Origin of the sequence: Limnothrix sp. FACHB-1083, assembly GCF_014696485.1 — a bacterium.
Lineage (GTDB): Bacteria > Cyanobacteriota > Cyanobacteriia > CACIAM-69d > CACIAM-69d > CACIAM-69d.
This window is the reverse complement of sequence record NZ_JACJQD010000008.1, coordinates 114,055-167,983: the sequence shown is the minus strand read 5'-3', so window position 1 is coordinate 167,983 and position 53,929 is coordinate 114,055. Positions and strand designations below refer to the sequence as shown.

Below are 53,929 nucleotides of genomic sequence, written 5' to 3'. Positions count from 1 at the left end.
CGCCCAAATCGCTCAATCGCCCAAAACCCTGATGCCACCGTGGCGATCTTGTGGACTACATGTTGGGGGTATTAAACACCCCATCCCAGTTTTTCTGAGAAAGACAGAACCGGGATGGGGTGTGGTTTTTGAGGATTGCGCTGAATCGTGATGCTCGAATGAGGCTCAAAGCTGTCACGGTTAACGGGATTGAGCTTGGCTTGACCGGCACAATACCAAATATGTCGCTCGATTCCGCTCTCGATCCCGCCATCGTTGATCAAGTTTATTGCCTGCTGGGACAGCTTAAGACCCGTGGGCAAATTGTTCGGCATTTGCAGACTTACCACGGGATTGACCGTGAGTTGGCGGGTGAGTATTGGCGGGCCGCCGTGGCTCAATGTCGAGAGGATTTTGAGGGGAGCCTTGAAGACGTGCGCTCATGGATTGCCAACGGACTGATCCAGGCGATCCAAGGCGCGACCGATTCGGAACGGTGGGAAGCGGTGTTTAAAGGCTACGACCTATTGGCGCGGGTGCAAGGCGTGACCTACTCGTACAGCGACATGATCAAAGAGCTGAGCAGCAACGGGTACAGCGTCACCCAATTAGAAATTCCAGGATTGCATGGCCAGCTATCAGCAGACCCTCACTCCCAAGGCTGAATTAATCCTCATCAAGAATGCCCAGAAGGCAGGGGCAATCACCGGACGGGACTGGACGGACTGTGACCCGGTGGTGTTCTTCCGTGAGGCACTTGGGGTTGAACTTACCCCAGACCAGCGGGATATTGTTGATCATGTCATTGCCCGTCCCGTTACCCTCGTACCGTCTTCCCACGGGCAAGGCAAGACCTGGATCGCGGCGATGCTGCTGCTGTGGGGCGTGTTCTGTTGGCGCGGGCTGGTAATTTCCACGGCCCCAACCGCGCGGCAAATGAAGGAACTTTTGTGGCGGTACGTGCGGAAAGCGTGGGATGAACATCGGTCTGTATTGGGTGGCGAGCGTGGCCAGACTTTTCTCAGATTGGATGAAACCGCCCAGGCTTATGGCTTCTCGTCCCGCGACACGAGCGATACGAATTTTCAGGGGATTCACGCCCCCCGGTTGCTCATCATCGCTGATGAAGCTTGTGGTATCAGCCCGGACGTGTGGACGGGTATGGTGTCATGCTTGACGGACTTGGACAATAACCGACTGCTGGCCATCGGCAACCCGACCCGCGCCCAAACGCCCTTTGCTCTCGCCTGTGGCAAAAACCCGCGTGATGTGATTCGGTTGGCGGCATGGCGACATCCGAACGTGGCTCCCTTCTACCAACTCGACTCAGATGGGGTGCATCGCCTCAAGCCGGGATTTCCCGTTGACCCCACGGAACTGGCCAAGTTACCAGCCGCCATACCCGGTGCGATCACCCCAGCATGGATCGAAGCGCGACGGGCTGAATGGGGTGAGTCGTCCCCCCGATGGCAGGCACGGATCGAGGCGACGTTCCCGACGGACGCGGCGCAATCGGTCATCCCGCGCCAATTGTTGGTAGCAGCACGGGCCCGATACGACGCGAACCCAGCGAAGTGGCGTAACCCAAGGGCGGTTAGCCGGTTTGGTCTGGACGTTGGGGATGGTGGTGACGATTCGGCCATGAGTGAATGGAGCGATTCGTTGCTGGTCAAGGTAGATTCGCTACCGGGCAAAGGGGATTGGGAAGACGTACCCAGAGCCGCCCAATGGCTAGCCCGTCAGATTCCGAAGGGCGCGGCCGTGGCCGTTGACCGATCGGGTGTTGGGGCGGGTGCGCTCGGAAACCTACGGCGGGATGGGATTGCGGCCTGTCCGTTCGATTGGGGCGGCGCGGCAACCGACCCGGTGCAATTCCTGAATGCCAAAGCCGAACAGTTCTGGCGATTGCGGATGGCATTTGAAAAGGGTGAGGCTGCCATCGCACCGTTGGGTGATGTTGAGGATCAGTTGTTCACAGAAATGAGCGCGATCTGGTGGGAATTGACCGCCGCCGACAAAATCCGAATCGAGGATAAGGGCAAGACCAGGGCGCGGTTGGGTCGATCACCGAACCTTGCGGATGCCGTTGTGGGCGGGCATTCCGCGCCGAAAGCGGTTGGTCGGATCGTGGCGGGTGTGCGGCCGTGGGGATTGGCTGGGTTTTGAAGTTAACCACCCCCATCCCGCCCCATCCGGCACGATGGAAGCATCCGAGACCTGTTGCCACCCATGCCCCAAGGATTAACCACGCCCAATCGAATTGCTGGATACGAGAACGATCCAAGATATTGGCTCCCGTCCGGCGAAATTCCAATTGAGGATTTGTTATTACGAAATATCCTCAGTTCGGATATTTCAAAATATGATGAAATCCTCAAAGACCCGAACGCTTTAGCGTGTCTTCAAAACCGAATCGGTGCAACACTATCGCGAGAAGTTCGGGTGGTTCCCGCGTCCGAAAAACGAGCGGATAAAAAAGCAGCCGACTTGGTTTCTGAGCAGCTTTTAGGTGTTCGTTGGGCGGGGGCGAAACGAGAATCGGGCGCACCTTCCAGCGTCAACTTCGATCAGTTTTGCTCATCTTTAATGATGGCAATTCTCAGAGGATTCCAGGCGGTAGAGGTCTCATGGCAGAAGGGGCGATCCGGTTGGCAGATTGCGGGGTTCACTCCCATTCCGTCACGCCGAATTAAGTTCGAGTTGGTGACAAAAGACACGCCACGAAATGCTGTCACCCACATGGGATATGCCGTTAAGATTCTGACGCGCGATAAGCCATTCCGAGGGGAGTTTATCACCACGCCCTATCGAATCCTGGTTTACACATTTGATATCGGCGGCGGCTCCAATCCTTACGGGTTAGGGTTAGGCTCTGTCCTTTGGTGGTATTACCAATTCAAAAAGGATTGCCTTAAGGATTGGCTAGTTGCGGTTAGTCGAGCCACGGCTTTGATTAGGGCAATGTTTCCCGCTGGCGTGGGTGAGGGGCATCCCGTGTATGAAGAGGTTAAATCATTTCTTGAGTATTTCGCCCCTGAACATCACCTGATAGCTCCCGATGGCGTGGTGATTGACTTCTTGGAATCAACACGAAATGATCGGGATATTCAGCACACGATGGTTGAATTTCTCGATAATCAGATCGCCCGCGTCATCGGTGGTCAGACCGCTTTAACCAATCAGCAATCAGGCGGTGGCTCCCGCGCTCGGGATGAAGTGGCCGAACGGGTGGCGATGAAGCTAGCCAAGTCCGATTCGGACGCTTTGAGCGGTGCGGCGTTGAATACCCTGGCTGAATGGATCACGCGACTGAATTTCCCATCCGCCCAAGCCCCAACCATCTGGCGTGACTTCGATGATGTCGAGAATCTGACGGAACGGGCGGATCGTGACCAGAAGTTGGCGGCGGCAACCGGCCGGAAGCTTGACCCGGATTACGTTACGGAAATTTACGGGACGGTATTTGCGGAACCTGAGCCGGTCGCTCCCATCCCGCCCGATCCGAATGCCGATCGGCTCAATCCCGAACCCCCTGCCTTCAGCTTGACCGGCAAGTTCGATTCGGTGTTTGACGCGGCCAATATCGAGCTTTTGCAGGCAGAGCAGAAACGGCGTGGTGAGGTCTGGAACTCGATTCAGGGTGCGCCGTATGTCCGGTATGTCCGGGTGCGAGAGGTGCAAAACCCGCGCGAAACCCACACGGCGATGGAGGGCAAAGTTTTCCCGAACGATGCCGCCTTCTGGTCAAAAGCTTGCCCGCCATCAGCCTTTTACTGCGGACACTCCCTAGAGCCGGTCGGGTCGGATTACGACGGGGAAATCACGCCCTTGCCCCAAGATGCTGAGACCCTCCGGCATTTGATCGAATGGGAAGGCTACGACGAAACGAATCGGAAATACTTCGAGTTGGGTGGTGATTGATGAATCCAATTCAGCCATCGATTGCTCAAGATGACCGGACGCAAGCGCTTTGGAAGTTGATCGCGGCATACGCCGATCTGCCTTACTCCAACGCCCTGGTGTACGACTTTGACCGGGTGACGGCCACGGCCATTCCAAGCCTGATCACCCAACTCAGCGCTTCCGAGTTCGTCGTTCCCGAGATGACGGAATCGGAATACCGGGAACTGCTGTGGCGGTCAATCGAGTTGCATCGCACCAAAGGAACCCCGTTTGCAGTGAAGCGGGCCCTTGGGGTCTTAGGGATTTCCAGCGTGGTGATTTCTGAGTGGTGGCAATCCATCCCACGCCGTCAAGTCCACACCTTCAGGGTCGCGATCGATGGCGAGGGATTGCCATCGGGTGATCCGCGATTTGATGTATCCGACCCAGCATTTTGGGCCAAGGCCTATCAGTTGATCGAAGCCGCCAAACCAGCCCGGTCGGGTTTTGAATTGGCCATTGCAACCCGTCCACAGTTGGGCCCGGCTCGGGTCGCGGCATCCAAAAGAGGGACGGTGATTGCCAGGGTTAACGCCGGGATTCCACGCCCAAAGGCAACAATCAGGGCAGCGGCCGGCAAACGACTAACCGCTAGGCTCACGGTCTCGACTCCTAAGATCCCAACCGTGGTCTCGACTCAATCGGGATTGCGGTTGGGTTTCCAGGGCGGCGGCCGGCTTGCTCTCGATTTGCCCGTGACGGGGGTTCCTTAATGCCAGACCAATTCGATATCACCGTCTCCGATCTTGAGACCCTACCCGGCGCTGACCTTCAAGATGGCGACCGGCTTTTGGTGTCGCGTCCGGGCGCGTTCGACAAGACCGTGACTTGGGGCGCGGTGAAGGAAGAGTTGGGGGTTGGGGTTGACCTGACTGCATTGCAGGCGCAAGTGGCGGGCAAGGCCAATGCGATCCACCAACACAGCCCCATCGACATCTTGCAGCGAGGGGAGCCAAACGGTTTCGCCACATTGGACGCGACGGGCAAGATTCCGATCCTTCAGATTCCCGATGGGATTGGGGGCGGATCCGTGGGTGGCATTGAAGATGTGCCGGGGCTGCAAACCGCATTGGACGGGAAAGCGCCGATCACCCACACTCAGGGAATTTCCACGATCACCGGACTCCAGACCGCATTGGATGGAAAAGCGCCGTCCGTCCACTCTCACGTCATTGCTGATGTGACCGGATTGCAGCCCGCCCTTGACGCTCGGGTATTGAGCAGTACGGTAGGGCAACCGTCCGGCGTGGCTTCTCTCGGTTCCGATGGCAAAATCCCGCCCGGTCAAATCCCGTCGCTGGCCATTGGCGAAACGTTCGTGGTGGCTTCCGAAGCGGCAATGCTGGCATTAACCGCCCAGCAGGGGGATGTTGCCCGCCGAACGGATACCGGGCAAACTTTTATCCTTCAGACGGAACCGGCTTCCACCCTTGCCAACTGGGTTCAAATTTCTGCTACCACGTCCGTCTCATCCGTTAATGGCGATATCGGTGATGTGATTCTTACGATCACCGATATTCCAGGCTTGCAGACCGCGCTCGACTCGAAAGCCGCAACCGCTCACGTCCATTCGGGTGCGGATATCACATCCGGGCTAGTCTCGGTCGCACGGCTTGGCGCGGGTACTCCATCGGCAGCGAACTATCTGAGAGGGGATGGCTCATGGGTGGCTCCGAACGTGGCCGCGATTACCGGACTCCAGACCGCGCTAGATGAAAAGCTCGCAACCGCATCCAACGCGGCCTCACAAGGTTTGGTCTTGACGGCAACGGGCGCAACCGCTTGGGAATGGAAACAGCCATCGGGCGGCGGTGGCACTCCAGTCGATGCGAACGGGCATCCCGTGATCGGGGGCGTGGCTCCGGTTGCCGCTGTCGATTGGCGCGGTGGGGTCTCAGAGGTCGTGTCTGGGTTCCCTGCCTTCTCAGGTACAACCAGCGCCTACCGGGCTAACTCACGTCGGCTGTACGTAACCGCCGCAACCGCTCGGCTCCATTACGCTCCCGACGCGGCCGGGCTGTTGGCAGAGGGGCAAATTCGGAATTATTGCGCCTATAACACTTCTGTTACGGGATGGACGGTGGTGAGCGCAACGGTGGCGGCCACATCGGGCGTGAACAATCCCGGTGGTACAGCCGGGGCGGTGCAAGTTGGCTCGACACTCTCAGGCGGATACACCCAACAAAGCGTGGTCTCGGTTCCCACCGAAGGGGCGGGCAACTACGCGGTCTCGGGATTTTTCCGGGCTGGCTCTGCCTCGGTCGTGACCCTGTGGCTGTCAGGCGACAACGGCACGACCTTCTCCCGTTGCGCCTTTGACCTGACCACCGGGATTGCCACGCCCGACAACAGCGCCATCGTGCCCAGCAACATCCGAGTCGAGCGCTACCCGAACGGTTGGTGGTATGTCGGATTTGTCGCAAACCTGGCATCGGTGGCAAATACCCGGATCCGAATTTATCCAGGCGGATTGGCGGGCGCGGTGGGCACGGTGGTGTTTTGGGGTACGCAGATCGCCCCGGCTGGATACGTGCCAAACCTTGGAACCTTGACTACGACGGCAGTTGCAACCAAGGTAATCGACACTCGCAGTTCGACACTTTCAACCCCGCTCACGCCTGCCGATTCAGCTTCAATCTACGCAGAGCTTTATCCCGGTGCGGCGGTTGATGGCTGTTTGTTTGCCTTGGGAGCCACCACAGGCTCAAAGCCCCGGATCGAAATTCGTCGTACCGCGTCCGGCGATGGCGGGCTGATTCGGGCGTTCAACACAGCAGGCGTTCAGGTTTACTCCCAATCGATCACGCTGGGCACGGGGTTGACTCGGATCGCCCTGTCGGCGGGTTCCGATTCGACTTTGATCGCCGTAAACGGTACGACCTTTGCGGTTGCCGCGTCGCTCGATTGGTTGGCGATGACTCGGGTTGCGGTGGGCACGGACATCGACCTACTGAACTCGCCAGCCGGGGCTTTGTTCTTGCGGCTCCTGCTTTACCCGTCTGTGTTTAGCATCGAGAACCTATCGGGTCTGTCGCTGGGCGGGTCTATCGGTGGTGGCTCCGGTGGCTCCGGTGGCGGTGGTAGCGTCACGCTTCCGATTGCCATCTCGGATGTGTCGGGTCTGACCGCTGTGTTGGATGGGAAGCTTGATGATTCGCAGTTAGCCCAACCGTCTGGGGTTGCGTCCCTCGATCCATCCGGGCTAGTGCCAGTGGCTCAACTGCCCATCGTCACCACTTCGATTGCAGGGGCCATGACCGCTGCTGACAAAGCCAAGCTTGACGGGGTGGCCGCAGGCGCGACCGCCAATGCAACGGACGCTCAACTCAGAGATCGCGCAACTCATACCGGAACCCAGGCAATCGCCACGATCACGGGACTCCAAGCCGCGTTGGACGCAAAAGCCGCGTCAGTCCACACCCACATTGCATCTGACATCACATCCGGCACGTTTACCACGGCACGGCTCGGGTCTGGCACGGCTAACGCCGGGGCATATCTCAGGGGGGATTCATCCTGGCAAGCTTTGAACGTTGCCGCTGTCTCAGGATTGCAAGCCGCTCTGGACGCAAAAGCCGCGCTAACCCATACCCACGTCATCTCAGATGTGACTGGGTTGCAGGCGGCTCTGGATGCAAGGGTGCTGACCTCATCCTTGGGTGTCTCGGGTGGCGTGGCGACTCTGGACGGGACGGGCAAAATCCCGAACGCTCAATTGCCCGCGCTGGCCATCACCGAAGTGTTCACGGTGGCATCGGAAGCCGCGATGCTGGCATTGGCCGCCCAGACTGGCGACTTAGCCCGCCGTACCGATGTGAGCCGTACCTTCATCCTCACGGCGGAACCGGCAACGACCCTATCGAACTGGGTTGAATGGCTGATCCCTCCCGATATCGTGACTTCGGTTGCGGGCAAGACCGGGGCGGTGACGCTGGCAATTGCCGACACCGTGGGGCTTCAGGCGGCATTGGATGGGAAATCGGCTCTATCTCACACCCACGCGGCCGCTGATGTCACGTCTGGCGTTTTCGCATCCGCACGGCTCGGAACCGGATCGCCATCGGCGGCGAACTATCTGAGAGGGGATGGGGCATGGGCGGCCATTGCCCAATCCGATGTCACGGGACTGGTGACCGCTCTCTCAGGCAAGCTCGACACGACCGCGCGGGGTGCTGCAAATGGCGTGGCCAGTCTGGACGCATCAACGCTAATCCCATCCGCCCAAATCCCGACCCTGGCCCTCTCGAAGCTTTCGACATCAGGCGCAACAACTGGGCAAGTTGTGACCTTTGATGGGTCGGCAATCGTCTGGAGTACGGCGGCCGGCGGTGGCAACCTGGCTTGGACAGTCCGAATCGCTAACGCCACACTCAGCGCCAATGAGAATTGCGTGGCTGATGGAAGCGTGACCGAACTAACCTTGCCAGCCAGTGCCTCTGGCTCTCACAACGTGATCAACGACACCACGGCGGCGATCACGATTGTGCGCGGTGGAACGGCAACGATATCGGGGATTGCTCGGTCAACAGGCGCGGCAATTGCAGCAACAGATCGGGTTCGGATTTTGCCGGGTCAGCGCGGAGTCTTTATCGCAAGTGGAGGTAACTGGATTGCTCAAGGGTGCGAGCCACCCTCCTTGGTTTTTGCCTACGGCGGAACACCGTTGGCCAATAACCCTCAAAATCCCAACAGCGCTCACGGTCTCTTCCATTGGCTTGGTGGCGGCTCTGGATCCTATGTCAACCCCGTCACTAATGGAGTTGTTATTGCTGCTACTAGCGGTGAGCTGGCGAACACGGTAGCAAACCTTACAGATCGTGTTGCAAGCGGACAAAACGTCCACACTTCCTCCCTTGCGAACTCTTGGCGCGGCTGGCAGTTTCAAAAACAGTTTCGCTGTACTGGTTTCTGGATCCAGCTTGGCGGGATTGGTGGGTCAGACCCTCGCTCTTTTGCCTTGCGAGTAAATACCGGCACTGGACTAAGTAGTGCCACAGAGGTTACCAACTGGACATTGGTACAAAGCTGGACAGGACAATCTCAATTGACGGGGGTAAATAATTATTTTTTCTTCCCCGTCACGACTCCAGTAAGTGGCAATCAATTGGCACTCATTCAAACGGCGGCAAATAGCAACGGCAGTCTTATTTTTGTCTTCCAAGAAATTGAGTTATTTGGGGAGTACGAGCCGTGATCCACAAATTCGCGCACAACGGCTTGACGTTTGAGATTGGGGTTCCTGACGGGATGACTCCATCGGAAGCTCAACACGCTCATCTAATTAATGTCGATTCTGCTTACAGATGGCTCTCATTTCGTCGCGCGTTGCTGTCAACAACCGAGTACCAAAATGCCGTAGCGATTGGGTTAACCTCACCCAATGTTACTCTCGCCATAACGTTATTGGCATCAGCAATTGATGCCTGCTGTTCTTATGGAGCGGAACCCGACGAAGTGATGGCGTTTCTGTCAGCAATTGACCTGCTGAAATTGCAGCTACCTTCACCCGATGGCGACCCAATTCGCTCTCGCCTCGACGCTTTGATTCTGGAGTTTCAGTTATGATCCCAGCCCTCATCACCAACGCAGGCATCACAGCCGCCACCGACGCTCGGATCGCGGGTCTGTCGGTACAGATCGTGGAAATCGCGATCGGTACAGGCACTTACGCCACACCACCCAACGGAACCGAGACCGCGCTCAAGAGCGAGATCGCCCGATTCCCGGTCTCGGACTGGACAGACTCAGGCCCGAATGAGGTGTCGATTGCGGGCTACCTCACAGACCCAGGATTGGAGACCCCGATCACCGAAGTGGGGTGCTTCCTCGATACGGGTGAGCTTTTCGCAATCGCAGCCCGATCAACCCCGCCGCTGCTCTACAAGTCCACTGCCGTCTCCGATCTACTGGTGGAAATCACCCTAGCCCTGTCGGGACTCCCCATCGAAGCGATCACGATCACCGATGACGGCAACGATTTGACCATGCTGTGCGACGTGCCCTGGTTGACCCAGAACACGCTCGATATGACCAAGATCACCATCCTCACGAACCAATCCCTCAAGCTCGCCACCCTTTAAGCCATGCCTAGCACTATCGCCCAACGTTTTGCCGAAAACACTGAAGCCCTCAACACCCTGACGCTCGCGGTGCAATCTGCCATCGCCACATCGTCATCTGTGGGTGGCCGTCCCGTTGATTTGACCGGGTTGGTTGATGGCGTTTTGCTCCAGTACCAAGCCGCTGGGAATAAGTGGGTTGTGATTACCCCGGATACCCTAAAACTGGCTCTCGACTTGCCCGCCAACTTTGCCGTGGACTTGACCGGCGTGGCTGATGGCTACACCTTGGCGTGGGATGCCGCCCAATCCCGTTTCGAGCCAATCCCGCCGTTGGGAAACACCGGGGGCGGTGCAGCCGTGGCCGCCAACATCGCTTCGATTCAGGTGGCAAGCGGCGTGACCAAGACCGTTTCGCTCGGGATTGTGGACACGACCTCGCAGGTTCAGGACGCGGGGGCCTCGACAGTACCCAAGCCGCTGATTCCAGTGCTAACCAGTGACATCTCAGCTAGCCCGATCTTGGTTGGGAGTCGGGACAGGGCGTACAACGTTATTAAACCCGACCGCATTCCTTACTCTGATCAATCAACTTGGCAGATTTTTGATCAAAGCATTGATACGGCGGTTGTGTTATCGCCCTTTTCCTCTACGCCAACATCCTATCCAACTTGGGTGATTGTGAGCTTCGGTAGCCCTACTCGGGTCACGTCTTATTCGGTACAGGTGGCAATCGGCACTTATCCCACTAACTGGACGCTGCAAGGTAAAGATGGGACACTCGCCAACTTTCAAGACGATTCGGGATGGACAACGGTTGACACTCAATCCATTGCAGTCTCAGGTGGAAACGCATGGAAATCTTACGAAACAAAGGTTTTCGCATTGTCAACCGCTCAAACCTATCGCCACTGGCGCTTTCGGATCACGGGCACTAGCGACACCTTGTACGTGCATCCTGTTATTGCTGGCTTCCAACTGTTTGGTGGTGCATCGGCCACCGGCAGCGTGACCGCATCGGTTGCAGCCGGGCCGCAACGGGCGGTCTACGAATCCCGTGTATTTGCCGTCGCTGCTGACGATGATCGGGTGATCGCCACAGTGGGCAGCGATGAAGGTTCGGATCGAATCTTCGCAATCGATTCGACATCGAAAGCAATTACCCAGGACTTTTCGCTGTCGGGCGGTTCGATCTACCAAGTTCAGTACAACCTGCTAGCACCCAACAATGCATTTCTCTACTCGACAGCTACCGAAGCTTCGGGACGGGTCGCGGTACAGGCATCCGAAAACCGCGCCTATGTAGCCGCTGGGTCTCAGATCCTTGAAGTCGCCATCGATGCCCAGACCACAACGGTGATTGACGTTGGCGGGACAAGCTTCATCGAAGGTCTAGCTGTTGTGGGTGGCAAGCTCTACGCGGTTGACCGCGCCAACAACCGAGTGGCGGTGATCGACCGGGCAACGCGCACTCAGACCACGACGGTCACGGTCGGCAGTAGTCCGATCGGCATCGATTTTGACTCAGTGCAGCAAACCCTGTTTGTGGCTAACTCAGGCAGCAACAACGTGACCCTGATTTCATCCGTCACCGATACCCCGATTACCACCGTGGCGGTCGGGTCGTTCCCGATTGGGGTTGGGGTTGATTCGGTCTTGGGTCGGGCTGTTGTAGCCAACCGGGGTTCAGGGAACGTGACGATCCTCAACACCATCTCAGGTGCGGCGGTCGGGTCGGTGGCCATCGGGACTACGGCGCGTCCGGTGTCAGTGGCGATTGACTCTGCCAATGGTCGGGCGTTTGTGGCCTGTGAGGGCTATCACCAATTGGTGGCGATCCGATTGAGTGACAACCAACGGGTGGCCCGCATCCCGGTTGCCCCCGAACCCATCTCAGCGACGTTCGTTGCGGCAACCTCTGAGGTTTACGTGGCCTCTCGGGATGGGGCAATTTCCGTGGTCAAATCGTTGGCAGGCTAACCATGTCTCTCTCATTCACGATTGACGGCCCGGCCCTAACCGACCTTCAGCGCATCCGATCCAAGCTGCATGACCTATCGGAGCTGGTCACCCAATTGGGTGAGATGCAACACCAGATGACGATGGAGGATTATTCGAGCCAAGTCAGTCCCGATGGAGCCGGATGGGTTGGCGGGCCCAACTACCACGGGTTGGTGGAATCGGGGGCGATGCAAGGCGGGATTACCCTATCGACAGGGGGCAACACCGCCACGATCACCGCGTCCGATTTCAAGTCGCCGTTCCACAATTTCGGAACATCTCGCGGCATCCCACCCCGCCCCTTCATCGGCATCGGGGCCCGGCATGAGGCAAAACTGAAAGAGACGGCAGAGCAGTGGCTTCAGTCGTTGCTCGGTTAGAACTCAGGGAACAGCTCACTCACCCCCATCCCGGCTACACGAGCTAAAGCCTGACGTTCCCAGTGGGTTGGCGCGTCCTGTTTTCGCAAGATTGAGACCAATCGTGCGTAATCCAGTCCAGACAAACTTGCAAGCGGGGCATAATCAATCCGCCCCAACTGCCGTAAGTCTTGATACCAGCGGATCAGGGTTTCGGCCACGGTGTGGTACTCAGGGAACGCCTCACCCAATGGCAGATTCAGCGCTGTCGAGACCGCCCTTTGCAACCGGAGTGAAGGATACTCACGCCCCTTGATCGCCGCATTTAGATGCTGCGGGGTCAGCTTGACCCCACAGGACACAAAAACCGTGTAACACAAATCAATCTGGGTCAAACCCCGTTCCTTGAGGATTGCCTGCAATCGCTCACAAGGGACGGGGTTTTTGGTGGATTGAGGCATGGGATCGACCAAATAAAGAAAACTCGACAGCCCCTATCTTACTGATTGCCTTTGTGACAAAAGCGCTTTAACCCCATCGCCCCAAGCCCTTGAGGTGATGGCTCTTGGGTGGTTTAACCCGCAATCTTTGGGGACTCTCCTAGGGTGGGATCAGTAGTTTTGATCGGGCCATGCAAGAGATCGAGGTTTTCGCGGTCGGCAATCACACCGATTCAGCGGGGCGAGCAAGAGAGTACGTCCCTGCCGAAGTCAGCGAGATTGCTGATCAGGACTTGGCAGCGGCTCCGGTTCCGTTGGTGGCGGGTCACCCTGCTACTGACGATCCGGCGTTGGGATGGGTGGAAGCAATCAAGTTGAAAGGCTCAAAACTGTTTGTGTCCTACGACCCAGACAAGCTAGCTCCCGGAATCCGTGAGTTTTTGTCGGCTCCATTCAAGCCGTTTCGCCGGGTCTCGGTTCGGCTCTGGCATCCCGATCACCCATCGAATCCCAGGCCGGGGAAATGGGGATTGGCCCATGTTGGGCTGTTGGGTGCAACCGCGCCCGCCATTCCCCTGACTCCAGCCTTTGAGTCTGAAGAAGACTCGCACCTTTACACCTATACCGCCATGCCTGAAACCCCTACCGTCCCGACTGAAGGCGCGGTGATCGAGCCGACTGAAACGCCGGTCGCACCCGAACCCAAAGCCCCTGACTTTTCCAGTTCTCCCGAGTTTGCCGCCATGCAGTCTCGCTTGACTGAATTGGAGCGGAAAAATCAGGCGCTGGCCCTGGAAAACGCAGCCACCCAACACCGACTGAAGCTCTCGGAACTCGAACGGCAATTTGACGCGGCCGCATCGACCCGTCCCGAATTGGTGGCTCACAAGGCAACTCAGCTAGAGTTCTTGGCGGCCCTGTCCAAAATTCAATCGCCTGAGTTTTCGGCAGGCGGCAAAGACTTGGCGGCATTCCACCTGGACTTTCTCGCATCGGCATTTTCTGAGCATGACCTAACCGCTCCGGTGGTTCCCGCTGAGGAGCCGGTGGCAATCGCCCCGGATTTCAATGCCCCGCCTGGGATGTCTGTTGACCCTGATGCTTACGCCTTGCACCAAAAAGTGCTGGCTTATGCGGCTGAAAACAATGTTGACTATGTGACCGCACTGGGCGCGGTAGGGGGCAAGTAATGGCTGGAATTTTCCCGGAACAGCATCCCGAAGATGTTTTGACTGTTGTGGCCACGGAGCCGATCAAGCAATTCACATTTGTGGACGTTCAGTCGGGTCGGGTAGGCACGTCCGCAACTCAGCAGTTAGGGATTGCCCAGCATGACGCGCTACCTAGTGAAGCGGTGACGGTGGCGACCGGTGGGCTTTGTGCCGTCCGGGTGCAATCGGGCTTCAACTTTGCCGACGCGGGCGCGGCGGTCGCACCCCGGTACAAATTCTCGGGCACGATGGCAGCGCAATTCGTCTCTCCTGGTACGTCCGGGCTGGCTGTAGCTGGTACAGCGGGCGCGTTCCGACTGTCTCAAAACGAGTGGGCAGCACCCCCATCCGCAACCAATCCTCAGCTCACCAACATCGTTATTTTCTAGGACGGGACTGCTATGCCAATGAACCTACGCGACCGCCGAATCGGGATTGACCCGGTTCTGACCACGATCACCCAAGGATTCAAAAACGCTTCCTTGGTTGGGACGGCAATTTGTCCCATCGTGGAATCGCCAACCCGCTCGGGCAAGGTGATCAAGTTTGGTAAGGAAGGCTTCGCAACCTACAACACGCTACGTTCCCCACGGGGTACGACTCGACGGATTGAGTGGGGGTATGAAGCCGACCCTTACGAAATTCCGCAACACAGCCTGGAGCACTTGGCCGATCTCACGGAAATCTCCGAAACCGAATCGCGAGTGGGACTCAACTATGAGCGCACGACGATGCTGTCGTTGATGGGCAGTCACGCCTTGGCACTGGAGAAGGAAATCGCAGAGACAGTGGCCGACCCTGCCAACTACGACTCGAACCACAAAACCGTTCTCACGGGCAACGACAAATGGTCGGTGGGTGAGGGTGCGAGCCGTTCCCGCCCGTTTCGGCAGGTCAAGGATTGGGCCCAAGAAATCCGCCGATCTATCGGGACAAAACCCAACACCCTGCTACTTGGCTCCGAAGTTTGGGACGCGCTGGACGATCACGAGGATATCCGTGATCGACTGAAGCACACCTCTTCCGAAACGCTGACCACCGAAATGCTGGCCCGGATGTGGGGGTTGAGTCAGGTCATCATCGCTGAGGCGGTGCATTTGGATGACGGCGCTGAAAATGCTGAATTGACCGATATGGCCTGGGCAAAATCGGCAATCCTGGCATACGTCAATCCCAACGCGATCACGCGCGGCACGGTCAGCTACACACCCTCTGTTGACGTGAGTCGGGCGGAACCCAGCGCGTTCTATACCTACGTTTTGCAAGGGATGCCGGCCGCCGAAACTCCTTACGAGGTTCGAGACCGAAAGTCTGTCGTCTACGGCGTGAACTACGACCGTCAGGTTGAAGTGACCGGGATGGGCGCGGCCTTCTTGGCTCAGGAGGTGATTTAAGTGCTGTACGAATTGCTCGTATCCGTGACGATTGACGGAAAACGGCGGCAACCGGGCGAAATTGTGACCTTGCCTCAAGGGGCTGTCGAAACCTTTATTAATCGGGGTTACGCCAAAGCCGTGCAACCAACCCCACCGCCCGACACCCGACCGGAACCACCCAAGCCGGAAACCCCTAAACCCCGTCGCAAGACCGAACCCGAACCGGACGAACCATGATCCGCCGCAGCCTTGTAGTCACTTTTGCCAGCGTCCGCTTAGAGTTGCCTGATCAGTGGCTTTGGAGTCTCAGGGTTTCCGCCCTGACTTCGCAGCTCACGGCCGGCCGTGACTACGAATACGACGCTGATGAGGGTGAGGTAAGGACGCTACCGCTTGGACGGGTCAAGCCGCTGTCGATTGTGCTGGCCACCTACTCACCCGCTACAGGGTTGCCAGTGGTACAGGCTCCAATCGCGATCAATCAAGACGGGGTGGGCTATCTCCCTCAAGGCTTGACCGATCTGATTCTTCAGGCGGCCAGCCCACCGGACTTTGATCGAGGCATCGATTACGAAGTCGATTTGCAGCATGGCCTGTTGACTTGGGTGGCGACGGGGCGGATCGATCCTACTGAGTCCGTCCGGGTTTCCTACCACGCTTTTGGTAAGGCGCACCTGGAAACAGATGCCCCCGATTACTCGGATTACTATGCCACGCCCGATGATTTTGTCCGTACCTACGGATACGAAGAGACGATCCGGCTCACCCAAAACGGCAACGGCGAAGGGCGGGATTTAAAGACCGAACCTGATTGGGGCAAGTTGGCGGCGCACCTTGAGCAGGCAACGGCCGTGATCAACTCAGCAGCCGGCCCCTATCTGGAGTGGAACGCGCTCACCACGTCCGAATACGACTCACGCAAATGGATCGCCCTTTCGTTCGCCCGCTACCATCTTGACCCTCATCAGGGAGAGGACGTTTGGAAGCAAGCGGATTTAGCCTTATCCCGATTGCGGCAAAAAGGTTCAGAGGGCGGTGGTGTGTTGCCCCCTGAAAGCGGTACGGGTCTTGACAGCCGGTACATTTCCTACGGTGTCGCGCCGCAAGCCTTTACTCAGGAGCGGTTGCGGCAATGGTGAGTTGGATCGCGCAACAACGGGCCGCCATCATCGAACGCTTGCGGGTTCCGTTCGAGCCTTACGGGGTTGAGCCCAAAGAGCCAAACCCGTTAGCAGAAGCGGACGTGGCTAAGGGGAGCTTCAGGGGTTACGCCTGGGTGGGGCTGGAACGGGTGACGTGGCAAGCATCCGAAGGTAGGCCAACCCCAACACAGCGAGGCGAGGCACTTTGGACAATCGCCATCGGACACACCACGCTCGAATCCTGTGAGTCCCTGGTGACGATCACCCAAGCACGATTGATTGGGCTGCAAATCCCAACGGCACGGGCCGCCATCGGGTTGGTGCGCTCGGAATACGAGGGAGTTGATCGGGCATCCCGCCGGATTTGGCAGTGGACGGTACAGGTGTCAGTCCCAATTCTGGCTGTTGCCGACAACACCCCGCTCGAACCCGAACCACTGGCCAAGGCGATCACCTTCACTCAGCTCCCAACCCCTCCGATTCAGTTGGATGCAGGCGGGCGGCCGATTGCCCCCGATCCGGCTCCCAGCGACCCGAACGACCCTCAATCGCCACCCCTCAATTCTCACACGCCCAACGCAAATCCCAGCCCACCTCAGCAGCTCATCATCCCGAACAAGACAGAGGACTAAGACATGGCGGCCATTGGCGAATATATTCGTGGCGTTCAATTCGTAGAAATCCCGACCGGCTTGGTTCCGGTGCAAATCACCCGCACCAGCACCATCGGGTTCATCGGCACGGCTCCGATCCACAAGCTGGCTGAAGCGGATCGGAAGATAAACGAGCCGGTGTTGATCGCCAACGACCGTGACGCGGCCCGGTATTTGGGCCCAGCAATCCCCGGTTACTCACTGCCCTACGACGCAAAGGCTCGGGATGACATGGGCGGTGGGCTGATCATCGCCATCAACGTGTTCGATCCCGCGATCCACCTGAACGTGGCCACCCAAACCACGGCATTCACAGGCGACGCGCTCACCTTGGTTGGCACGAAACCGGGTGAGGCAAACATCGACCTGATCAGCCTTGAAGGAACGGCCAACTACTCGGGTTCGTTCCGATTCAAGGGAGCCGACCGAGACACCGTGAGCCGGACGTTTGCCGGTACACCGGGAACGATCACAATCCCGACCGGGGCAACTCTGGTCTCGATCAAGTCGGGCAATACGGTTTACGAGTTGACCACGGATTACACGGTTGCGGACAACGTGATCACGCGCGTGGCCACGGGGGCGATTCCCGCCAATGCAACCGTATCTGTCACCTATGAGGAGGGCGTGGACTCGATCACCTTGCCCCGTCGCGTGACCAAAGTTTTGGCTCCGACCGCCAACACCTACGACACGGGTGAACCGACTGCCGATGTCCTGTCGGTTGAAGGGTTGAACGGCACGGTTTACACCCTGACTACCGATTACACCGTGGCCGCTGGTGTGGTCACCCGGGTGGGTGGCGGTGCAATTCCGTCCGGGGCCCGACTGCGGGTGACCTATACCAAAGTGGAAGTCCAGACTGTCACAAGCCTTGACGGGTTCACGACCTACGCGGAAACGGCTGATTTCACAGTAGAGTCCGGGGTGATTACGCGAGTTCCCACGGGCGGGATTCCCGTCAATGGGGCAATTCGGGTGGCGTACTCTGAGCAAAACGTGGTTTTTGAAGAGTCTCGCGACTACGAAATTAATCCGATTGCTGGCACAATCACGCGGGTTACGACCGGGTTGCAACAGCGGATTGCGTCCGGGGCAACCGTGACCGTCTCGTATGAATATCCGTCTGAGGTCACGTCAGCCGAAATTATTGGCGAAACTTTGGAAGACGGGAGCCGCACAGGCATCCAAGCTTGGCTGGGTTCAACGCAACGGCTTGGGTTCCAACCGATGTTGGTTGCCGCGCCGGGATGGTCAGACCGGATCGAGGTAGCGCAAGCACTTGAGACCTTTGCCGAACGGACGCGGGCGCTTGCGGCAATTGATGCACCCATGGGGCTAACCCCTCAAGAGGCCCTGGAATCACGGGGCGCGGCTGGCCCGGCTGAAAACTTTTTCACCAGTTCCAAGCGGGTTGTTCCCTGCTATCCCCACGTTGAAACCTTCGATGTGGCGACCAATGCCCCGCGCCTTGAACCCTACTCGCGTCGTTGGGTGGCGATGGCCAGCGCAACCGATCTGCGGTTCGGGTACTGGTACAGCCCATCGAACAAGGAACTGAACGGGGTTCAAGGGATGGAGCGGCTGTTGACCTCCATTCACAATGACCCCAACTCAGAGGTCAACCTGCTGACGGGCGCGGGCGTGGCCACGATTTACCGGGATTACGCGACCGGGTTCGTGTCTTGGGGCGCATATTCAGCAGGCTATCCAGCGTCGGCTGAAATCGACAATTTGATCTCAGTGCGGCGCACCCTTGACGTGATGCAGTTCGCACTGGAGCGGGCTTGTCTGATCTACATTGACCAGCCGATCAACACCGTGATCGTCAACGTGCCATCCACGGTGAACGCATTTCTGGATTCCCAGGTTGCCTTGGGCGCAATCGTCTGGGGTCGCTGTTCCTACGACCGGCGGAAAAACCCACCCACTGAGTTAGCCAAGGGGATTCTGCGATTTGATTACGAGGTGACCCCGATGCCGGGGGCCCAACGGATCATCTTTGAGCAGCGGGTTGATATCACGCGCTTGTCTACTTTGGGAGCGTAGTCATGAGGGGATTTGGTGGGGTCTGGCTTTGTGTGCTGCTATCCGCTTCCGGCGTGATCGACAACAATCCCCGAACGGTCGCAACCTACGCGATTTTGGCAGTGACGGGATGGGTGTTACTCCGGGCCCATCAAAAACTTCCAAATGGAATCGTGGTTTGGCAGCACTTTTTGACCGGGACGTTGACCGTGATCGCGCTCTACTCGCTGCTAACTTCTCAGGGGGTGCAATTTGCTGGCTTTAGCTGGATTGCTGGGTCAGTCCTCACACAAACCATTCACTACTATCACCGATGTCCACGCCCCCACCCCCACCGGATTTAGTCCAGACCATACGAGATTACGCTGCTGAAATTGCGGCGGTGTTTGGGGGGTTGGCCCTGATTGTCGGGAAAGCGGCTGAATGGCGTGAGCGCGACCGGGCGCAAAAGCGTGAGTTTTGGGATCTGCAAAGCGAGCGCCTAACGACCCGAGAGCAAAACCTGATCCAGCTTGTCCAAACACCCCTGAACGCCACGATTGATGAACTGCGAAAAGATTTGGATCGAGAGCAATCACGGGTGGCTCGTTTGCAGTCCCAAATCTCAAAGCTGACAGATTTGGCCCGCGTCAATTTCGAGCGAAAGGAGTTTTACAAACACCGCTACAAAGTGACGGGCGCTCAACTGCTGTCTTCTCTGAGACTTTTGGAACGGGCTAGACCCGGACATTTTGAGCGGCAAATTGCCCAGATCGAGTCCGAATTGCAAGGCGATGAAATCTCCCGTTTCAGCCCCCCGCGATTCGATCCAGACCGCCCAACTACTGAGGATCATGAGCGCCGTTAACCCGGACTCAATCAGCTAAACCGATACCCTATTTTTGGAGGTACACCCCATGTCTCGGATCGGCAAAATTGTACGCGCATCGGTGTGGATCGATGGTGAGCTGTTGGATGGGATCGTTGATGAACTGGAGTTGCCAACGCTCGAAACTGAGACCGAAGAGGATGCTTCGCTTGGGTTGATTGGCAAGCCGGAATATCGGCTGAAATTTGAACCTCTCGAATGCACGATCACTTGCACGTCCTACCATCCCGCTCTCGACAAGGCATCCCACGATCACATCGGAACACACGAAATCATCGCCCGCGCCAATGTTGAAATTTATGAAAACGGGGTTCTGGTAGACGAAAAGCCACAGATTGCGACTTTGCGCGGTCGGTTCAAGGAAACACCGGGCGGCGATTTGTCGGGCGGTGAATTGGCTGAATGGGAGTACGTGATGAGCGCGGGTTACTATCAGCGGGTCTACGACGGACAGGAAATTTTAGCGCTCGATATTGCTGCCAACATTTACCGTGTTGATGGGGTTGATTTGCTCGAACGGATGCGAGCCAACTTGGGAATTGGTGGCGGCAACGTATTGGGCAACGTGGCGTAATTTGGATTAACAGGAGTCGAGAGAGATGGCTAAGACGGACGCGACGGATCTGGCACTGGCTGAATTGGGTGTGGGAACTTCGGAACCGCCCAGTCCCGTGACAAAAGGTCATGTTGTTGACCAGATCGAAAAATGTCTTGACGCATTGGATGAGTTGGCAGATGCCGTAAATCCTGACGTTTTGGATAGCGGTGACCAAGTGGTGAAACTGCCATCGGGTCGGGTGGCCAAAATTCGAGAAGGCACGATGGCGGATTTGGAAAAGGCTCAACTTTTATCAGGTGGAAAGCAACAGAAACTCATCCCGTTTCTGATTGCTGAATTGGTGGAAATTGACGGCAAAAAGCTGACTTACGAACAATATCGAGCGCTGCCAATTCGAGAGGGTTCGGTGCTGATGACGGCTGTTGCGGCTCAGTTTCCCGAGGGGGAATCCTAACCCCGTTGCACGTTTTGGCGTTGCTCGAAGCGGGGTTTACCTACTCGGAAGTTCGACAGATGACCCACCGAATCGCCCGGTTTTGGTGGGGACATATTCAGCAACTTGATCAGCTAAAACACCGCGCTATCGAAAAGGCAAAAAACAAGGCGAGACCCAAGCGTGGCTAGCACTTCCCTCACGATCACGATTAATGCTGTCGATCAAGCTTCTGCCAAGATCGACAGCATTTTGTCTAGGTTGGAACGTGCCCAGCGACAGACTGCCAAGGCGACGGATTTGGCGGGCAACGCGGCAAACAATGCAGGCAAGGGGGCAACCCGATTGCAGCGCGGGATGGGGCGAGCCGCTGACGCAATGGCGGGGTTTGATGCCGCTGCAAACCTGATCGGCAGGCCGGTGATCGGGGCGATTGGTGGGAGCCTTCAGGCGTTCCAAGAATTTGAAGACGCGATGGCCGCCGTTCGGAAGACGACGGGATTGAGCAGCAAAGAGACGGCGGTGTTGGGTGACGAGATCAAGGCGATGTCGCGCACCATCCCAATCTCCCAAAAGGGGTTAGCCGACATCGCTGAATCAGCCGGGTCGCTGGGCATCGCTCGGGATGACATCGGTAAGTTCGTGGACACCACGGCCAAGATGTCAACCGCGTTCGACATCGCACCCAAGGAAACCGCCACTCGACTGGGCAAGCTCTCGAACACGTTCGGGTTCATGAACCAACAGACCGGGCGACTTGATTTTGCCCGCGTCCAAAAATTTGGCGACATGATCAACTATCTGGGCAACACGTCGGCCGCGACCGAGGTGGAAATCCTGAACGCAACACAGCGGTTTTCAGGTACGGCCAAGGCCATGCGGATCACCGAGAACGACGCGGCGGGCTTGACCACCACGATGATCAGCCTTGGGATGGCTCCTGAGTCGGCCGCCACTGGGCTTAACTCAATGTTTGCCAGCCTGAACGGATTGAACCGGGCAACACCACGACAGGCGGCGGCCTTGGCGGATTTGGGATTGACCACCCAAGACGTGGCTAAAGCGATGGAGGTTAGCCCGGTCAAGGCGTTCGAGTCGATCCTGAGCAAGGCGGGTGACGCGGGATTGAAAGGGCAAGCGGCATTGGTGGGATTGTTCGGGAAAAACCACGCGCCGAAAGCTGCCCAGCTTGCCCAGAACATGGACGTGTTGGCGGCCACGATGGCGCGAGCCAACGATGTGACAGCGCAACAGGGCGGGATGCAAAAAGAATTTGCAGACCGAATCGACACGATGAAGGCGCGCGTGCAACTGGCCCAAAACGCCATGAACGAATTGGCGATCAACGTGGGTGGTGCGCTGGCCCCAGCGGTCACGTCAGTGTTGGCTCCGATCACGGCAGTGATTCAGGCGATGGCCAGTTTCGCTTCTGCCAATCCTGGCATCACGGCGATGATCGCAACCTTTGCGGCCTTAAGCGCGGGGATCTTGGTTGTGGTAGCAGCGGTGGGAGCCATTGGAGCCGCACTGGCTGGCATCTCAGTTGGCCCTGTCTTGGCAGTGGCGGCTGCAATCACGGCAATCGGAGCGGCGGCGATGGCGCTGAGACCCCAACTATCAGCGCTGTTCACAGGGTTCGGGCAAGGCTTCATGGCAGCGTTCGGGCCGGCACTCGACAACCTCAAGTCCGCATTCTCCCGATTGGGTGAGGCGTTGGCTCCTGCGTTCAACACGATCAAGGCAGCAATCCAATCGGCATTTGGGCCCGGTGCGCTCTCAGGGATCCAAAACTTTGGGCAGATGATCGGAGCGGCATTAGGCGCGGCGGCTGGGTTTGTGGCCAACTTCGTTGCCAACATCGTGAACGCCATCGCAGCGGTCGTTGAGTTCGGGAACGCCATCGCGCAAGCATTCTCGGGGAACTTCGGTGGGCTGGCCAGTATCGGGTCGGGACTGATGAGTGCGATCACCGGAGCACTGGCAGGGTTGCCGGGGCTGGTGATGAGCATGATCTCACCCATCCCAGGGTTATTCATGTCCGTGTTCTCGGGACTGGGTGGAATGATCTCGGGAGCCTTGGCAGGGTTGCCGGGATTGGTGTCGAGCGCGTTCGCTGCCATCCCGTCCGTGATTGCCGGTGTGTTTGGCCCTATTCCGGGATTGCTCGCTGGATTGGTGGCATCGTTCGGGTCGGCATTCTCGGGGCTGGGCGGGATGATCACGGCCGGATTGCAGGGGGCGCTCTCGGGTATCGGCTCGTTTGTGCAGGGCATCCAATCGACGGTGATGAACGTCGTGAACGGCATCAAGTCAGCCTTTGCCAGCCTGTCGGGTGCGATGAATGTCGGTGGCGGCGGTGGCGGTGGGTTCCTAAGCGGGATGCTCTCGGGTGCTCAATCCATGATTCAGGGGCTAATTTCCAGTCTGTCGAGCATTGGCCCGATGCTGCAATCAGCCTTGACCGCTCCCCTAATGGCGATTGGCCCGGCGATCACGGGTATCGTGTCACAGGTGATGATGCTCGGGCCGCAACTGGCTGCATCATTCACGACGGCAATGGCGAGCATTACGACCGGGATGGCGAGCATCGCCACCAACATCGGCACAATTTTCAGCGGCATCGCCACTTCGATCACGCCTGCCATCGCCCAAATTGGCATGGCTTTGACGATGGCGTTCACAACTGCATTCGCACAGGTGGGGGCGCAAGTGGCGGCATTCACCGCGCAACTCGGGGCCGCATTCACAGGCATCACGGCACAAGTGGCCATGTTGGGTTCATCCCTGACGATGGCATTTAGCACCGCGTTCATGGGTGTTCAGATGCAAGTGATGATGCTGTCGGCCACCATGACGATGGCGTTCGCATCGATCACGGCGCAAGCGACCGCGTTCGGTGCGTCCTTGTCGGCTTCGCTCACGTCCTCAATGGCAGCGGCTCAAGCGGCCATGGCGGCGGCAATCACAGGAATCCAGGCGCAATTAGCCCAACTGCCGGCCATCGCGTCGGCAGCCGGTGCTCAGATCGCGGCGGCGTTTCAAGCCATGGCCGGTTCAATGCAGGCGGCCGGGATGGCGATGATGTCGAATCTAGCGGCGGGCATCACGGCGGGCATCGGTCAAGCGGTGGCGGCCGCATCAGCAGCAGCGGCGGCCGTCCGGGGTGCGTTCCCAGGCTCCTACGCAAAATATGGCCCGTTCTCCAAATCCCAGTTTGGGGGAGCCGGGCCGGGGCTGCTGGATGTGTTCACGACGGGACTGCAAAGGGCGGCGGTCGGATACCAGGGCACGATTGGCGGCGCACTCAATCCGATGGTGGGTGGGATGGGATTACAACCGGCTCCGATGCCGATCGGCCCAATGGCGACGGGAGCCACCCAACCGGCAACCTCGCCATCGGCATCCAGCGTGTTTAACTTCTCACCGACCATCAATGTCGGATCGGATGGGGCCGCGGCCGCCGTGGGTGGCGTGTTGGCCGCGGAACGGGAGAAGTTCTTCGCGATGATTCAGGAATACGAGGCACGAAAGCAGCGATTGAGTTATGGCTAATCAACTTTCAGGGCCAGCATTTTATTGTCCACTCGATAATCGCCAGAGCCAGGGGCTAGCTCATACCGCACGGCCAACACCGTGCCACCGCCAATCGGATAGGCCCGGTTCAAGACCTTGATCTCACCCGTTGGGCCCGGCTCGGTTGATCGTTGATCGCCACCGCCCTTCACTCCAATCCGAAACTCAGCATCATCCAAGCTGAGTCCGGGGGTGACGGACTGCCAAATCTGGATTTCAGGGGGCGGGCTGGCAACAGGAGCCGGATTGACCGGGCGGGAGCCGGATTGCCCGATTCCAGCCAATCCGGCTCCCGCAACAAAGGCAATGGTGCATCCGATCCAGGGGTTCATGGCAGTAGCTCCGAAGTGCGGTACTCAATCCTTCGCAACATCTCCCCCAAACCCGCAAGCTCATGAAAGATTCCGCATATTTGCTGATTGGCGATCTATCGTTCCCCGTCCGGTCGGGCATCTCAGGGATTCGGACGGCAGCGAAATGGACGTTCCCAACTCACGACCGGGTGGCTCGACAGCAGGCTATGCAGGCTTGCGGGTCTGAATTGGAGAGCCTTGACCTGACCATTGACCTCCACATTGACCAGGGGCAAATCGAACCCCGATTGACGGCGATCCGTGAAGCGGCCTCCCAACAGCAATCCCTTGACCTGGTGTACGGCCAAGGGATTTGGAACGGGAAATATGTGATCGAGTCGCTGAGTGTGGACGTGAAACAGACGATGGGCGATGGAACCCTTTGGGCGGTGTCGGTGGATTTATCCCTGAAGGGGTCAACCAATCCTGACCCGGCCCCATCAGCATCTCTCTCGGAAGCGTTCAACTTTTCCCCGTTCCAGCAGTCCGCAACCGGGGCGATTGCGGCGGCATTGGCCAAGGCGTTGGGCTAAAGCTCAATCGGATGGATCTTCTGGAGTGATATCTCCATCGATCCGAGAAAGTTTCGCGCAAAGCCCCGCAACCTCACGAATCTCTTGCTGTAAACGACTAATAGCATCAGGATTCGGCTTGGTCTAATTCTTGCCCACGAACGATGCGGTTGGCTCTGGCTCGTAAGTAGGGCGGCGCTCTTGCTTCTGACGGCGATTGGTGTCGGATTCGATGTCATCAGCCAGGGATTGTGCATCTCGAAACATTTGCGACACGGAAGCACTTTGATACTTCGGACTGGCGATCATCGCTTCCAAGAGTCGGGTCAGGATTTCGGCGCGTTGCGATTCGTTCATGACTCGCTTCGCTCCATTCCCATTTTGCAAGCGGCGACTAGGGCCAGCGCTTTGCAAAGCTCCCAACGCCATTCAATCGGCTGATGGTAGTCAACTGGACGGATTGAGCTGATTACTTCAACGGCCGACTCTCGGGAGCCGTTACATAAATCAATCAAGTCCGTCAGCTCTGGGATTTCGTCAATCCCGCGATCAACTTGGTCTACTAAATCTGCAATCAGGGCAGAGTGCTTGGCTTCAAGAGATTCCGCCAGCCCTTGATCGATCCACTGACGGATGAGTCCATTTCGCCGTTCCAGTCCGACTCGATTGGTCAGCGCGTCAATTTGCGCTCGGGTCTGTTCAGTTACTCGCAACTGGAACTGATGTTGATAAACACCACGGGGCGGGCGACTCCCTTGATTTTTGAGGCGGGCGATTTCTTCGGGACGGGGCCGCGATTTGCGACCCGGCTTAGATTCGGACATGGTTCGGTAGGTAGATAAACCGGCCCGTGGCGGGCCGGGATAGGGCTAGTAAAAACGATGGGGGATGTCCTTGAGTAGCTCCTTAATTTCGGAGTGCGTCAGCTCATAAGCGCAATGGACACTCGGGATGTCGGCCGGGTTTAGCGGGTCAAACAGCCAAGCGGTGTCGTCGCCAGGGCGATGGAACGATTCAGCAGACTCATCCCAAACACCGGTCACAACTGACCATTCGGTTTTTCCCTTGGCCGCAATTCGATAGCGCTCGCCATTTTCCAGTGTCTCGGGATTGAATGGCGCAAACGGAGCGGGTAGGGACTCGGGATTGGGTGAGGCTTCAGAGCTTCCACACCGCCCCGTGTTGGTGATCGAAACCGGAGCGATCACGGCTACGTTGCCAGCGTACCCACCGGCACGGGTAATTACGAGCGCTTCCCAAGGCTTGCGATTGGGACTCAGGATTCGCGCATCGGAGGGGGTGAGGCAGATCTCGACGGTTTGATCAACCTCGAACATTCTCGCGGCTTCAAACAGCAGCCCCGCGTTGACATAAATCGAATGGGTGGCGGGGCGACTGGCCAACAGCACGATATCGTTGACCAGTCCGGGGGAGAAGCCGTCACCCTCTCGGTAGACAGCGCCAATCTCTTGCCCAGAATCACCTTCAATCGAGCTAACCCGCGAAAGGCTATGCGCATCGTCGCTCGCATTCATCCCAACGATGGGGGTGATCAGCGCAAGGCTGGGTTCATCAGGGTCGATTGCGACGGCCACAGCAGCACCGCCATACAGGGACTCTGCCGAAAGGTGAACGGGCAAATCGTTATCGGCAGCAACAGTGTCAAACGATCCATCGACAAATCCATAGTCATCAAACATGGGTGGCTCTCACTCGATAGGGTTAGGGTCTGGGATGTCCCGGGTGCAACCCCCGCCAAGGGGTGTAGATAAAACCTAACTCGTAACCATCGGAATGTCAAGGCTAGGCTTCAGAATCGACTTCGGACTCACTGATTCTGATCGGGAAAATACAACGCGGCCTCCAAACTCGATACTCGCGATCCAAGACGGCATGGGTGATCGATGTGGGATCGGGCCCGGGAGCGACCTTTTGGAGTACAGCGGCAACGCGCTTAAACTCTTCGGTCGTTGACGGCAAAAAACGGTAGGGATAGGGCATAAAATGTGCAGCTCTCGCCAAGGGGTACAGGTAAAATCTAACTCGTAACCATCGGAATGTCAAGGTTAGGCAGCAATTAACTGACGGAAGGCGTGTAACTCAAAACCGGCACGGATCAAATGCTTGCAAATGGGTTGCATTGCCCCGCGCTCGGATTGAGTCACCCAATCAGCGCAATCACAGACCGCGCGACCGCGTTCGATTCGAGCGGCGTGGTGACGGTATTGATTGCCGTCGCGGGTTTCGAGGTAGGCCACGCCCTTGTGCAGCCGGGTGAGCCGGACGTTCCGGGCCCCAGATTCACGAACAGCGCGGAAATCACGGGCGAAATCCCGCTTGCTCACGAACCGACCGCCACGCCCCTTGACCACAACCAACACGACATTGGCCCATTCCTCAACTCGGATGACTTGAACGGCGTTGATTTGCAGAATGCGAGCGGCGGCGGCTTTGGTGAACATGGCGGGCTGTCTGAACTCGATGCATCTAATCTAGCTTGTAATCATCGGAATGTCAAGGGGGTGATTGAAATATTTTTGGGCATGAAAAAACCGACCGGGGGCGGTCGGTTTGGGAGCGGTCATCTCAGGGATTGACGCAACCGCTTCAGCATCTTCCGTTTCTGTTTGGCGCGGGCTGGATTGCCACGTCCTTTTCGGTTTCGCCCCCGGTTGCGGGGTGATTCGTGGGATTTGAGGTGCATGGGTGGGGGCGGGCCGTTGCCGGGCCGATGAGGTTAGCTGGCTTCGATGAAGTTAATAAAGCTGAGGCGGATTGCGGTGTCAGCGTTGGGTAGTTTGTGGGACATCAGTCATTCCTAGGAAATCAACACGGGCCTCATCAACATTTTTAAATGCGCTCATGGGCTGCCAATAGATCTCGATGTCACGTCCGCCAATAAACAACTCAGTGCCCATGACGTTTTCCCATCTACCCTCCGTCCAAGCAGCCAGCCAAGCGTTCTTGATGCAACCCCCAACACAATCCCACTCAATAACCCAGCAGAAGCAGTATTCACCGGGCTTGATGATCGAGAACGGCCGCCAGTCCATTTTGCTGGGAGCGGATTTTGCAGGCTTGGACTCACCCAGTTTCGCCAGCAGCATGTCAGTTAGTTCGATGGCGCGAGTGACGCACTCTTCGTTAGTCCAAAGCTTTCCGCCGTTTGCACACAAAACACCATCTTGGATCAGGACGGACGCGAGCAATTTAGTGGCGATGGCCATACGGTCGTTCATCTTGGGTGACTCCAAACTCGATAGGGGTGGACGGGATGGCCCGTTGCCGGGCCGATGGGGGCTAGCTCAAGGCAGTGCAGACGGTGTTGGGGCAAAGACGGTTGCCGATTTTTTTCAGTCCGTAGTGTTCGAGTCGGACGCTAGGGGGCAAGTGCTTCAAGTCGAGCGGGACATCCCACGCCTTTTCGAGAACGTCGGTCGCAAAGAACCACCCTTTCTCGGGAACGCCAGAGAACACATCAACCAAGGCGTTGTTGTGGACTGCCATCAACCGAATGCAGCTTGCAAGCCAATGGTTCCCGTCACAAAAATCCTCAACGACCTCAGCTTTGACAGCGAGGTATCGGGGCATCTTCTCGGAAGGGAACGCAGCCGACCGCCCATCAAACCCAAGCATTCGGCCATTCTCGAATCGCAGACCCAAGAATTGGAGAAGCAATCGCAGGACATGGTACTCATGACCCTTGGGCAGTGCCTCGCGACGGAAGATTTCATCCGAGTACGGAATAGGCAGGCTCAAATGGTGCGCGTCGATGATGTCGTTGAGGATGGCCTTGCCATAGCCGTAGTCAAAGCAGCCCGCCATGCCGACCCGCTTCACGACCCACTCAAAGCGCTTGATCATCTCCTCGGGGGTGTCGAGTTGTTCCCACGGGCTGTTGCGATTGGATAGGAAGTTCCTGGGAGCGGCGAACGTATTGCCGCTTTGGTACTGGCCAGTTTTGCGGATGGATGGCAGGACTTCGGAGAACACCCAATGCTGGAATGCTTTAGCTTCTGGCTTGCGACTGGTGAAGACCAGGGCGTACAGTCCGGGTTCGTTGACGATGTTGGTTTTCTGAGTGCGCCCGATGGGGTCGGTAATACCGAGGTCATCTTTCATCCAATCCTCAAGTCGAGCAATCGCGTCGTGCGGATTGGTGATGCCCAACACCGCACACACATCATTAGCCACGAACCATGGCTCATCAGGAGTGCCAACAACCCGAACCTCTTGACCCTCAAACGCTTTAGCCAGCAGAATATTGGACATGGTTTCAGCCCCTCCTATGGGCGATAACCGCGCCGCTTGGGAGTAGTCGCTCCTGAGCGGCTTTGTTCTTTCATGGTAACTGATTAGCGCTTAGGTGTCAACGGAACCTCGCGATAAATTTTCAACTCACCCGATGCTAGTGCCGTAAAAAACTTACCCCAAGCGGGCTTGCCGCCATAGACAAAACCCAGACCCATAACGATGCGGCCGGCTTGGGTGGCAGCATCTTGGCCGACTCGAAACGTAACATTGGTATGACCTAGGGCGGGGCGCGGCATAACTCGACTCACTCAGGATAAACACTATGCATTTACTCTATCACCCACCACGGCAGATGCCAACCACCCCATCGCCACGGCCGCCAGCCGTTGCATGAGGTGGTTACAGGCATCGAATCGCCCAAAGGTAGATGGGGCAATACTTTCGGGGATCGCCAAAATCCTGTTACATGCAACACGACGAAATTGGCTCCCATCTCGGAAATTTCCAAAATTTTAGGCAGGTGTCGCTGAAAGCATTGCCCTGTACACATTCCAGCCCCTACCCTTCCATGGGGGCGTGGGCAGGTCTAAAAATTTTAGGCAGATGGGTAGGCATAAACGAACACCCGAGTCAGTACCCGTATAAATACGGGTATGGGATTAGACCGGCCGACCTGCTCAAAATTTTGGCATCTGCCCACGACTTGCGAAAACCGTAGAGTCTGAAAGCCTCACCCAGCAAGGGATAGAGACTCCATCTGCCTAAAATTCCAAAAAAATCCCTTTATACACATTTCCCTGTTTTAGTGGTTACAGATATATATAGGGGCACTGAAAGGTATGTGGGGTAAGGGTTTCAGAGCGTATCCAATGGCTGTTAATGGGTGGCGATGGGTGGCTATGAGAGCCTAGAATCCTTACGGGATGGTGGATACACCCTTGTTTGCCCCTGAGAATTTGTCCTTGGGTGGCATGGTTGGGGGTGATGATGTCGGTAGTGCCGCATCACCCCACCCCATCCCCATGACCCGATACCGCACCTACCCCTATCGAGTGGGCTGGCCAAGGCTTGAGTAGAGCTGCTAGACCCACCCAATAGGGGTGTATCCACCATCCCGTAAGGATTCTAGGCTCTCATAGCCACCCATCGCCACCCATTAACAGCCATTGGATACGCTCTGAAACCCTTACCCCACATACCTTTCAGTGCCCTTATATATATCTGTAACCACTAAAAGAAGGAAATGTGTATAAAGGGATTTTTTTGGAATTTTAGGCAGGTGTCTCTGTATTCCTTATTGGGTGGGCATTTCAGTCCCTACCCTTTCTAAGAATCTGGAATAGGGCTTGAAATTTTAGGCAGATAAGCAAAACCTTTCAGGATTATCAGGTTGTCTTATCTGCCTAAAATTTTGGCATCTGCCTATGACCCCATGGAAGGGTAGGGGCTGAAACGTATACAGAGCAATGCTTTCAGCGACACCTGCCTAAAATTTTGGAAATTTCGCTGATGAGCAAAATCGCCCTTTAAGTGGTTACAGGGTTTTGAACAGAACTCAAAAGGCTTGTGGGGTAAGGATTCCAGGGCGTATCCAATGGTTGTTAGCGGGTGTCAGTGGGTGGTTGCCAATCCCTGAAACCCTTACGGGATGGTGGATACGCACCTGTTGAGGGGGTCTGGTGAACCCCGGTTAACCCACCTCATCCCGACCCAGTGGGCAAGATTGGGAGCATCCCCACCCATCCCGACCATGGCCCAACCCACCTTCGTCACCGTTGACCCATCCGCCACCGTTCAGGAGTTGATCGACCGCTTTCAATCCGAGACAGGGCGTACTCTGTTCCCCGGGCAATACGAGCGGCTGCTGATCAACCTGATTGGCTACCAAGCCCTGTTACTCAAGACCGCGATCCAGGACACAGGGGAGCAAAACCTTGTCGAGTTCGCGAGAGGGGTCAATCTGGAGAACCTAGGGCGGTTGTTGGGGGTTGAACGTCTACCGGCTCAATCGGCACGCACAACCCTGCTGTTGACCCTGGAATCGACCGCTCCCGTACCGGTCTCGATTCCCGCTGGTCTGAGGGTAGCGGCCACAGATGGGCCGGTCTTCATCACGACAGCGGCTAGGGTCATCCCCATGGGTGGCTCTACCGCCATCATCCCGTCCGTTGCTGTCGAGCCGGGCCCCGCTGCTAACGGGTACGCACCCGGCACGGTGATCGAGGTGATCGATCCGTTGCCATCGGGGTTGGGGTACTCGATCACCAATCAGACCGCCACGGACGGGGGCGCTGAGATTGAGGATGACGAAAACCTGAGAGAGCGGATCATCCTAGCCCCTGAGAGCTTCAGCAATGCCGGGTCGGTGGGGGCGTATGAATTTTGGGCGCGGTCGGCTTCGCAGGATGTGATCGACGCAGCCGTGCGGGGGGTGAGTCTGTCTGAGACACCCCTACCAGGGGAGCCAACCCCGGGTGAGGTCTGGATTTACCCCTTGAGCCGATCGGGACTCCCATCGGAAGAGGTCAAGGCACTGGTGGCCGCGTCGGTGTCTGCGGAACGGGTGAGGCCCTTGACCGATTGGGTGCAAATCAAAAATCCCGAACGGATACCGTTCGGGATTGAGGTGGCTATTGTGCTGGCGACCGGGGCGGATGCACCCACGGTGCAAGGCGGTGTCGAGTCGGCGCTGACGGCCTTGGCTGCTGAATGGCGGTCACGGTTGGGCCAGCGAGTGACGGCGAGTCAAATTATCTGTGCTGCTCAGGACGTGCCGGGTGTGGTCAGCGTCGGACTGGTTTCGCCTGAGTCTGACTTGGTGTTGGATCGGTGGGAATGGGCCGATTGCACGGGGGTGGTGGTGGGAGTGGGTTAGTCCGGGTTGAAGCGGTTGGCGCGTGATCGGTTGGGTTAGTGCAGGTACACCGCCCCGCCACCTGATGCCAGCTCGAACGCTTTTTGCCAGTCAGCGTAACGCTTTCGGAACCACAGATTGTCGTGGGTGTTGGCTTTGGCTTCAAAGTCAGCAAAGTCTTTGGCGAGCTTTTGACAGTAGCCCGTCCCGATCACGCCAGCGCTGGAAAAGTCAATCAACTCGGAAAATGGCCCATCTCCAGACTTGACCCATTCAGACGGACTACCCAACCCTTCAGCCCAGTCCTGTAGGCGACGGGCCATTTGTTGAGGGGTGGTCACCACCCGCCCATCACGAATTGCGGACAGCTCACCAATGAGTTGATCGAGGAATTCCTTGGGCGGGGCATACCCAGCAAGGCGGGCCAGTTCGTCTAACCAGTCGCCATAGCCATGCCCACTCCCGGCGCAAAAGCAATGGCAGTCTTCAAAGCGGTAGTAGCCGTCATTAATCCCTCCTGCCAGATCGGGCGGCCCGTCGCTGACAAAAAGCTGTGTTACGCCGTCCGGCAGTTCGTCGTTGTCGTTGTAGCCTTCAACTCGAACAATCCGGCTGTATGCGGTCACGTATAGTCCCATGGTTGCTGCTCCTGCTTGAGCGGGTCTCGATAGGTGTGGACAGAATCGGACGGGTCAAGCTCTCGCCATCACCCCTTGCAACCATTCCAGCCACTCAAGGGCGGATCGAATGTTGCGGAATTGGGGGCGGGGGCTTTCGAGTAGTTCGATGTCAACACGGTTGGCGTGGTAGCCAGCGCTTTCGTTCCAGTGCGTCACTTTCAGGATTTCGCTCTCCCCGTCTTCCAGCATTCCAACATACGTGGTTTCGTGTTGACTGGAATCCAAATCCCAACTTAGACGGGGGAACATCTCTTGCAATCGGGCAAAAACTTGATCGGGTGTCATGAGTGGTTCTCGGTCGGTAGGTTGGCAATCCCGTCTCGCAGCCAGTCGATTAATGGTTCAAAGGAGCCAAAGCATTTCGCGTCCTCGTAGCCATCCTTTGAGTACCAAGCAGACCAGTGATCGTCATCTAGTTTGCTGATGTAGATTTCATCGCTGCCAGCCGCCAAGGTGAATCCCTTAGAACCAGCCCCGACAATCTCCCAACCGGGAAAGTAGTCTTGGGCAACTAAGGCGGCCGCCTCCATCGCTGTTTTGTGTTTTGTGATCGTGATCGGGCGGCTGGGGTCATGCATGGGTGGGTCTCGACTTGGGTGGCTTAATCGGGGCCTTGCGGCCCCGGCGACGTTTACTCGAACTCTAGCTCACTCAGGCGAGCCTCAAGCTCCGGGGTTGGCTCCGGCTCTCGCCAGTCGTGCTCAGGTTCGGGCGTGACCCGTTCCCGTGCTTCAGTCCAGAGCTGTTCCCAGTTCGGTTCGGTATAGCCAAAATCCAGCGCTTGCAGGTCAGTCATCTTGGGTTTGAGCGGTGCGCTCTCTGAACTCGATGAATCTAATATATCCTGTATGCCTCGGAATGTCAACAGATAAAATGATTAAATCTGATTATATAAATCTGGAATTGATGAATCAAAATATTATCGATTGAGCCATTGACATTCCGATGTATGCGGGATATATTGAATATATCGAGTTCAGAGCGCACCGCTCAAAACAAATGACTGAATCACAAATCGAAGCAGCCAACGACACCCGCAACATTGCCAACCTCCGCGAAATCGCCCCAGTTGGCTCTCAGTGGAAGAACAGGGCGACGGGTGAGACAGTGACAGTAACGCGGGTGTATACGTGCTACGACAACCAGGAAATCCAGATCGAAGGTCGAAAGACCGGGTACGAACCCCGCACGTTCTTTAACGAACACCGCCGCGCATAATCCGATCGGGGCCGAAAGGCCCCAGTCCATCCAATCCTGTCCATGCCCCTTGTCCCGTCCAATCTGGGCGGGACTTGCTTTGTTCAACCCCTTGTCCCGCAAGCGTTTCAGCTAATTTCAAAAAATATCTGGTTGAAGGGGTTGACATTCCGATGCATACAGGATATATTAGATTCATCGAGTTCGAGAGACACCCATGAACGACCGCCAAACCGCGATTTCTGCTCACCTGCGTTCTGCCATCGAAAGCAGCGCCGCGCCCAAACTGGCAGATGACGAAATTTCCACGCTTCAGGAGTTTCTGCATAAGCTCGAAGCCGCTGGCGACATTCAAGGGCTGACCCAGATCATCATGCAAGCGACGGGAGCGATTCAGCGGATCAACAGCCGCTAAGGTTCACGCGGGGCGGGCGATCCGCCCCCTTTCCAGATTTTTCGCCCCGGCTGTAGCCGGTTAAATCCAACCATGACCGCACAATTTTGGAATCCGTTTGACCCCAATGACCCGGACACTTGGCCCGCTGACGAGCAGGAAGTGCTGTGCCTTGAGGACGGCGAGATTAGCGCTTCCACCGTCTGGGCTGCCTTTTGGCAGGACGGAGATTTCTACAGCTACGACGGCGGTGAGCTGGCCTCGCTGCTCGAAGATTTGGATTTAGAAGTCACCCATTGGGCGGCAATCCCGCCCCTGCTCTAACTCACCCGTCCGGGCCGCCCCGGACTCACCCATCCCGGCCGCGGCCGGTTGAATCTATGACCCGTCCGACCATCGACCGAACGACCAAGACCGCCCCGTTGAACGCACTGAGAAAACAGATTCCGCCCGGATCTGTCTGGGCGCACCCAGATGGTGACAGCTTGCTTAAAGTGAAATCTGTGACGCGACTAGGCGTAGAGGTTGAAGGGCTTGCCCGCCCGGTTCCCACGGATTTCTTTTTGTCAAACTTTAAGCCGAGGCAAGACCCAGAAGAGATGCTGCCCGGAGAGTTGGCGCTTTCCTGCTGTGCCTTTAATCCTCGGCAGAAGGAAAGCGTTGATCTCTGTCGAAAATCCTGGCAGTTGTGCCAATCCGCCCATGGATAAGACTGCCCTGACTGACGCGACCGGCTGGTGCTGGGAATCAATCAATGGCTTTTGGGTGGCTCACATCGGCTCCATCCCCATCGCCACGGTCATGGCCACCGACACTCATGCCGGTGGCATCATCCGCGCCAAGGGCATCGAAACCAAGTCCGGCACGATCACCGACGTACTCGATTGGCTCGAACGCCGATCACCCGATGCCACTCGGATGATGTCGCGATAGTCCCAACCCCACCCTCCCAACCGCTCTAAACAGGGCGGTTTTATTTTGCCCGAAAACCCGTGAAACCCTTAAGCGCCAAGGGGTACAGCCCACCCACGCCCAGTCATTCCACCTGTGTAGTCCCGATCAAAAACCGATCAAGTTTTGACTATTTTCCCCTTGACAGTTTGACTATGGGTGTGTTTATACTCTAAATAAGAAAGCGCCCCGATCCGTACCCGAAAGAATCGAATGGGGCGATTGAGTACCAATCTATCGAGTTAGGACACTATAATGCCCGCAAAATCCACCGCCCCCAATCGCACCGCGACCGCCCCGAGTGGTTCCGTGTTGTCCCAAGACTGGCAAAATCTGACCACTCCCCTCGCTGTCGCCGTTGACATCGGCAATTCCAGCACCATCGGAGCCGCTAACGGCACTCACCTGCTGATTCCGAGTGCGTTGGTTGGGGCCAACTCCCGCACGGCTATCCCGACCGATCAAGGTTCTGCCCTGCTGCATTACGAAGCTGGCGACTCCGTTGAATCCGTCGGTTGCCACTGGCTAGTCGGCAATGTGGCCGTCGCCACCGCTCCTACGTCCCACGCCAAAGTGGTAGACCGCCCAGACGGAAAGCTGACCTACGCGCTGCCTTTGGTTCTTGCCCAACTGGGTTTGCTGTTCCCTGACGCATCCGAAATCAGCCCCGCCGTCTTGGTCGTGGCCTTGCCCGATGCGAAAGTGCTAGCGCCCCGGATGCAATCGGTCTTGACCGGCACTCACTTGGTTCGAGTCAATGGCCGTCGGGTCACGATCACCCTGAATCGGGTTGATGTCATCGAAGAAGGTCGCGGCGCGTTGCTTCATGCCGTAAACGCTGGAGCGATTGACGCGGCCACCGTGCGCGGCGCAACCGTGACGGTTTTGGACTTGGGTGGCGGAACCACTCTGGGCAATGCCGTGGTGCGCGGCCAATTCGTTGCCGAATCCCGAATCGTGATCAATCAAGGGGTCTATGCCCTGTGGGGGGCTATCGCTGCCGATGAAGCGCCTGGAATGATGCGAGACCGGCTAATGAACTTTGGAGACCCGACCGCCGTAGCCCGTTCGTTCGAGCGCGGGATGGTTGGCGGCGGGATTCAGTACCTCTCGACCGGGATTGACCTCATGGCTTCGTACCATCGCCACCTTGGACAGTGGGCTAACAACACGATCACCCCGACCCTGAACGCCCTGAAGCAATGGCGTGATGAATCTGATGTGATTTTGGTGACCGGTGGTGGCGCAATGCTGCCGGGGTTGATTGAGTTGCTGCAATCCCAACCCATATTGGGGGGCAAGATTCGGCTCTGTCCTCAGCCTCGGATCGCCAATGCCTTGGGCATGGCCGCGTTCGGTCAATCCCAGATCGGAGGTTAGGCCATGTACCCCGATGTTGCAGGCACTGCCTACCTGGAAACGGCCCGCCATCGGGCCGAAATCCCCAAAAACCTTGTGCCGGTTCTGGCTGCAATCGCGGTCTACCACCGAATCGATCCAACGGAGAAGGGATGGGAGACGCGGACTGTGGAAGTATTGCTACAAGCTCTTTACTACCAAGGCATTACCCCTGCTCAACTGGCCGGGCTGGTCAAGGGGCAGAGCCTGCCGTCCCAACCTCGCCAACCCGCGTCTGCTCCCGTCTTGTCTTTGATGTGATCGTCATGAACCTCAAGCAACTTCTCGAATCTGCTGAAATTCCTCACGTTTTCGATGGCAATGTAGCCGTCTGCGGTAAAGCCAAAATTGTCGGAGTCGGTTGCGTCAAGGCATCTAGCCTCAAATGGTGTCGCGAAATCTTGGTCAAGGCTGTTGACAATGAGAATCCTGAAAGAGTCGTGGTGTCTGTCGATGGCGGAGTGGATTACCCGAAGGGTGAAGGATTCACCATTAGTCCTGCCTTGACCCGCCCAGATGACATCAGCTTTGTTGAAAAACTTTGCCTTGCGGTTGGTCGCGTTTCACAGATTGCCGATTGGCCCGTGATCGACCCGCTGCCCTCCTTTGCCGAGTTGATGGAGCGGCTTGGGTACGAGATCCGGTACGGTAGCGCCCATGTCTCAAGCTCTATCAGCATCTTGGGTGACGAGCGCCCTCGATACGTCGTCGTTTCCCTGTCCATTCCTAAAGGGACAGTTGAGCGCACTATCTCGACTCGCGACCCAGACTTTACCAACGTCGTCAAGTCCCAAGTTAAATTCTTGAAATCCATTGAAGCCAGGGTGAAAGCCTCATGCTCCGATCCCTCCTAAACCGGGGCCGCCCTTTCGATCCCGGTCGCGACTCCGAATCAGTCCTGACGGTTGACGTTGCGGCCGTCACCGTCACCCCCCAACCGTCCCGACTGACTCGGATCGTCCGCAGAGCATGGGAAGTGTTGATCGACACCCTGGACTGCATTGCCCGCTATCCCTATCCCCCTATCGAGATTTGAGCCATGTACACCCAAGACCGAACCGCCCCTGTTCTGCCTGACATCCAACGCCCGACCCATGCTCCGATCACCGTGACGGTTGAAGTTCCGAACCAATCGCCCGCGCCCCGTCCCGTTCATGCCCCGGTATCCAATTGGCAACGGGCCATGATCATGGTGGCAATCGTTTCCACGGTTGGGATGATCGCCGTTCCCGTAGGGGTCACGATTGGGCGAAATATGGCCAGCGCTGAAATTAATCAAGCCAATGGGGCTAAGGTTGCGGCCGAAAAAGCGCTTGATGCCAACCGCGCTCAGATCGAAAATTTTTGCAAGAGCGTGAAGTAGTTCCGATCCACCCGTTCATCCCCTATCGAGTTCAGACCATGTACACCCAACACCCCACGCCTCAAAACGTCACCTACAAAACGGTGATGGCCCCAAGCACCGAAGCGTTGCCCCGTCGCCTGACGATCCAAGACGCGCCTAGCTTGCTCGATTCCCTTCTGCCAAAATCCAAGACTGACCTCGCCAGTCGCGTCTTGATCACCTTGGCATCAGGCCATATCTCAGGCTTGCTGCTACGACTCTTGCCCGTCAGTCCTGTGGCTATTGCCTTGACCCTGACGGTGATCGTTGTTGCCACCTTGTCCCTGTGGTGCGTGGCCAAGTACGCCCCGCAATCAAACGCGGTCGTTGCGGCAATCGTGGCCATCTACGGAGTCGGGTTTGTCCTGACTTGGGTGGCTTAGATGAGCCTCACTCCCCACGGACGCATCCCGGCCCTGGCCTCCCTCGCGGTCGGGTCGGCCCTTCTCGCCTCTGGCGTGGCCGCGTCCCATCCCGCCATTCGTTTGTCTTGCGCGGCCGGCTCCCTTGGGGCTGGTCTCGCTGCCCATGTTTCAGACCGCAAGCGCCGTGAATGGTCTCGCGTGGCCAGCACGATCACCGCCGCTCGATCTGAAACCTTGGCCGCTCAACTGGCTTACGGCTCACCCAAGACCGAATCCCCTCAATTCACTCCGATTGCCCTCCCTTCGTCGCAACCCGGACTGGCTGGCGAGATCGAGCGGTTCTATGCCGCGCGGGGCATCCCAGTTGGGACTTCCGAAATGCCACCGGCTCCGGCCTTTCGTCGGGTCGGGCTGGTGTTGGGGCACGACAAATCGGGCAAACCCATCGACCCCAACCAAATCATGACGGACGCGCTCTTGACCGGGCTGCAATTGGCGCTCGGGTTAGACCGGCAACCGTCCGTCACGATTTCATCGCTCGGGCTGGTGATGGAAATTCCCAGACCCGACCGGGAAGTTTTCCGCTATGCCGAAATGGCGTTCACCCGTCCCGATGGAGTTAGCCCTCATTGGCTCTTTGGGGTCGGGATGGATGGGACTCCGATCACCGCACCCTTAACCGAAGTGGTCGGCTCGATCACGGCCGGTGCATCCGGGTCGGGCAAGACCAGTATCGACACATCGGCCATGGCCTACCTCTGTGAGACCTACTCGCCTGATGAGGTTGAAATCTGGCTGGCTGATTTCCAGGGCGGCGCATCGTTTGAGTTGGATATTGACCAGATCCCGCACGTCACCCGCCCGATGGTGCAAGACCCGGTGGATTTGGTGGCGGCCATCGCTGAATTTGCCGCTGAATCGGATCGCCGGTTGGCGCTGTTCAATGCCAATGGGGTCAAGTCTTGGGTGGAGTACCGTGCGAAGTTCCCCGCTGAACGGATGCCCTACTTGATCCTCTGGATTGAAGAGGCGTTCTCCTACCTGCAATCTGAGGTTGGAAAGGCACTGGCCAATGAGCTGTCGGCTCTCGCGTCTCGCGTCCGCAAGACCGGGCTGATGTTGCACTTAGTGATTCAGTCGCCATCCAAAGTTGTCTTGCCCGATGGGTTCTCTGCCCTACGCGACAATCTCCCCACCCGTCACGTTGGTCGGATGGAATCGGCCCTTGGCCGTGCCGTGATCGGTGAATCGACAATGCCCACGATGTCATTGTTGGGCAAGGGCGATTCCCTTCTGCAATGCCCTGCAATCTCCGGCGTGGTTCGTGTGCAAGGGTTGCTGGTCAGTCCTGACGACCGTGACCCGATCACCGCTCGGATCGTGACGAAGTGGGGTGAGCGCTCCAATCCCGTGACGGAATCGTTCAACCGCGCCCTGACGGTTAAGCCTGAGCCGTTGGCGACTGACCTGCTGCCAACGGAACTAGCCACCCAACCCACGATCACCTCAGCAGAGCGGGCCCGCGTTCTATCGGCATGGCGACTGATTCAGCCCGACCGCAAGCCGTCCTTGGAAAAGTTGGTGAAATCGGTTTGGGATGTATCGAAGGGTGGTGGCACATCGGGCAAAAATGCGGCCTACCCCGCCGCCTGCGATAAGGCCGTGCGAATCCTGAAGGATGCCAACCCCAAAGGATGGAACCCACCCAAGCATTGGAACCGCTGATGAATCCCCTACATTCCCATTCCCGCGCGTACAAGTCCTACATCCTGTCGTCTGATTGGTACGCCCGCCGTCGCGCCGTCCTGAAGATTTGGCGCAATCGGTGCGCCCTGTTCCCCTGGCTGAAGGCAGAAGAATGCCATCATTTAACGTACCGAAATCTCACCCGCGAAATGCCGTGGCGTGACTGCCTACCGCTCTCAAAGGCGGCCCACCGGCTGGTGCATCATCCGATCTTTTGGCAATCTCGCAAGCCTCACTCGATCCGCCGCCGTGGCTTCAACCTACTGTGGAGGGGCTGGAGTCTGGTCACTTGGGTGATAGTCCGAGTGTTGCGATGAACATACTTTGAGTCTGTTCGACTAACCGCTCTCGAAAGGGTGCGGTTTTATTTTGAATAAGCCTGTGATGATAGTTGAGATATGATATGAAAACAACGAACCCGCTGGGTACTGGAAATACCACAGCGGGTTCTGTCCACGGAATCCTGATAGAGAGGAACCCATGACTAGCTCTAATTCTAAGACCCCGCGCGCAAAAGTTGCTCCCGTCAAGATCGGAGAGCATGAGATCCAGGGGTTGATGGATCACGAAGGGAATTTTTTCGTTGCCGCATCCCAAGTTGCTGAGTTTTTTCAGTTCGCCAAGACCAATGCCACTAGAGAGGTCAAATCCTTGCTAGGCGAGGATTTCCAGTTATTCAAGCTTGTCTCGGAACTCAACCCCAAGGCTGTCAACGTCATTAACCTTGAAGCGCTCAATCTCGTTACCAAGCGCTTGGCCCGCAAAGGGAACCAAAAGGCGGTTGCGGTTGATGATGCTCTGGGACTGAACAGTTGGGCGGAACTCTTCTGTGATGCGTTCGATATTGAGACGGGCAAGGCGGAACGCTCCCGACGGATTGCCGATCGCATCAAGTCGGTTGCCTGCCGTGATGAACTGACGGATTCCATCAAGGCGTACTGCCGTCGCCACCCGGAACTGTCTGAAAACGAGCGCAAATGGATGTACAAAAACGCGACAGACCGGCTGTATGCCGTGCTGACTGGGATTCGCGCTTGCGATTTGCGACGGGTTCACGGGATGGAGCCTGGAGCCAATGTTCGCGAGTGGCTGCGTTCCACAAATCAGCGCAAAGCGGTGATGCTGGTGTCGGCAATGGAGACCAGCGCGGCCATGTTGATCGATGACGATGCCCACCCCGACAACGTGATCGAAGCCGTTGCGTCAGTCCATGCCGGACGGCTTTCGTATCTCTGCCAACCGCTAGCCGCCTAACCCCAACGAACCCGCCCAGCGCTCGAAACACTGGACGGGTTCTGACCACAAACCTATATGGAGCAGGAGTCATGGCTTCACCCAAGTTTATCACGCATCTGTTCGAAGGTGTCGGCGTTGAACAGCGGTCTACCGATGGGTACGTCAACGCGACCAAGTTGAGCAAGGCGTATTTGGCCAAGTCGGGCAAACAGCGCGAAATCAAGCAATGGCTTTTGAATAAAGACACTCAGGAGATCATCGAGCACGTTTCGGGGTTGGTTGGAATTCCAACCGACCGTCTGGTGGTCACGATCAAGACTGGCCCCAACGAACATCGAGGGACTTACTTGCACCCGCGCATCTCGGTTCGATTTGCTATGTGGCTTGACAAAGATTTCGGATTTTTCGTCGAGGAGCTTGTTCACGATTTCCTGATGGGACGCAGTGCTTACGCAGAAGCACGGGCCCATGGCAAGATTTCGCGCGCGATTGAGACCCGCGCAATGCAGCAAGCCGGGTTTGGCGAGAAGCGTCACTTCATCAACATCACCCAAGCTGTCTACCTTGGACTCTTTGGGTGCACCAAGTCCAAGCTGATGGAGATTCGCGGGCTGAACGATGAAGACAGCTTGCGAGACAGCATGACCGCTGAGGAGCTGACGATGATCGACTTGCTTGAGCACCGAGTAGCGTCACTACTCAAGGCCGAGACATTCGACTCCTACAGCGTCCTGCATCAACGCATCAAAACCATGGCCGCACAGATGCGATCCGCCCTGGCATAGAAACAACGAGCCCGCCTGGAAATACCACGGCGGGTTCTGACTTGACCGCACTGAATCCCATAAATCAATTCCGTCCCGCCCCTTGACATTCCGATGCATACCGGATAGGCTGTATACATTCGAGCCTGGAGCCACCCATCATGGACATCGCTAAAACCGCTCGCAAGATTCACCGTGCGTTGATTCAGTGCCCAACCCTTGAGGGACAACCAACCCCGGATGCACTGGCTAATTTCGCCCTTACCCACGCCATCGCGATCGAATCCGCTATTGATCGTCTCTTGGCTGAACCCAGTGCGGCCGAGGGTAAGCCCGCCATCCCCTGTACCGTTCACCGTGCAATGCGACACCTTGATCCGGTGGATCCTGACACATGGCCAGAGCACGGTGAGGATTGCCTGTACGCGATTTACGACCCGCTTTCGGAACCTGAAGACTTACCGACTTGGAAGATAGACCGCGGCCGCTGGCATAGCGACGATAAGCGCTGGTTTGGGATGCTGGGCGGCGGGGCTGCTACTGCTTTCATGCTTCGATCCGTTTACTGGTGCGCGGCTGAGTGGATGACGGCTGAAGAGTTTCAATCCGCGCTGGAATTGACCAACCCGTAATCCCCACCGGGCCGCCATGCCCGGTTTCAATTCACCCATGTCCAACACATCCCGCCCGCGAGCATAAAAAAAGGGAGGGGTTTTGCCCCTCCCGCGCCAGAGCGCAGTCTATTGTCTTGTCTATGATTTCCGCTAACAGCGTAACACTATTCAAACTACAACCGCAAGGATATTTGAGATAAAATTTTAGGCAGTTAAAAACGGGCCCGCACAGCCCGCTTGAATATGGCCACTTTACTAGCCGAACGAATTGAAACCGAACTCCTGGATGCCCCGATCACAGTTTACCGGCTGATGGGCAAACAGCCGGGAGTTTCTGCTTTTTGGTTCCGCGTCCCTGGAGCCAAGACCAAACCCCTTTTCCGAATCAGGACGGTCAATCGCCCCCGTGGCACGTTTGACCCGATCTCGATCACCGAAGTTCTACTCCTTTGGGCGCAAGACCCCACGAAAGCGGCTTTGATCGCGCACCTCAATGCAGTGGCCGCTGCTGATGACGTTCCCGCCGACATCGTGCTAGACCGGCTGCTGTCTCGGAAATTGGGGGTTCGATTCAGGGTTGACCTATCCCAACTGCTACCAGATCAGCGGGCGTTTTTCCGTGAGCTACAGGCAACCTATGGAGACGCGGTGGCCGTCAACTACTACCTCACCAAACTCCAATATCGGCGGCTCCCGTCAAAATTCAGCGACTCCAAACGCCCCCAAGCTCTAATCAAGCGGATCGCCCCACCCCCGATGCGTTTCCCGGCATCCGAGTATCAAAAACTGATTGCCGCTGCCGGCAAAATCAAGGCTCAAACTTTTGAGTCTGGCAACACGAAAGTTCCCCTTGAGGAATTTCTGTCCTGCTGTGTGAAGGCGATCACAGAACAGCGCCCGTTTTGCGCGTTAGATCACCCACATAAGACTCGAATCAGCGAACGCTACCGCCGTTGGGTGAGTTCAGGTCGTTGGGATTGGGCCTGCGAAATCGCGGGGATGCGAGCTTAAAAAAGCCGGGCCATGATGGCCCGGCTTTTTTAAAACCCCAATTCCTTCAGCAGTCCGGGTAGGTCTTTTCGTAACCCGGCCGCAATTGCAGCCAACGTGGTCAAAGGGACTGATTCGGCGTTTAGGGTTTCGATTCTGGTTAGGTTGACCTCTGTGAGGTGCAGCCCAGACTCAGCGGCCCGCTCGCAAACCACACGGCGCGGGGTAAATTCACGGATTCGGGCCAGACGGCGGCCGCGCTCTGGCGACCAGGCAAGGGCATGTACTTGATCGAGTTTGATTCGGGTCATGGTGGGTGACGGGGATAGAGCCAACATATTTTTGATCGGATTAGATTTAGCGGGGCTGATAGCCAACAGCGATTCGTTAGCCAGTTCACCTTACCGGGACTGGGGGCTGCTTGTCTAGTTTAACTATTGCTCCTTTTATAGTTTGGCTATAAAATTAAATTCATCGGGAATCAAGAAAAGCTCTTGACATTCCGATGGATACAAACTATATTGGATTCATCGAGTTCGAGATTCACCCATGACCACCGCAGTCTTCAACCCCGTTGCTCAACAGTTCTACCCCGCTGATCCGATTGAGTTGACCGACCTTCAGGCTGAGTTGATTGAGGCGATTGAGTCCCTGGAAAAGATTGACCTTCATCCTGGATGGGAGGGGGGCAATGTCGCTTCGGTTGCGGCCGAACTGAATCGGATTCAGTCAGTGCTGGATCAAGGTTCGTATGAGTTGCTTGATCTCGGATACAGCTACCCGGCTTTGTACAAGGAGATTCGCTCGCATCTCGAACCGATTGAGATCACGGACGTTGACCCTGATGGGCGGGTGATCGTGGTGGGCTATCAAGACCCGTATTTCGAGTCTGATTCCGAATCTGATTCCGAATCTGAATTTGACGAGTTCTAAACCTTATCGCCCCGGTTCAACCGGGGTTTGGAGATTGATCATGGGATTCTTTTGGGGCAAACACTTCGACCATTCATCTGATGTTCGCGACATTGATGGCAAAGACACCGTTCTTTACACGCTGGAAGATGGCGCACACGCCATGGGGACTAAGGAGCGGCTGTCGTTCAACTGGACGCGCCCCGATGGCAAGCCGTCTAAGTACGCCAAAGACGACAAGCAACGCGCCGAATGCGTCGATGAAATGACCAAGCGCTGGGAAGAAGACCGGCAACACCTGTAAACCCCTATCGCCCCGGTTCAACCGGGGTTCAAGCCATGTTCGACAAGCACCGCACGAAAGATGGGCATGAAATCCTGATTGCCCAGATGTCTGACTCTCACCTAACGAACACGATTCGGATGCTGTGCGCTCGACTAAAGCAAGCGCGACTCTACACCGAACAGCCTCAGTCGATCCTCTATGAGGCGCTGGGCGTTTCTCCTGAAGGCTGGAATCGGGATGATGCACTCGATGTGATCCGCTGGGTTCACGAAAAGCTGCCTGCCTACGTCACAGAAGCCACGTTGCGAGGTTTGGTTGTGACCGACCACTTGCAAGACGCTTATGGGCGGATCACTCAAATCCAGCCACCTCAATTCCCGCGCCCGGCTGGTCAGCTTAAAGGGTTGCTTAATCCTTACAGCACCGATGGGCTTGAGGATGCCGACTTTGATGAACCCTAGGAGAACACCATGGCCACCGCCATTTTTTGGAATCTCATCACCTGGATCGATGCGACCGATACGATCCGCAAAACCACCGCCGACACCACCGGCCGCCCTTTGAGTCGAGATGAAGCGGAATCGTTTATCGAACACGGGGGGCGTGTTGATCGCGTTGAGTTTGGATTCCTGTAACAAAAAAGGGCTGGCAAAAAACCAGCCCCCATCTATCGAGTTCGGAGACGACCACCCAAGGCCATACACCGATTGTGGATATTTTAACGCCATGAAGCATTACGAAGCCCGAATCGAGTACACCATCACCGACACCGAAGGCGTGATCGAATGGACTCAAAAATCAACTGCCTACTTTCATGACCGCCAAAACCCGCCCGATGATCGGGATATTCGCCGCGTGATAGCCCAACAAGAGCCGGACGGAATTGAGGGGCATTTTGCTTACGTGGTCACAGAAGTCCGCAAGCCGTGGTGGAAGCGCTAACCACACAAGCCGGGTAAAGCCCGGTTTTTTCATGTCCAAATTCCATATTTTGACTATTGACGTTTTTATAGTTGAAGTATTAAAATAATTACATCGAACATCACCCCGCGATGGGGGTTGAACTGATGGCTTTGAATGGATTAATTGCTCCTGTTGACGGTATTTTTCTCCCTGGATCAGGCCCGTTCGCGACTCGATTTAATTGCGCTTCCGGCTACTTGGCCTTGGATGAACGCAGTTTTATTGCCTCTGAAGGCAAGGTCGTGATCCTGCATTACGATGACCACTTTGGGAATCTCGGCAAAACGGAACGCGAGTTTTGGACTCGGATTGTGTTTATCCCGACCGCTGCATTGGTGGCAGATTCCAAGGGCAAAATCCCTGCCAACACGGTCTGCGAAGCGTTTTTGAAAGGCAAGAGCCGGACGGTGTTTCAGCAGGCGGCCGTCATCGCCACCCAAAAGTTCAAGAAAGGATTGGCTCAACTGATTTGCGAGTTCAAGTCCGTGGCTGAAAAGAACGAAAAGGGTAACTACGCATCGTTTGCCTTTGAGTTTTCGGAGCCTGAAAAGTCCGATGCGTCCTTCATGAGTGAGGTTCTGGCGTTTGCTCAAAGCGTCGATCCTGACGCGGTGCAATCGTTCAAGGCTCCGGGCTTGATTCCGTTGGACAGTATCCCCTCGGATGAACTGGCCCTGTTGAAATCCCATCACGCCAGTGCCGTCACGTCCGAACCGATGGCGCAACTGCCCGCCCTGAACGCCGCCTAATCCACCTTGCCCGGGCCGGTCATCACCGGCCCGTTTTTGTCATGAAAACGGTGACAAGCATCTCGGGTGGACGATCTAGTGCATACATGGCGCTGCATTATCCAACCGATTATTACGTGTTTGCAGTGGTCTTAACTGATCATCAACCGTCAACGCCAAAAGACCCAGGGCTGTTGCGCGAATGTCGGTCTAGAATCCCTCACTTCACCGCCTCCCATGAAGCGGATTTGACCTTGCTCAATGTGCTGCGGTTAGAGCAAGAAATCGGACAAGAAATTAAATGGGTTGCGGCTGAATATTCACTGGATCAGTTCATTTTGGGTGCGACCCAAAACCCTGGATATCGAGCGGGCGCGGTGATGCTGCCCAATTCACGCACTCGATTTTGTACTGTTGAGCAAAAGCTAAAGCCAATGTTTTGGCATTGCTTTAACAACGTCTATGACGGGGAACCGATGTTGATGAATATCGGATTTCGCTGGGATGAGCCAGATCGAGTAGATGGGTGGACGTGCGACAAAGATAAATTCGATTACCCGTCTTCATGCATCATCAAAACCCGCCGCCAACAGTATCGAAACATTGAATGGAGGATTGGCAACTTCCCTTTATACCAAGACCGAATCACCCGTGATCAAGTCAATCGATTCTGGGTGCAAAAAGGTTGGCAGTTTCCCGAGATTTCTAACTGTCGATTCTGTTTCCATCATCGCCCAATCGAGCAGCAGCGCCAGGCGGAATTGGAGCCTGCAAATCTTCAGTGGTGGCTTGATATGGAGCGAGTGACTGGCAACCGATTTGGCAAACACTCATTGCAAGACATCATCTCTCAGGCACTTCTAGACGTTTTCGACCACAAGCCCTGTCATTGCACGGATTAATCATGACTACCCTCGCAATCCCCAAGATCACACCCCTTGAGTTTTCAGGTGGCAAGGGGCAACCTTACCTCACCCCCATGGGTGCATTGCCATCGGTCACGACCATCCTGCGCGAGACCGCTTCGGAAGAGACTCGGATGAAGTTGGCAAAGTGGGCCAAGTCCAAGCGGTCGGGCATCGATCCCGCCGAACGGGGCACAATGGTTCACAGCGCCATCGAGGCCCTGTTGAAAGGTGAACCCGCACAATTGCCCCAATCCCTTTGGGGGTTCTATGAATCAGTGTTGCCCATCCTGAAAGGCATCACCCATGTGGCATCCGAGATTTGCTGCTACCACCCTGACGGATACGCGGGCCGCGCTGACTGCCTGGCCCTGGTGGATGGTGAGCTAACCCTGCTTGACTGGAAAACCACAACCAAGCCGTTTTTGCACGGGTCGGTTGATGAGTATCTGGATGAAATCCAGAATTGGGACAATCGGATTGCAGAAGCTCGACAGCAAGAGCGCGATCACGTCCTGTCAGCGGCGGCCGCGGCCAGGCTGATTCGCAAAATCCAGGGGCATCGCTCGCGGGTCACGTCTGACCTGGAGCGACGCACCGACTACCTGATGCAGTTGGCCGCATACGCCCGCGCTCTCGAACACACCTACGGGTTGGCTATTGACCGGGCGCAAATTGTGCTAATTCTGCCCGACCAGCCCGCGATGGTTGTGATGATGAAACACGGCTCGATTCGGTTGATGTTCGAGCAATTCCGTGAGCGGTTAGACAGCTACGCAATCCAGGCGCTCCGAAAAGGGGGTGACTCCCATGAATGAAATCGACATTGATTTGGATCAAATCGAGTTCGCCGTGAGGTTTATCCGTCGCGTTTGTCAAGACCCCAAAATAGCTGCTGAATCGCGGGCGGCCGCGCTGAAATCGGCAGATGAAATCCAAAAGCTTGCGAACGGATTGCGAGCGTCAATGACCTTTGGGGGTCTGTGATGAAATACAAGGAATGGATTCGCCCAGCAGTTGTCAATCCCTTATCCCGGGCCAAAGTATACGGCGCTGACGCGAGGGGAATTGATGTGATTCCGAAGTCCGATCCTCGCCGGGTAGACCCGAAAAACCCAAAGATTGGATCCCGTGTTTTTCGAGCTTTTTCGGAAGCCGAAAGAATCTGGCTAACCAATCAACACGGCGCTCAATATTTTGACCAGTGGAAAGGTGTTTTGCTGTCCATCATTGACGGAGCTGGAACGTCTAAATATTGCGTTGTCAAATGCGACAACGGCACAATTCGCGAGATGAGATCAACTGGAATGAAATACGAGGTGAGTTGTGATGTTGATTGAATTGATTGCCGGTTGGGTGATCGCAAATATGCGCGGCCCTCAAAATCAAGACTTGGTTCCTTGGGGTGAAATCGAAGGGGTTTACGATCAGTCACGCGAAGTATTTTTTGACAATTACCAAATCGGATTCTTCCAATCCGTCCGCTGGGCATATTGGCGGCTGATTGATCATGCGATGCTTGGCTGGTCATGGATGGCAAACCTTGAAGACGATGGAGTGGAATCATGACCCTGATCAATCTTTTTTGGGGCTGGGTTTATGCCAATGTCCATGGACTTCAAAACCAAGATTTTGTCCCATGGGGGGATCGTCAATTCGCCTACGACTATGCCGGTTGTCGATCAATCAATCGGGATGGGGCCAGCTTCCCCGAATTGGTTCGTTGGGTGGTTTGCTGCATGAAAGAACACGCGATCACGGGCTGGCATTATGCGGCCGTGATCGAGATTGCTGAGAATTGGGAGGATGGAACGCATCTCATCTAATCCGCCCAAACCGATGGTGAGCCATCCCGATTCCGAGACCCGCAACTGATCGAATCGCCAATCCTTGCCCAAGCCCGGCCGTTCACGAACACGGTCGGGCTTCCGTTTGCCTGGGTTCCTGAGTGGCAATCGGTGCAACAGTGAACAGCCCACCCATCTTCCACACGCACCGCGCCCAACCCCTCAGCGAACACATCCTCAGACCATGACGCGGGCGGCCGTGGCGGCCAGCATCCGTGCCCGGTGCAAAGGTCAGTCTCTCTCACGACACGGGGCATTTGCGGTTCATCCTCATATAATTAAAAGGTCATGGAATTGATTTCTTGGATCCCGCCCTGTGCGGGATTTTTGTTGCCTATCCCCAATCGATTTGCTCATCACGGGCTTCGGCGGCGGATGGCTCCGATGGGTTGAAGTCGATGCGTGGGGCCCTGATGGTCACGTTCTCCCCAGCGATCATCACCGTCCCCTCAGACCGGATCGACACGTGAGCGCCATCGCCCTTGACCGTCAGGGACAGGTGGTGTGACTCGGAATCGTAGACCACGGCTGATCCATCGGGGAACACCACGTAATGTTTGTGCCCATCGGTCTTATCCCCTGTCGGCTTGATCGCGTCCGGCTCCTGTGGCGGCGGCTCTGCCTCAGTCCAGAGCGCACCCAACCAGACACCACGCTCACCCGCTTCATCGATAGCGGCCGCTCCGAATGTGCCGATCGATGGCAGCGCGTATGATTGGCGACGGTCGGCCCCCTGTCCAGTCACGAGGCATGGCAGCCAGGGCGAAACGACACCATCTCTATCGGCTTGGGTGATCCGCACACGGCAAAGTTTGGGGTCGATCTCACTCACCACGCCATAGGCCAGTGTGGTGCGACCGGCTTCAGGACTGGCTGCTCTCTGCTGGGTTTTGGTCTTAGGCACTTGACAGATCGGGTAGGGGATGCCACCATCTTAGCTGTACCCCTTGGCGGGGGTTGCACAGCACCCGTAAGGCGTTATCGCATCCATCCCTCAGATTGCCGTTAGGCGTTAAATATTCCGAACCGCGTCCCGCTCTCTCCAGTGGGACGCGGTTCTGCTTTGGGCTATCATGTCAACAGCACGGTAGAGCAGCCAGGTAGCTCGTGAGACCCATAGCCCCGTATAGTGAACAACTTTAGGGTAGGGCCGCAAGGCGATGGTTCGATTCCATCCCGTGCCATTCATTACCCATCCGTATCGAACCGTCCAGCATCCAACGGCTTGGCCCCTGACCCCAACCGTCGCTCGCATCGAAAGTTAGTCTTCCATCCCGAACGCCCCTCAACTGAATGGCGGCATTCCTGGATCAGGTAGTTGCCCGACAACCTGCCAACACCCAACAACTCAAACATCACACCCGCCTGAATCCGAGGATCGCCAATCACGTCAATTTGCCACTCGACTTCATTGGCATTGGCCCGCCGTAGTTTTTCCTTCGCGACCCGCTTGGCCTCATCATCAGACCCGACCGGCTCCGAAATTTTGAGTACGTTGGCGGTCTTCTTCTCCCCTTCAGGCGGTTTGGACTTGTCGGGCTTGGCCGTATCCCCCTCAGACGGCTCCGATTTCTCCCCGCTCACCTCAGACGCTTTCACCGTCGCCCTGAATGTCTTGCCCGATTGCGGGTCGGTGTAGGTCAACTCTGCTGAATCGTATTTCTCAGTGCTGGTGCGTTTCCAAGTGGCGTTGGTCAACTCGGATCGGTTAAGGGTGAATGCGGCCGGCTGGGAATCCAGATCCTCCAAATCCCAGAAGACAATGAATTTCGCGTCCTGAACCTTCATGATCAGCCCATGCTTCTCTGAAATCCGTTTCAGAAATTCCAGGGGCGTTTCATCCTTCTGCGATACCCGATCAATCACCACGGGCTTGACCTTGCCTTTCAGCTCCAATCCCGTGCGCTTGGCCACGTCAGCGGCAATTTTGTCGAGCGTGGTCTTTTCGTATTCCTTCGATCCTTTGGTATTGGCCGGTTGGGTGATCGGCGTGGATTTGCAGGACAGCCTTAAGGACTCCCCTGATGTGGCCGATATCGTGCCAGTCGGCTCATCCAACTCGTACCGCGTGACCGGCAGGGAGCCTCCGCCCTCGTAGCCAATGGAGCACTCCAGGGAAGCACCCAAGGGCGGGAACCAATCATTCAGGAATCGCCCCGCCACCAACCATGCGTCCGGGTCGTAGAGGTCAACGTCTAGCGTGTCTGACTCACCTTCTACCGATGCGCTGACTTCCAGGCGGGTGCATAGCGCTGCAATGTCTTCGGTGATGTCGCGGCCTTGCATCACCAGCTTGAACCAGACTTTGGGGGCTAGGGAGTCTACAGCCATGGCGGTTTGATCGAAGTCGTTACGGGTTCGGGTTCGGGTAACTCAGGGATGATCAGGGTCAGTCCCCTTGGAAGGATCGCCGGGGGCAATGGCAGCAGCGACGGGTTGGCCCGCGCCAACACATGAAGCCGATCGGATGACCCATAGGCCGCATGGGCGATTAGGTCAAGCCGATCACCGTCTCGGGTGGTGTAGGTGCGGTATCGGGTCATGGGGGTGGGGGTGGGGTGATGCTCCCATCGTGCCATCGGGGGATGGATCGCGCGGGTTAACCGTGCGTCCGGTTTCGCTTGTGAGCTGACGTATTATTTAAAAGCGAAGCCGCCTAGGAATCGGAAGTTCCCAAGCGGCAATGATTCAGCCCGTAGGAGGGGCGTGAACCATGTTTACTATACCTTTCGGTTGTCGAGAAATCCGGGCAATTGACGCGCCCGATGGGACTTGGTTCGTTGCTAAAGATGTGTGTGCGGCTCTAGGGCTGGACAACACGTCTCAGTCCTTGTCTCGACTAGAGAAATGGATGAAGGGCAAAGAGCGCGTTGCTGGCATTGCGGGGGGCCCTCAAAAAACCAATGTCATCAACACCGCCGGACTCAAGAAGCTGATCACCACCAGCCGCAGCCCCAAAGCCCAAGACCTTGCCTATGCGCTTGGGATCGACGTGGCTTATGCCCCACCCAAGGAAGCTGAGTGCATTCGCATCATCGCGGCCGCGCTAGCCGATCAAACGCCCATTCACCAATTCCCCATCCTCTCCTACCGGATTGATCTGTATTTCCCGCGCGGTCGGGTGGCTGTGGAGTGCGACGAAAACGGACACCGGGGCAAGCACCGCGCGGATGCGGTTCGTCAGCGGGAAATCACCGAAGCGCTGCACTGCTCATTCATCCGATTCAACCCCGATGCTCATGACTTCAACGTTGGGCGGGTAATTCACGACATTCGAGAGGCGCTGTTCTTCCCGTACTAAACCCCACAATCGACAGGCACAGGCCAGCTCATCACGGGCTGGCTTTTTTGTGGCCAGACCCTGCGAGATTTGCAGGTAATACCGAGGGGCGATGTCGGTAATACCGAGGTCATCACCCCCCTACTCTGCCACCCAAGACCGAATCATCAGGGTTAACCCGACCCCAAACCCTCATAAATCCGTTCGAGGCAGAGGGGTAAACAAGGGTGTATCCACCATCCCATAAGGATTCTAGGCTCTCATAGCCACCCATCGCCACCCATTAACAACCATTGGATACGCTCTGAAACCCTTACCCCACATACCTTTCAGTGCCCCTATATATATCTGTAACCACTAAAAGAAGGAAATGCGTATAAAGGGATTTTTTTGGAATTTTGGGCAGGTGTCTCTGTATTCCTTATTGGGTGGGCATTTCAGCCTCTACCCTTCCTAAGAATCTGGAATAGGGCTTGAAATTTTAGGCAGATAAGCAAAACCTTTCAGGATTATCAGTTTGTCTTATCTGCCTAAAATTTTGGCATCTGCCTATGACCCCATGGAAAGGTAGGGGCTGGAATGTATGTAGGGCAAGAGTTTCAGCGACACCTGCCTAAAATTTTGGAAATTTTGCTGATGAGCCAAATCGACCCTCAAGTGGTTACAGACTCTTGAACGAAACCCAAAAGTCTT

68 protein-coding genes and 1 tRNA gene are annotated in these 53,929 nt (G+C 56.6%); 52 read left to right on the top strand and 17 right to left on the bottom strand.

The window, feature by feature from the left end; all coding sequences use genetic code 11:
• Positions 1-158: 158 nt before the first annotated feature.
• The 9 genes from H6F46_RS12125 to H6F46_RS12085 all read left to right on the top strand — a co-directional run bounded on the left by H6F46_RS12125 (position 159) and on the right by H6F46_RS12085 (position 12,361).
• Entirely contained in the window at positions 159-644 is a 486-nt protein-coding gene (locus tag H6F46_RS12125; RefSeq protein ID WP_190354888.1) for a hypothetical protein, read from the top strand.
• Complete coding sequence (locus H6F46_RS12120; RefSeq protein ID WP_190354889.1) at positions 607-2,145, top strand: hypothetical protein; 1,539 nt, start codon at positions 607-609, stop codon at positions 2,143-2,145. Before H6F46_RS12125 ends, H6F46_RS12120 begins: the two co-directional genes overlap by 38 nt.
• A gap of 63 nt (positions 2,146-2,208) precedes the next feature.
• Positions 2,209-3,900: a DUF935 family protein gene (locus H6F46_RS12115; RefSeq protein WP_190354890.1), complete on the top strand. Its 1,692-nt coding sequence runs from the start codon at positions 2,209-2,211 to the stop codon at positions 3,898-3,900.
• On the top strand, positions 3,900-4,634 hold the full coding sequence (locus H6F46_RS12110; protein ID WP_190354891.1) for a phage tail protein I: 735 nt from the start codon (positions 3,900-3,902) through the stop codon (positions 4,632-4,634). Before H6F46_RS12115 ends, H6F46_RS12110 begins: the two co-directional genes overlap by 1 nt.
• Positions 4,634-9,115 (top strand): hypothetical protein, encoded by a 4,482-nt coding sequence (locus tag H6F46_RS12105; RefSeq protein WP_190354892.1) that lies wholly within the window; start codon positions 4,634-4,636, stop codon positions 9,113-9,115. The genes H6F46_RS12110 and H6F46_RS12105 overlap by 1 nt, the downstream gene beginning before the upstream one ends.
• Positions 9,112-9,486, top strand: a complete 375-nt coding sequence (locus tag H6F46_RS12100) for a hypothetical protein (protein WP_190354893.1) — start codon at positions 9,112-9,114, stop codon at positions 9,484-9,486. The genes H6F46_RS12105 and H6F46_RS12100 overlap by 4 nt, the downstream gene beginning before the upstream one ends.
• Positions 9,483-10,001, top strand: a complete 519-nt coding sequence (locus tag H6F46_RS12095; protein ID WP_190354894.1) for a phage tail protein — start codon at positions 9,483-9,485, stop codon at positions 9,999-10,001. The genes H6F46_RS12100 and H6F46_RS12095 overlap by 4 nt, the downstream gene beginning before the upstream one ends.
• Before the next feature lie 3 nt (positions 10,002-10,004).
• Positions 10,005-11,960, top strand: a complete 1,956-nt coding sequence (locus H6F46_RS12090) for a YncE family protein (protein WP_190354895.1) — start codon at positions 10,005-10,007, stop codon at positions 11,958-11,960.
• Between the two features lie 2 nt (positions 11,961-11,962).
• Positions 11,963-12,361, top strand: coding sequence for a phage virion morphogenesis protein (locus H6F46_RS12085; RefSeq protein ID WP_190354896.1), 399 nt, complete (start codon positions 11,963-11,965; stop codon positions 12,359-12,361).
• On the opposite strand, the gene H6F46_RS12080 is transcribed toward H6F46_RS12085, so the two are convergent.
• Positions 12,358-12,801 (bottom strand): helix-turn-helix transcriptional regulator, encoded by a 444-nt coding sequence (locus H6F46_RS12080; RefSeq protein ID WP_190354897.1) that lies wholly within the window; start codon positions 12,799-12,801, stop codon positions 12,358-12,360. The two genes, H6F46_RS12085 and H6F46_RS12080, sit on opposite strands and share 4 nt — an antisense overlap.
• A 170-nt stretch (positions 12,802-12,971) precedes the next feature.
• Between H6F46_RS12080 and H6F46_RS12075 the strand changes: the two genes are divergently transcribed.
• The 12 genes from H6F46_RS12075 (at position 12,972) to H6F46_RS12020 (ending at position 24,602) form a co-directional block, all read left to right on the top strand.
• A complete protein-coding gene (locus H6F46_RS12075; protein ID WP_190354898.1) occupies positions 12,972-13,970 on the top strand; it encodes a hypothetical protein in 999 nt (332 codons plus the stop codon).
• Positions 13,970-14,380, top strand: coding sequence for a hypothetical protein (locus H6F46_RS12070; RefSeq protein WP_190354899.1), 411 nt, complete (start codon positions 13,970-13,972; stop codon positions 14,378-14,380). Before H6F46_RS12075 ends, H6F46_RS12070 begins: the two co-directional genes overlap by 1 nt.
• A gap of 18 nt (positions 14,381-14,398) precedes the next feature.
• On the top strand, positions 14,399-15,385 hold the full coding sequence (locus H6F46_RS12065; protein ID WP_190354900.1) for a major capsid protein: 987 nt from the start codon (positions 14,399-14,401) through the stop codon (positions 15,383-15,385).
• A complete protein-coding gene (locus H6F46_RS12060; protein ID WP_190354901.1) occupies positions 15,386-15,604 on the top strand; it encodes a hypothetical protein in 219 nt (72 codons plus the stop codon). It abuts the gene before it with no gap.
• The gene (locus H6F46_RS12055) at positions 15,601-16,506 is read left to right on the top strand and encodes a hypothetical protein (RefSeq protein WP_190354902.1); all 906 of its coding nucleotides are present in this window, start codon (positions 15,601-15,603) and stop codon (positions 16,504-16,506) included. The genes H6F46_RS12060 and H6F46_RS12055 overlap by 4 nt, the downstream gene beginning before the upstream one ends.
• Positions 16,500-17,141, top strand: coding sequence for a hypothetical protein (locus H6F46_RS12050; RefSeq protein WP_190354903.1), 642 nt, complete (start codon positions 16,500-16,502; stop codon positions 17,139-17,141). Before H6F46_RS12055 ends, H6F46_RS12050 begins: the two co-directional genes overlap by 7 nt.
• 3 nt (positions 17,142-17,144) lie before the next feature.
• The gene (locus H6F46_RS12045; protein ID WP_190354904.1) at positions 17,145-19,211 is read left to right on the top strand and encodes a phage tail sheath subtilisin-like domain-containing protein; all 2,067 of its coding nucleotides are present in this window, start codon (positions 17,145-17,147) and stop codon (positions 19,209-19,211) included.
• Positions 19,212-19,213: 2 nt separating this feature from the next.
• Positions 19,214-19,534, top strand: coding sequence for a hypothetical protein (locus H6F46_RS12040; RefSeq protein ID WP_158234297.1), 321 nt, complete (start codon positions 19,214-19,216; stop codon positions 19,532-19,534).
• The gene (locus H6F46_RS12035; protein ID WP_190354905.1) at positions 19,504-20,037 is read left to right on the top strand and encodes a hypothetical protein; all 534 of its coding nucleotides are present in this window, start codon (positions 19,504-19,506) and stop codon (positions 20,035-20,037) included. The genes H6F46_RS12040 and H6F46_RS12035 overlap by 31 nt, the downstream gene beginning before the upstream one ends.
• A 49-nt stretch (positions 20,038-20,086) precedes the next feature.
• A complete protein-coding gene (locus tag H6F46_RS12030) occupies positions 20,087-20,632 on the top strand; it encodes a phage major tail tube protein (RefSeq protein ID WP_190354906.1) in 546 nt (181 codons plus the stop codon).
• A 25-nt stretch (positions 20,633-20,657) separates the two neighbouring features.
• Positions 20,658-21,071, top strand: a complete 414-nt coding sequence (locus H6F46_RS12025) for a hypothetical protein (protein ID WP_190354907.1) — start codon at positions 20,658-20,660, stop codon at positions 21,069-21,071.
• A 162-nt stretch (positions 21,072-21,233) separates the two neighbouring features.
• Positions 21,234-24,602, top strand: coding sequence for a phage tail tape measure protein (locus H6F46_RS12020; protein ID WP_190354908.1), 3,369 nt, complete (start codon positions 21,234-21,236; stop codon positions 24,600-24,602).
• Here H6F46_RS12020 and H6F46_RS12015 read toward each other — a convergent pair.
• On the bottom strand, positions 24,599-24,955 hold the full coding sequence (locus H6F46_RS12015; RefSeq protein ID WP_190354909.1) for a hypothetical protein: 357 nt from the start codon (positions 24,953-24,955) through the stop codon (positions 24,599-24,601). The genes H6F46_RS12020 and H6F46_RS12015 overlap by 4 nt on opposite strands.
• Before the next feature lie 62 nt (positions 24,956-25,017).
• On the opposite strand from H6F46_RS12015, the gene H6F46_RS12010 reads away from it, so the two are divergent.
• Entirely contained in the window at positions 25,018-25,509 is a 492-nt protein-coding gene (locus H6F46_RS12010) for a phage tail protein (protein ID WP_190354910.1), read from the top strand.
• A gap of 123 nt (positions 25,510-25,632) precedes the next feature.
• Here H6F46_RS12010 and H6F46_RS12005 read toward each other — a convergent pair whose 3' ends face one another.
• The 6 genes from H6F46_RS12005 to H6F46_RS11980 all read right to left on the bottom strand — a co-directional run bounded on the left by H6F46_RS12005 (position 25,633) and on the right by H6F46_RS11980 (position 29,760).
• On the bottom strand, positions 25,633-25,845 hold the full coding sequence (locus H6F46_RS12005) for a hypothetical protein (RefSeq protein ID WP_190354911.1): 213 nt from the start codon (positions 25,843-25,845) through the stop codon (positions 25,633-25,635).
• On the bottom strand, positions 25,842-26,312 hold the full coding sequence (locus H6F46_RS12000; RefSeq protein ID WP_190354912.1) for a hypothetical protein: 471 nt from the start codon (positions 26,310-26,312) through the stop codon (positions 25,842-25,844). Before H6F46_RS12000 ends, H6F46_RS12005 begins: the two co-directional genes overlap by 4 nt.
• Positions 26,313-26,357: 45 nt before the next feature.
• Positions 26,358-27,188 carry a hypothetical protein gene (locus tag H6F46_RS11995; RefSeq protein WP_190354913.1) on the bottom strand — a complete coding sequence of 277 codons (831 nt, stop codon included), beginning with the start codon at positions 27,186-27,188 and terminating at the stop codon, positions 26,358-26,360.
• Between the two features lie 366 nt (positions 27,189-27,554).
• Positions 27,555-27,950 (bottom strand): hypothetical protein, encoded by a 396-nt coding sequence (locus H6F46_RS11990; RefSeq protein WP_190354914.1) that lies wholly within the window; start codon positions 27,948-27,950, stop codon positions 27,555-27,557.
• Between the two features lie 321 nt (positions 27,951-28,271).
• Positions 28,272-28,727: a hypothetical protein gene (locus tag H6F46_RS11985; protein WP_190354915.1), complete on the bottom strand. Its 456-nt coding sequence runs from the start codon at positions 28,725-28,727 to the stop codon at positions 28,272-28,274.
• Positions 28,728-28,788: 61 nt separating this feature from the next.
• A complete protein-coding gene (locus H6F46_RS11980; RefSeq protein WP_190354916.1) occupies positions 28,789-29,760 on the bottom strand; it encodes a Bro-N domain-containing protein in 972 nt (323 codons plus the stop codon).
• A 1,732-nt stretch (positions 29,761-31,492) separates the two neighbouring features.
• Here H6F46_RS11980 and H6F46_RS11975 point away from each other — a divergent pair.
• Complete coding sequence (locus tag H6F46_RS11975) at positions 31,493-32,617, top strand: baseplate J/gp47 family protein (protein ID WP_190354918.1); 1,125 nt, start codon at positions 31,493-31,495, stop codon at positions 32,615-32,617.
• A gap of 35 nt (positions 32,618-32,652) precedes the next feature.
• Here H6F46_RS11975 and H6F46_RS11970 read toward each other — a convergent pair whose 3' ends face one another.
• The 4 genes from H6F46_RS11970 to H6F46_RS11955 are packed head-to-tail and all read right to left on the bottom strand — an operon-like array spanning position 32,653 to position 34,072.
• Complete coding sequence (locus H6F46_RS11970) at positions 32,653-33,234, bottom strand: hypothetical protein (protein ID WP_190355034.1); 582 nt, start codon at positions 33,232-33,234, stop codon at positions 32,653-32,655.
• Positions 33,235-33,288: 54 nt separating this feature from the next.
• Complete coding sequence (locus tag H6F46_RS11965; protein ID WP_190354919.1) at positions 33,289-33,561, bottom strand: hypothetical protein; 273 nt, start codon at positions 33,559-33,561, stop codon at positions 33,289-33,291.
• Entirely contained in the window at positions 33,558-33,854 is a 297-nt protein-coding gene (locus H6F46_RS11960) for a hypothetical protein (protein WP_190354920.1), read from the bottom strand. Before H6F46_RS11960 ends, H6F46_RS11965 begins: the two co-directional genes overlap by 4 nt.
• A 53-nt stretch (positions 33,855-33,907) precedes the next feature.
• Positions 33,908-34,072, bottom strand: a complete 165-nt coding sequence (locus H6F46_RS11955) for a hypothetical protein (protein ID WP_190354921.1) — start codon at positions 34,070-34,072, stop codon at positions 33,908-33,910.
• Between the two features lie 149 nt (positions 34,073-34,221).
• Between H6F46_RS11955 and H6F46_RS11950 the strand changes: the two genes are divergently transcribed.
• The 16 genes from H6F46_RS11950 to H6F46_RS11875 all read left to right on the top strand — a co-directional run bounded on the left by H6F46_RS11950 (position 34,222) and on the right by H6F46_RS11875 (position 44,336).
• Positions 34,222-34,494, top strand: coding sequence for a hypothetical protein (locus H6F46_RS11950; RefSeq protein ID WP_190354922.1), 273 nt, complete (start codon positions 34,222-34,224; stop codon positions 34,492-34,494).
• 196 nt (positions 34,495-34,690) lie between these two features.
• The gene (locus tag H6F46_RS11945) at positions 34,691-34,888 is read left to right on the top strand and encodes a hypothetical protein (protein ID WP_190354923.1); all 198 of its coding nucleotides are present in this window, start codon (positions 34,691-34,693) and stop codon (positions 34,886-34,888) included.
• Positions 34,889-34,960: 72 nt separating this feature from the next.
• Entirely contained in the window at positions 34,961-35,191 is a 231-nt protein-coding gene (locus H6F46_RS11940) for a hypothetical protein (RefSeq protein WP_190354924.1), read from the top strand.
• A gap of 56 nt (positions 35,192-35,247) precedes the next feature.
• Entirely contained in the window at positions 35,248-35,577 is a 330-nt protein-coding gene (locus H6F46_RS11935; RefSeq protein WP_190354925.1) for a hypothetical protein, read from the top strand.
• On the top strand, positions 35,570-35,800 hold the full coding sequence (locus H6F46_RS11930) for a hypothetical protein (protein WP_190354926.1): 231 nt from the start codon (positions 35,570-35,572) through the stop codon (positions 35,798-35,800). The genes H6F46_RS11935 and H6F46_RS11930 overlap by 8 nt, the downstream gene beginning before the upstream one ends.
• Positions 35,801-36,073: 273 nt before the next feature.
• Positions 36,074-37,198 (top strand): ParM/StbA family protein, encoded by a 1,125-nt coding sequence (locus H6F46_RS11925; RefSeq protein WP_190354927.1) that lies wholly within the window; start codon positions 36,074-36,076, stop codon positions 37,196-37,198.
• 3 nt (positions 37,199-37,201) lie between these two features.
• Positions 37,202-37,477 carry a hypothetical protein gene (locus H6F46_RS11920; protein WP_190354928.1) on the top strand — a complete coding sequence of 92 codons (276 nt, stop codon included), beginning with the start codon at positions 37,202-37,204 and terminating at the stop codon, positions 37,475-37,477.
• A gap of 5 nt (positions 37,478-37,482) precedes the next feature.
• Positions 37,483-38,070: a hypothetical protein gene (locus H6F46_RS11915; RefSeq protein ID WP_190354929.1), complete on the top strand. Its 588-nt coding sequence runs from the start codon at positions 37,483-37,485 to the stop codon at positions 38,068-38,070.
• A complete protein-coding gene (locus tag H6F46_RS11910; protein ID WP_190354930.1) occupies positions 38,052-38,252 on the top strand; it encodes a hypothetical protein in 201 nt (66 codons plus the stop codon). The genes H6F46_RS11915 and H6F46_RS11910 overlap by 19 nt, the downstream gene beginning before the upstream one ends.
• 3 nt (positions 38,253-38,255) lie before the next feature.
• On the top strand, positions 38,256-38,579 hold the full coding sequence (locus H6F46_RS11905) for a hypothetical protein (RefSeq protein ID WP_190354931.1): 324 nt from the start codon (positions 38,256-38,258) through the stop codon (positions 38,577-38,579).
• A 38-nt stretch (positions 38,580-38,617) separates the two neighbouring features.
• Entirely contained in the window at positions 38,618-38,983 is a 366-nt protein-coding gene (locus tag H6F46_RS11900; protein WP_190354932.1) for a hypothetical protein, read from the top strand.
• On the top strand, positions 38,984-40,690 hold the full coding sequence (locus H6F46_RS11895) for an FtsK/SpoIIIE domain-containing protein (protein WP_190354933.1): 1,707 nt from the start codon (positions 38,984-38,986) through the stop codon (positions 40,688-40,690).
• Positions 40,691-41,191: 501 nt separating this feature from the next.
• Positions 41,192-41,965, top strand: coding sequence for a hypothetical protein (locus H6F46_RS11890; protein ID WP_190354934.1), 774 nt, complete (start codon positions 41,192-41,194; stop codon positions 41,963-41,965).
• A 71-nt stretch (positions 41,966-42,036) separates the two neighbouring features.
• The gene (locus H6F46_RS11885; RefSeq protein WP_190354935.1) at positions 42,037-42,732 is read left to right on the top strand and encodes a KilA-N domain-containing protein; all 696 of its coding nucleotides are present in this window, start codon (positions 42,037-42,039) and stop codon (positions 42,730-42,732) included.
• Positions 42,733-42,872: 140 nt separating this feature from the next.
• Positions 42,873-43,343: a hypothetical protein gene (locus H6F46_RS11880; RefSeq protein WP_190354936.1), complete on the top strand. Its 471-nt coding sequence runs from the start codon at positions 42,873-42,875 to the stop codon at positions 43,341-43,343.
• A 225-nt stretch (positions 43,344-43,568) separates the two neighbouring features.
• Positions 43,569-44,336: a hypothetical protein gene (locus tag H6F46_RS11875; protein ID WP_190354937.1), complete on the top strand. Its 768-nt coding sequence runs from the start codon at positions 43,569-43,571 to the stop codon at positions 44,334-44,336.
• Positions 44,337-44,365: 29 nt separating this feature from the next.
• On the opposite strand, the gene H6F46_RS11870 is transcribed toward H6F46_RS11875, so the two are convergent.
• Positions 44,366-44,626, bottom strand: a complete 261-nt coding sequence (locus H6F46_RS11870) for a hypothetical protein (protein WP_190354938.1) — start codon at positions 44,624-44,626, stop codon at positions 44,366-44,368.
• Between the two features lie 238 nt (positions 44,627-44,864).
• On the opposite strand from H6F46_RS11870, the gene H6F46_RS11865 reads away from it, so the two are divergent.
• The 11 genes from H6F46_RS11865 to H6F46_RS11815 all read left to right on the top strand — a co-directional run bounded on the left by H6F46_RS11865 (position 44,865) and on the right by H6F46_RS11815 (position 49,935).
• Positions 44,865-45,248: a hypothetical protein gene (locus H6F46_RS11865; RefSeq protein WP_190354939.1), complete on the top strand. Its 384-nt coding sequence runs from the start codon at positions 44,865-44,867 to the stop codon at positions 45,246-45,248.
• A 40-nt stretch (positions 45,249-45,288) separates the two neighbouring features.
• Positions 45,289-45,531, top strand: coding sequence for a hypothetical protein (locus H6F46_RS11860; RefSeq protein ID WP_190354940.1), 243 nt, complete (start codon positions 45,289-45,291; stop codon positions 45,529-45,531).
• A gap of 35 nt (positions 45,532-45,566) precedes the next feature.
• On the top strand, positions 45,567-45,974 hold the full coding sequence (locus H6F46_RS11855; protein WP_190354941.1) for a hypothetical protein: 408 nt from the start codon (positions 45,567-45,569) through the stop codon (positions 45,972-45,974).
• 9 nt (positions 45,975-45,983) lie between these two features.
• Positions 45,984-46,148: a hypothetical protein gene (locus tag H6F46_RS11850; RefSeq protein ID WP_190354942.1), complete on the top strand. Its 165-nt coding sequence runs from the start codon at positions 45,984-45,986 to the stop codon at positions 46,146-46,148.
• A 91-nt stretch (positions 46,149-46,239) separates the two neighbouring features.
• The gene (locus tag H6F46_RS11845; protein ID WP_190354943.1) at positions 46,240-46,455 is read left to right on the top strand and encodes a hypothetical protein; all 216 of its coding nucleotides are present in this window, start codon (positions 46,240-46,242) and stop codon (positions 46,453-46,455) included.
• 224 nt (positions 46,456-46,679) lie between these two features.
• Entirely contained in the window at positions 46,680-47,225 is a 546-nt protein-coding gene (locus H6F46_RS11840) for a hypothetical protein (protein ID WP_190354944.1), read from the top strand.
• 86 nt (positions 47,226-47,311) lie between these two features.
• On the top strand, positions 47,312-48,106 hold the full coding sequence (locus H6F46_RS11835) for a hypothetical protein (RefSeq protein WP_190405004.1): 795 nt from the start codon (positions 47,312-47,314) through the stop codon (positions 48,104-48,106).
• 2 nt (positions 48,107-48,108) lie between these two features.
• Positions 48,109-48,927, top strand: a complete 819-nt coding sequence (locus tag H6F46_RS11830) for a hypothetical protein (RefSeq protein ID WP_190354946.1) — start codon at positions 48,109-48,111, stop codon at positions 48,925-48,927.
• A 168-nt stretch (positions 48,928-49,095) separates the two neighbouring features.
• Complete coding sequence (locus H6F46_RS11825; RefSeq protein ID WP_190354947.1) at positions 49,096-49,449, top strand: hypothetical protein; 354 nt, start codon at positions 49,096-49,098, stop codon at positions 49,447-49,449.
• Complete coding sequence (locus H6F46_RS11820; protein WP_190354948.1) at positions 49,439-49,678, top strand: hypothetical protein; 240 nt, start codon at positions 49,439-49,441, stop codon at positions 49,676-49,678. Before H6F46_RS11825 ends, H6F46_RS11820 begins: the two co-directional genes overlap by 11 nt.
• A complete protein-coding gene (locus H6F46_RS11815) occupies positions 49,675-49,935 on the top strand; it encodes a hypothetical protein (RefSeq protein WP_190354949.1) in 261 nt (86 codons plus the stop codon). The genes H6F46_RS11820 and H6F46_RS11815 overlap by 4 nt, the downstream gene beginning before the upstream one ends.
• On the opposite strand, the gene H6F46_RS19870 is transcribed toward H6F46_RS11815, so the two are convergent.
• Positions 49,932-50,213, bottom strand: coding sequence for a PAAR domain-containing protein (locus tag H6F46_RS19870; protein WP_190354950.1), 282 nt, complete (start codon positions 50,211-50,213; stop codon positions 49,932-49,934). The two genes, H6F46_RS11815 and H6F46_RS19870, sit on opposite strands and share 4 nt — an antisense overlap.
• 77 nt (positions 50,214-50,290) lie before the next feature.
• Positions 50,291-50,599, bottom strand: a complete 309-nt coding sequence (locus H6F46_RS19350) for a hypothetical protein (protein WP_242027918.1) — start codon at positions 50,597-50,599, stop codon at positions 50,291-50,293.
• A 439-nt stretch (positions 50,600-51,038) separates the two neighbouring features.
• Here H6F46_RS19350 and H6F46_RS11800 point away from each other — a divergent pair.
• Positions 51,039-51,140: transfer RNA gene (locus H6F46_RS11800), tRNA-OTHER, on the top strand.
• Between the two features lie 4 nt (positions 51,141-51,144).
• Here H6F46_RS11800 and H6F46_RS11795 read toward each other — a convergent pair.
• On the bottom strand, positions 51,145-52,287 hold the full coding sequence (locus tag H6F46_RS11795; RefSeq protein WP_190354952.1) for a phage late control D family protein: 1,143 nt from the start codon (positions 52,285-52,287) through the stop codon (positions 51,145-51,147).
• Positions 52,278-52,535, bottom strand: a complete 258-nt coding sequence (locus tag H6F46_RS11790; RefSeq protein WP_199291528.1) for a tail protein X — start codon at positions 52,533-52,535, stop codon at positions 52,278-52,280. Before H6F46_RS11790 ends, H6F46_RS11795 begins: the two co-directional genes overlap by 10 nt.
• A 134-nt stretch (positions 52,536-52,669) precedes the next feature.
• On the opposite strand from H6F46_RS11790, the gene H6F46_RS11785 reads away from it, so the two are divergent.
• Positions 52,670-53,257 (top strand): BRO family protein, encoded by a 588-nt coding sequence (locus H6F46_RS11785; RefSeq protein WP_190354953.1) that lies wholly within the window; start codon positions 52,670-52,672, stop codon positions 53,255-53,257.
• Positions 53,258-53,929 lie beyond the last annotated feature (672 nt).

Excerpts from the sequence above, each read along its gene's own strand:
- H6F46_RS12000 (WP_190354912.1), bottom strand. The coding sequence starts at position 26,312 with ATGTCCGAATCTAAGCCGGGTCGCAAATCGCGGCCCCGTCCCGAAGAA.
- H6F46_RS11955 (WP_190354921.1), bottom strand. The coding sequence starts at position 34,072 with ATGACTGACCTGCAAGCGCTGGATTTTGGCTATACCGAACCGAACTGG.
- H6F46_RS11975 (WP_190354918.1), top strand. The coding sequence starts at position 31,493 with ATGGCCCAACCCACCTTCGTCACCGTTGACCCATCCGCCACCGTTCAG.
- H6F46_RS11920 (WP_190354928.1), top strand. The coding sequence starts at position 37,202 with ATGTACCCCGATGTTGCAGGCACTGCCTACCTGGAAACGGCCCGCCAT.
- H6F46_RS11990 (WP_190354914.1), bottom strand. The coding sequence starts at position 27,950 with ATGTTCACCAAAGCCGCCGCCGCTCGCATTCTGCAAATCAACGCCGTT.
- H6F46_RS11860 (WP_190354940.1), top strand. The coding sequence starts at position 45,289 with ATGGGATTCTTTTGGGGCAAACACTTCGACCATTCATCTGATGTTCGC.
- H6F46_RS12045 (WP_190354904.1), top strand. The coding sequence starts at position 17,145 with ATGGCGGCCATTGGCGAATATATTCGTGGCGTTCAATTCGTAGAAATC.
- H6F46_RS12125 (WP_190354888.1), top strand. The coding sequence starts at position 159 with ATGAGGCTCAAAGCTGTCACGGTTAACGGGATTGAGCTTGGCTTGACC.
- H6F46_RS12055 (WP_190354902.1), top strand. The coding sequence starts at position 15,601 with ATGATCCGCCGCAGCCTTGTAGTCACTTTTGCCAGCGTCCGCTTAGAG.
- H6F46_RS12015 (WP_190354909.1), bottom strand. The coding sequence starts at position 24,955 with ATGAACCCCTGGATCGGATGCACCATTGCCTTTGTTGCGGGAGCCGGA.
- H6F46_RS12085 (WP_190354896.1), top strand. The coding sequence starts at position 11,963 with ATGTCTCTCTCATTCACGATTGACGGCCCGGCCCTAACCGACCTTCAG.
- H6F46_RS11835 (WP_190405004.1), top strand. The coding sequence starts at position 47,312 with ATGGCGCTGCATTATCCAACCGATTATTACGTGTTTGCAGTGGTCTTA.
- H6F46_RS11785 (WP_190354953.1), top strand. The coding sequence starts at position 52,670 with ATGTTTACTATACCTTTCGGTTGTCGAGAAATCCGGGCAATTGACGCG.
- H6F46_RS11875 (WP_190354937.1), top strand. The coding sequence starts at position 43,569 with ATGGCCACTTTACTAGCCGAACGAATTGAAACCGAACTCCTGGATGCC.
- H6F46_RS12025 (WP_190354907.1), top strand. The coding sequence starts at position 20,658 with ATGGCTAAGACGGACGCGACGGATCTGGCACTGGCTGAATTGGGTGTG.
- H6F46_RS11935 (WP_190354925.1), top strand. The coding sequence starts at position 35,248 with ATGACCCGTCCGACCATCGACCGAACGACCAAGACCGCCCCGTTGAAC.
- H6F46_RS11845 (WP_190354943.1), top strand. The coding sequence starts at position 46,240 with ATGAAGCATTACGAAGCCCGAATCGAGTACACCATCACCGACACCGAA.
- H6F46_RS12010 (WP_190354910.1), top strand. The coding sequence starts at position 25,018 with ATGAAAGATTCCGCATATTTGCTGATTGGCGATCTATCGTTCCCCGTC.
- H6F46_RS19870 (WP_190354950.1), bottom strand. The coding sequence starts at position 50,213 with ATGCCCCGTGTCGTGAGAGAGACTGACCTTTGCACCGGGCACGGATGC.
- H6F46_RS11885 (WP_190354935.1), top strand. The coding sequence starts at position 42,037 with ATGGCTTCACCCAAGTTTATCACGCATCTGTTCGAAGGTGTCGGCGTT.
- H6F46_RS11925 (WP_190354927.1), top strand. The coding sequence starts at position 36,074 with ATGCCCGCAAAATCCACCGCCCCCAATCGCACCGCGACCGCCCCGAGT.
- H6F46_RS12115 (WP_190354890.1), top strand. The coding sequence starts at position 2,209 with ATGCCCCAAGGATTAACCACGCCCAATCGAATTGCTGGATACGAGAAC.
- H6F46_RS11820 (WP_190354948.1), top strand. The coding sequence starts at position 49,439 with ATGTTGATTGAATTGATTGCCGGTTGGGTGATCGCAAATATGCGCGGC.
- H6F46_RS11980 (WP_190354916.1), bottom strand. The coding sequence starts at position 29,760 with ATGTCCAATATTCTGCTGGCTAAAGCGTTTGAGGGTCAAGAGGTTCGG.
- H6F46_RS11900 (WP_190354932.1), top strand. The coding sequence starts at position 38,618 with ATGTACACCCAACACCCCACGCCTCAAAACGTCACCTACAAAACGGTG.
- H6F46_RS11985 (WP_190354915.1), bottom strand. The coding sequence starts at position 28,727 with ATGAACGACCGTATGGCCATCGCCACTAAATTGCTCGCGTCCGTCCTG.
- H6F46_RS12120 (WP_190354889.1), top strand. The coding sequence starts at position 607 with ATGGCCAGCTATCAGCAGACCCTCACTCCCAAGGCTGAATTAATCCTC.
- H6F46_RS11940 (WP_190354924.1), top strand. The coding sequence starts at position 34,961 with ATGACCGCACAATTTTGGAATCCGTTTGACCCCAATGACCCGGACACT.
- H6F46_RS11970 (WP_190355034.1), bottom strand. The coding sequence starts at position 33,234 with ATGGGACTATACGTGACCGCATACAGCCGGATTGTTCGAGTTGAAGGC.
- H6F46_RS11880 (WP_190354936.1), top strand. The coding sequence starts at position 42,873 with ATGGACATCGCTAAAACCGCTCGCAAGATTCACCGTGCGTTGATTCAG.
- H6F46_RS12090 (WP_190354895.1), top strand. The coding sequence starts at position 10,005 with ATGCCTAGCACTATCGCCCAACGTTTTGCCGAAAACACTGAAGCCCTC.
- H6F46_RS11830 (WP_190354946.1), top strand. The coding sequence starts at position 48,109 with ATGACTACCCTCGCAATCCCCAAGATCACACCCCTTGAGTTTTCAGGT.
- H6F46_RS11915 (WP_190354929.1), top strand. The coding sequence starts at position 37,483 with ATGAACCTCAAGCAACTTCTCGAATCTGCTGAAATTCCTCACGTTTTC.
- H6F46_RS12005 (WP_190354911.1), bottom strand. The coding sequence starts at position 25,845 with ATGAACGAATCGCAACGCGCCGAAATCCTGACCCGACTCTTGGAAGCG.
- H6F46_RS12075 (WP_190354898.1), top strand. The coding sequence starts at position 12,972 with ATGCAAGAGATCGAGGTTTTCGCGGTCGGCAATCACACCGATTCAGCG.
- H6F46_RS11795 (WP_190354952.1), bottom strand. The coding sequence starts at position 52,287 with ATGGCTGTAGACTCCCTAGCCCCCAAAGTCTGGTTCAAGCTGGTGATG.
- H6F46_RS11865 (WP_190354939.1), top strand. The coding sequence starts at position 44,865 with ATGACCACCGCAGTCTTCAACCCCGTTGCTCAACAGTTCTACCCCGCT.
- H6F46_RS11950 (WP_190354922.1), top strand. The coding sequence starts at position 34,222 with ATGTATGCGGGATATATTGAATATATCGAGTTCAGAGCGCACCGCTCA.
- H6F46_RS12030 (WP_190354906.1), top strand. The coding sequence starts at position 20,087 with ATGTCTCGGATCGGCAAAATTGTACGCGCATCGGTGTGGATCGATGGT.
- H6F46_RS11815 (WP_190354949.1), top strand. The coding sequence starts at position 49,675 with ATGACCCTGATCAATCTTTTTTGGGGCTGGGTTTATGCCAATGTCCAT.
- H6F46_RS11855 (WP_190354941.1), top strand. The coding sequence starts at position 45,567 with ATGTTCGACAAGCACCGCACGAAAGATGGGCATGAAATCCTGATTGCC.
- H6F46_RS11870 (WP_190354938.1), bottom strand. The coding sequence starts at position 44,626 with ATGACCCGAATCAAACTCGATCAAGTACATGCCCTTGCCTGGTCGCCA.
- H6F46_RS12080 (WP_190354897.1), bottom strand. The coding sequence starts at position 12,801 with ATGCCTCAATCCACCAAAAACCCCGTCCCTTGTGAGCGATTGCAGGCA.
- H6F46_RS12065 (WP_190354900.1), top strand. The coding sequence starts at position 14,399 with ATGAACCTACGCGACCGCCGAATCGGGATTGACCCGGTTCTGACCACG.
- H6F46_RS12050 (WP_190354903.1), top strand. The coding sequence starts at position 16,500 with ATGGTGAGTTGGATCGCGCAACAACGGGCCGCCATCATCGAACGCTTG.
- H6F46_RS11995 (WP_190354913.1), bottom strand. The coding sequence starts at position 27,188 with ATGTTTGATGACTATGGATTTGTCGATGGATCGTTTGACACTGTTGCT.
- H6F46_RS11895 (WP_190354933.1), top strand. The coding sequence starts at position 38,984 with ATGAGCCTCACTCCCCACGGACGCATCCCGGCCCTGGCCTCCCTCGCG.
- H6F46_RS11890 (WP_190354934.1), top strand. The coding sequence starts at position 41,192 with ATGACTAGCTCTAATTCTAAGACCCCGCGCGCAAAAGTTGCTCCCGTC.
- H6F46_RS11910 (WP_190354930.1), top strand. The coding sequence starts at position 38,052 with ATGCTCCGATCCCTCCTAAACCGGGGCCGCCCTTTCGATCCCGGTCGC.
- H6F46_RS12095 (WP_190354894.1), top strand. The coding sequence starts at position 9,483 with ATGATCCCAGCCCTCATCACCAACGCAGGCATCACAGCCGCCACCGAC.
- H6F46_RS11945 (WP_190354923.1), top strand. The coding sequence starts at position 34,691 with ATGAACGACCGCCAAACCGCGATTTCTGCTCACCTGCGTTCTGCCATC.
- H6F46_RS12105 (WP_190354892.1), top strand. The coding sequence starts at position 4,634 with ATGCCAGACCAATTCGATATCACCGTCTCCGATCTTGAGACCCTACCC.
- H6F46_RS12070 (WP_190354899.1), top strand. The coding sequence starts at position 13,970 with ATGGCTGGAATTTTCCCGGAACAGCATCCCGAAGATGTTTTGACTGTT.
- H6F46_RS12110 (WP_190354891.1), top strand. The coding sequence starts at position 3,900 with ATGAATCCAATTCAGCCATCGATTGCTCAAGATGACCGGACGCAAGCG.
- H6F46_RS11930 (WP_190354926.1), top strand. The coding sequence starts at position 35,570 with ATGGATAAGACTGCCCTGACTGACGCGACCGGCTGGTGCTGGGAATCA.
- H6F46_RS12040 (WP_158234297.1), top strand. The coding sequence starts at position 19,214 with ATGAGGGGATTTGGTGGGGTCTGGCTTTGTGTGCTGCTATCCGCTTCC.
- H6F46_RS11960 (WP_190354920.1), bottom strand. The coding sequence starts at position 33,854 with ATGCATGACCCCAGCCGCCCGATCACGATCACAAAACACAAAACAGCG.
- H6F46_RS11965 (WP_190354919.1), bottom strand. The coding sequence starts at position 33,561 with ATGACACCCGATCAAGTTTTTGCCCGATTGCAAGAGATGTTCCCCCGT.
- H6F46_RS12035 (WP_190354905.1), top strand. The coding sequence starts at position 19,504 with ATGTCCACGCCCCCACCCCCACCGGATTTAGTCCAGACCATACGAGAT.
- H6F46_RS11850 (WP_190354942.1), top strand. The coding sequence starts at position 45,984 with ATGGCCACCGCCATTTTTTGGAATCTCATCACCTGGATCGATGCGACC.
- H6F46_RS11905 (WP_190354931.1), top strand. The coding sequence starts at position 38,256 with ATGTACACCCAAGACCGAACCGCCCCTGTTCTGCCTGACATCCAACGC.
- H6F46_RS11790 (WP_199291528.1), bottom strand. The coding sequence starts at position 52,535 with ATGGCACGATGGGAGCATCACCCCACCCCCACCCCCATGACCCGATAC.
- H6F46_RS11825 (WP_190354947.1), top strand. The coding sequence starts at position 49,096 with ATGAAATACAAGGAATGGATTCGCCCAGCAGTTGTCAATCCCTTATCC.